The organism is Methylococcus mesophilus, assembly GCF_026247885.1.
Lineage (GTDB): Bacteria > Pseudomonadota > Gammaproteobacteria > Methylococcales > Methylococcaceae > Methylococcus > Methylococcus mesophilus.
Window position 1 is genome coordinate 3,222,843 of record NZ_CP110921.1, and the last position, 53,494, is coordinate 3,276,336.

The following is a 53,494-nucleotide window of genomic DNA, read 5'->3' on the forward strand; positions in this document are numbered from 1 at the left end:
CGTGCTGCGCGGCGAAGAAGCCAGCATTACCTTCGATGCCATCAAGGGCTGGTTCTCGGCCAACTACGCCATGCTCTCGAAGAAGGAGCGCGTCTACCTCGCACCCTCCTCGCAGCAGGCGGCGCTGCTGCACGTGCTGCGCTACTACGAGCGCGAGAACGGCAACTGGGATCGCATCAAGGAGGCCGAGGTCGAGATCTCCCTCATCAAGGATCAGTACATCCTCAAGGGCAGCGTTGACTTGATCCGGGGCGAGCACGACACGGTCGAGATCATCGACTTCAAGTCGGAGAAGAAGCCCGACATGGAGAAGGATCGGGATCGCCTGCGCCAGTACCAGCATCAGTTGGAGGTGTACGCCCATCTGGTCGAGGAGCGCACCGGCCAGAAGGTGAGCCGGATGCACCTGTACTACACCGGAGAGGACGGCGGCAATCCTTACGTCTCCTTCACCAAAGACGACCGCGCCATCGGCAAGACCATCGCACGCTTCGACGACATCGTCGCCCGCATCGAGCGACAGGACTACCAGATCGCCGCACGCCCGGCCAAGCTGTGCCAGAACTGCGATATGCGCGCTTATTGCGACAACAAGAATTGGGCTTTCAGGACTGCCTAGACATGAAGAACGAAATACCCGTGCAGGATGCCCTGCAGCTCACGACGCCGGCTATTAGCAGCACGGTGACAGTGGAGAAGTATGAATTCGAGCCCATCAAGGGCTATCCGATGCTGAACTGGCGCGGCAAGCGACCTTTTACGTCAACCCAGTACTACCCGGCGCAGCTGAAGGAAATCCACGGCGACGAAGTGGACGGATGGCGCAACAAGATCTTTTGGGGCGACAACCTTCAGGTGATGAGCCATCTACTCAAGCAGTTCAGAGGAAGGATTGACCTGATCTACATCGACCCTCCATTCGACTCAAAGGCCGACTACAGAAAGTCAGTCACTCTCCGGGGAAACAAGGCGAAAGGAGATCAAGCGGCGTTCGAGGAGAAGCAGTATGGGGACATTTGGACGAACGACGAATACCTTCAATTCCTGTACGAGCGCTTACTTCTGCTGAAAGAACTCCTCTGACCTGCTCCCCGATTTAGTCCGAAACGGACATAGAGTCTGCGGTTAAAAATGTGTCTGCAAACTGATCTGGCGTCAGGTAAGCCAACGAACTGTGGGGGCGTTGCTCATTGTATTCCCGACGCCACTCCTCAATGACTTGGCGAGCATGGCGCATCGAGACGAACCAATGCTCGTTCAGGCATTCATCCCGGAATTTGCCGTTGAAGCTTTCGATGTAGGCGTTCTGCTGTGGCTTACCTGGCTGGATGAAGCTCAAGCACAGTCCTTGGCTATCGGCCCATTCATCCAAAGCCTTGCCGGCAAACTCGGGGCCGTTGTCGACGGTGACTGATTTGGGCAATCCGCGGATCTCTGCCAGCCGTTGCAGCACACCGACTACACGTCTGCCAGGCAGCGAAGTATCGACTTCGATGGCCAAGCACTGCTTCGTGAAGTCATCGACGATATTCAGGCACCGCAGCCGCCGACCATCGGCCAAACCGTCCGAAACATAGTCCATAGACCAACTCTCGTTAGGCGCCGATGGCGCGACCTTGATTTGGCGCTCCACGCCGGCAATGCGCTTCCGCTTTCGTTTGCGGACCATCAGGCCGGCCTCGTGATACACGCGATAGGTGCGCTTTCGGTTGATTTCCCAACCCTCTCGGCAAAGTAGCACGTGCAGCCGGCGATACCCATAGCGCCGCTTCTGCGCTGCCAATTCGCACAGTCGTTCCTTGAGCTCCTGGTCTACTGGCCGCTTAGCTTCGTAGCGATACAGCGACCGAGAAATACCGATCAGCCCACAAGCCCGCGTGACGCCCATCTGGTGCTTTGTCATCAGATGGGAGACCGCCACCCTCTTGGCTTGTGGGCTTACCACTTTCGGCCTACAACCTCTTTCAACGCAGCATTGTCCAGCATCGCCTCCGCCAGCAGGCGCTTGAGCCGGGCATTCTCGGTCTCCAGTGCCTTGAGCCGCTGCGCATCCGACACTGTCAGGCCGCCGTATTTCGCTTTCCAGTTGTAGTACGTCGCCTCGCTGAGCCCGTGCTTGCGGCACAGCTCCGCTACTTTTAGGCCGGCTTCGGCTTCCTTCAGGATGCCAATGATCTGTTCTTCGGTGAAACGCTTCTTCATGCTGCCTCCTATCGAGGCAGACTCTACATCACGACCGGACTAATCTCGGGGAGCAGGTCACCTCAGCCCAAGCGGCGCGATCTTTCTTCACTGCGACTGGCACAAGAGCCACCACATTCGATGCATCCTGGATGAAGTCTTCGGGCAAGGCAACTTCTGCAACGAGATCGCACGGATTAAATGCAATCCGAAAAATTCGGACTTGAATGCCTTCGGGAATATTCACGACACAGTCTTCTTCTATCGGAAGGGCGGTGAGGGTTACGCCTGGACCAAGCTCCGTGAGGAGAAGGATTCGGAGGACCTGGCACGGATTTACGAGAAGGTCGACAGTGCTGGCCGCAGGTACACGACTGTAGCGCTACACGCTCCTGGCGAGCGTGCCGGCGAGACAGGACAGCCGTGGCGCGGAATGCCGCCACCGAGAGGACGTCATTGGGCATACGTCCACGCACAGCTCGACGAGTTCGATACCTTAGGAAAGATCGAATGGTCATCGTCGGGCAATCCAAGGCTAATCCGGTACGCGGACGAAGATGATGGAAACCGCGTTCAGGACGTGTGGACAATGAAAGATCCACAGTACGTTGACTATCCGACCGAGAAGGCAGAGGAACTGCTGGAGAGAATCATCTTGGCTTGTTCGAGGCCAGGAGAGCTGGTACTTGACTGTTTCATGGGGTCAGGAACAACGCAGGCTGCCGCCATGAGGCTCGGTCGGCGCTTTATTGGGGCAGATATTAATCTTGGCGCAATTCAGACGACGACCAAACGGTTGATCGAACTTGGAAGTCAGCTACGGCAACAGTCGCTCGATTCGAAGGAAACGCATTTCACCGGATTCGAGGTTCACAACGTCAATCATTACGATATCTTCCGCAACCCCGTTCAGGCCAAAGACCTGTTGATCGAGGCGTTGGAGGTACAGAAGCTGGAGTTCAGCACTGTGTTCGACGGCGAGAGGGACGGGCGCATGGTCAAGATCATGCCCGTCAACCGGATCGCCACACGCGCCGACCTGAACGAATTGATCCACAACTTTGACCAGAAGGCGTGGCAGCACCGTCACAACGGGCATCCGACCCGCCCGGTCGAGAAGATCACCCTCGTCTGCATGGGCCACGAGCCAGACTTGGCAGCGCAACTGGAACTGGCCGCCAAGCCGTTCAAGATCGACGTGGAAGTAGTGGACATCCTGCGCGACAAGACCGATCTGGAGTTCAAGCGCGACTCGCAGGCCAAGGTGGTGGTAAAGGGTAGCGAGCTGGTCATTGAGAGGTTCTACCCGATGAATCTGCTGCAAAAGCTCTCGCTGCAGAAGGAATCGGTCGAGGACTGGAAGGAACTGGTCGAATCGGTCCTTATCGACTGGAACTACGACGGCGCGGTGCTGCAACCGGCGGTGGTGGACATCCCAGTCAAGAGCGAGCAGGTCAAGGGCGCGTACAAGGTGCCAGACGACGCAGGCACGATCCGCGTGAAGATCACCGACTTGCTCTCGGAGTCGTGGGAAGGGAGCATCAGCAATGGCGGCTAAGCGTGCAACCGCGAAGGCCGGCGGCAAGGCAGCCAGCGCGTCCGGCGCGTCGCTGGATTTCGCCTTCTTCCGCTTTCTGTGGCAGTTCTACAAGGACAACCGAGGGGCGATCCGGCAGAACTACAAGGAGCTTACCCGCAAGTTCCTCGACTTCAATAACCCGCAGAAGAACCCCAAGGCCTTCCTACGCCAGCCGCAGTTCGAGGCGCTGGAAACCTACGTCCTCCTCAAAGAGTTCCTTGGCAATGCCAAGGTCGAGGAGGTATTCAGGGCTTGGTACGAGCGCAGCGGCAAGTTCGAGGGCCGCAAGTTCGGCTCCTTCCTCGGCACCGCCGGCCAGGAGATGTTCTCGTTTGGGGAGTCCGACGAGCTGGAACTGGGCTCGTACAAGCTACTGTTCGAGAAGATGCGCAAGAACTCTCGCGCCTACCCGAACTACATCTTCGCCCTGACGATGGGCACGGGCAAGACCATCCTGATGGCCACCTGCATCTTCTACGAGTTCCTGCTGGGCAACAAGTTCGAGAAGGACGCGCGCTACTGCCACAACGCGCTGGTGTTCGCCCCGGACAAAACTGTGCTGCAATCGTTGAAGGAGATCGAGGCGTTCGACCTGACCCGCGTCGTGCCGCCGGAGTACGTCAACTTCCTGACCACGCACCTGCGCTTCCACTACCTCGAAGAAGCAGGCACCTCGCTGGACACGCTGGATCGCTCGCGCTTCAACATCATTGTCTCCAACACGCAGAAGATCATCCTGAAGCGCCAGCACAAGGAAAAAACCTCCGTCGACAAGCTGTTCGGCGCGACCGGCGAAATCCTGGCCGCCAACGGCGTCTATGCCGATGCCGCCGATCTCTACAACTTCGACCAGCCCGAGGAAGAAGGCGAGCTCACCACCAACCAGCGCTTCGAGAAACTTCGCCGCCTGGAGCAGCTCGGCATCTACGTGGACGAGGCCCACCACGCCTTCGGCAAGGCGCTGGCCAAGGACATGGGCGTCGGGGCCAAAGAAACCGACACCAGCCTGCGCACCACCATCGACATCCTTGCCGCCAGCCTCAATGCGGCAGGCACGCGTGTGGTCGCCTGCTACAACTACACCGGCACGCCCTATGTGGGCCGCGAGGTGCTGCCTGAGGTGGTTTATGCCTATGGCCTGAAGGAGGCCATCGACAAGGGGTTCCTCAAGAAGGTGACGCTGCACGGCTATGCCAACACCCGCACCGACGAGTTTGTCGATATCGCCATCGAGAACTTCTTGAAGGAATCCGGCGAAGTGCGCCCAGAAGGGCTGCTGCCCAAGCTGGCGTTCTTCGCCGCCACCATCGACGAGCTGACCGGAGAACTGCGACCTGCGGTGGAACGCGCGCTGCTTAAGCACGGCATCCCGACCTCGCGCATCCTGGTCAACGTGGGCGACGACAAGCTCACCACCAACGACGACATCCGCGAGTTCAACCGACTGGATACCGAAGGCTCGGACAAGCAGTTCATCCTGTTGGTCAACAAGGGCCGCGAAGGCTGGAACTGCCGCTCGCTGTTCGGCGTAGGGCTATTCCGCGAGCCCAAATCCAAGGTGTTCGTCCTACAGGCCACGATGCGCTGCCTGCGCGCCATCGGGGAGGCCCAGCACACCGGCCACGTCTTCCTTTCGGACGACAACCTCAACACGCTGAACGACGAGCTGCAGCAGAACTTCCGCATCAGCGCCGACGAGCTGCAAAAGACCGGGAAAGACAAGGAGCCGGTGCAAATCCGCGTGGTGGAGCCGCCGGTCAAGATCAAGCTGGTGCGTGTGCGCAAGCAGTACCAGATACGCGAGAAAGCGCTTGTGCCCGGCCAGACGCTGGGCCTCGACCGCGCCGACAAGGAAAGCTGGAACACGTTGGTCGAGAAGTACCGGCTGATTGAAACTCAGCAGGACGGCTTGACCGCCGCCGATGCGGCGCGCGCCTCTGGCAGTCGCACCTTTGACCTGACCTCGCGCCGGGAAAAGCGAGCCTTCTCACGGCTATCGCTGGTGGCCGAGGTGTCCCGCTATTTGAACCGAAGCCCGCTGGAGATCGAGGAGCTGCTCGACGCGACGAAGGAAGGTGCCGACGAACTGGTGGCCATCACCAACGAGTTCAATGAGCTTCTCTACGACGAGATCATCCCGCGCTTGTTCCGCCAGCTCTACGACCTTGACGAGTCGCAGCAAACCGAAGAGCACGAGGTCGATCTGATCAAGATGCCCCCGAACGGCTACTACGAGGTATCGGCGGCGAAGGACAAGATCGTCCGGATGAACGACGCGCAGATCAAGGACGAAGAGCGCGCCAAGAGCTTCCACCTCGACACCTACTGCTTTGACTCCGGCTCGGAGAACTGGCTGTTCTGGGATCTGCTGCGCGAGCAACGGGTGAAGAAGATCTACTTCACCGGGATGCTGACCCACGGCCAGTCCGATTTCTTCATCCAGTACATCGACCCGGATTCTCGCACCGTGCGCAGCTACTACCCGGACTTCATCTTCCAGCGGGAAGAACCGGACGGCAGCCTGAAGTACGTGATCGTCGAGGTCAAGAACGATTCGCAGATTGAGGATGCGGTAGTGCAGGCCAAGAAGGACTTCGCCCAGCAGATCGCGGTGGCCAGTGGCATGGAGTACCGGATCATTAGGTCGAGTGATGCCGACAAGCGAGCCTATCGCGTGCTCTTGTAAGTCGGACAACGGCAGATCGGCCAAATCTATGGGATGGGCGACCAATATGGCAAGAAAGAGAATCTCCAAAAGCACACTCTCGATGTTCCTTCGCACGAAGTGCGACCGCGAGCTTTATCTGTCGCTACACGAGGACTCGGAGCTGGACGCTAATGGCATGCCGGTTCCTCTACAGGCACGGCCTGGCATTGGAGTTCTGCAAACCGCAGGCCGCGATTTTGAGGATGAGCGGAATGACCAATTGATCCAGTCTTTCGGCAACCTGGTCATGTATCAGCCCGACAAAGGAGGGGCGAACAAGCCGGTCAAGGCACCGCTTGCCTCATTGCTCGGCAAGGTCACGGCTTTGCCTTCGATCATCTTGCAAGGCAAGTTTGAGCCATCGGCGTTCCAAAATGCCGTCATGGCGAACATTGGTCTCCAACCAGCCCAAGTTGCCCAGGTTCCAAGGATCGCAGGACTTATCCCTGACATCATTGTGGTGCGCCAGGCGACAGTCGACGACGAAGAGGTCGGCGCAGATGGATGCCGGAGACCAATCGATCCAACGACCGAAACTCGTCGTGCGCTGAGCATTATTGATGTCAAGCACACCAGCGAAGCCAATCCCAGCTACTCTGCTGAGGTTGCGCTTTACGCGATTTTTCTCGCCAATTGGATCGTCGACCAAGGCCTACAGAACAGCTACTTTGTGACCATCCGCAGCTACTTGTGGACCCGATTCAAGCAAGGCCAATCTGCGCTAGGCGCTTTGATGTCGGGCTCCTCTCCGGCAACGCCCGACCAATATCTCGACGTGCTGATCGCCGACAGCGAGGATGCCAACCTTCGTTTCTACCTACCTACCGTGCTGCATTTCTTCAGGGAAGACTTGCTCCGGGTCATCACCATTGGTGACGCTTCAGCCAATGGCTGGGAGAATCTCGAATGGCACGTCGATGGTCGCTGTAGCGCTTGTGACTGGCTCGGGCACGAGAAGTGGGCAAATTCGAAGGACAAGGCGCGAATCGCGGCACAGCCAGCCCATTACTGCTATCCGGCGGCGAAGCTGACTGGGCACTTGAGTCAGATTGCTGGCATGACTCGGGGGGCAAGGAAAACGCTCCAGATCAATGCCATTCAGAACACAGCAGGCGCAGCGAGTGCTCCTTCGGCGCATCCTGCGTTTCAGCAGCACAGCCATCTCAAGAAGGAACGAAGCCGTATCCCCGTTCGTGCCCAAGCTCTGATCTCATCGACGACCAGTGTGGACAGTTCAGCGGTGCTGGCAAGCCTGGCTCCCTGGCCGCAATTGCATGTCGCCATAACAGTTAACTTCGATCCCAGCGCTGGACTGCTAACAGGCTTATCGATATTTGGCAGGGCAACAGCTTACGTAAGCGGACAGACTCCGCGACAGTTCGCCACCAAGTGTTTTGTCGTCGACCAGAAAAGCCTCAGCGATGAGTGGGTCGCCCTTGAAGGACTGCTATCGACCCTGTCCGACATGGTTGACCAGTCTGAAGCGTTTGTCCGCGCAGCGGGCAAGACACCTCTCACCGCGCAAATCGCGTTCTGGGAAAAGCGCCAGTTCGAGGAGCTGTGTGCGGCAATGGGGCGGCACCTACCCAAGGTGTTGAGTCTTACCAACCGCAAGACCAAGGCTCTGGCATGGCTATTCCCTGCCGATGAACTCATTGAGAAGCCTGACGGTGCGGTAAGCCCGTGTGTCGTCTTCGTAGACGAGATTGTCCAGCGCGTCGTCTTCGCACCGACACCTCACGTCATCACGCTATTTGACACCGCCGAAGCCTACTATTCCGGATCTGGGCCGATTCGGCAGGGAGACGCGTTCTATCGAGAGTTTCTGACCAACGGTATTCCACGAGAGCGCATCTACGAGATCTGGAGCAATGTGACCACGATTAAGCGTGGCTCGGTTACAGTCCCTCGAAACACTGTTATTCAGGAATTTGGTAATGCGCTGGAAAAGCAGTGTCGCGCGTTGAGCAGTGTCGTTGAGAAGTTGCGCACGGACTTCAGAGGGCAACTCAAGGCAAACGCTCCCAAGCTAACCCTCTCGATTCCGCAGGGTGCCCGGGATGTTGCTTTCGACAGCAAGCTTTGGATCTGGTGGGAGGAGCTGCAGTACCACACCAGAAAGCTAGAGTCGCACCAGCGCTTGGCGCTCGATGCCGAAGCATTGGAAGCCAGCTATGAGGCAGTTCGACTCACCAACGGCCAACCGACCGGAATTCCGACCGAATACAATTTCGACGTGTTGGCGGGGTCAACAGAAGCGAAGCTTGATGATAACGAAGGGTACCTTGCTCTGGGAAAAGAAGCTCATCCCGGACTTCCTCTCCTGCGCGCAAAGGACATTGTCGCCGCCGGTTCGCCTCCATATTCGGGATCGGATCAGACGATCACTACGCCATTGTGGTCGTCGCTGTCGGTGACCCTCGTGTCGTTCGATCGCAGCACGCGTAAGGCCGTATTGAATCTGTCTAACTGGCGTGAAGCCGCATTTTTCCCGTACCTGCGGGACAATTCGACCATCGACCTCCTGAACGATATCTTCATCACTAAAGGTCAAGGATCATTCAAATGGTACGAGACGGCCAAGAATATTCTGACTACTGTCGGCAACCCTTCGCTCGCGGTCGCTGATAGCAATGCGGCCACTGCGATGGGGGCGAGGCCGCCGCGACCCGGCACAGACCCAGTTACCCCTCTTGCCCGAGTGCTCTGGGAGGCCGACATTCTTCACGCAACGTCCGTCGTGGCTGCAACGCCAGCTGCATCGGTTGCTGCCTACGCCAAGGCCAAGCACAACCTGAACAGTAGTCAGACCGATGCTGTCGCCCACGCGACGGAAAAGCAGCTGACGATCATCTGGGGTCCTCCAGGCACTGGAAAGACCCAGACCCTTGCCGGATGCATTCATGGTCTTGTCCATGATGCCGCGCCGAACCGGCAGCCATTGAAGCTACTGGTCGCCGGGCCAACGTACAAAGCTGTTGAAGAGATTATTGGTCGCGTTGTTGATGCGCTGGATAACGACGCAACATGCCCTGCCGAGGTATATGTTGGATATTCCTCGTCGCAAGCTCCAAAGGCATTTCCAGCGGGTAGCTCGCATCTACGCGTCGAGTCATTCAAGCTCGACCGGACCAATCAGGAAACACAGGACTGTCTTGCCAGTCTGGCAAAGGCCGATGCTGTCACGATTGTCGGCACTGCGATGATGCAGGCCTACAAGCTCGCGGAGTGGACGTGTGGTAGCAGTGTCGGGCCGATTTTCGACGTTGTCATCATCGACGAAAGCTCTCAGGTTCAGGTAACCGCAGCAATCTCAGCATTGGCCACTCTGAAAGAGGACGCACGATTGATCATTGCCGGCGACCACCTTCAGATGCCGCCAATCATGGCGCTTGAGCCACCCAACGGTGCCGAATACTTGGTGGGCAGCATCCAGAAATACCTGCTCGACCGTCCGTTTGGCAGCCAAATCGTTTCATGTCCGCTCGAAGAGAATTACCGTTCGGCGGAGGACATAGTGGCCTATGCTCGTACGATCGGCTACCGAGCGACGTTGAAGGCGTCAAACGCCGCGACGGCACTTCATCTCTTGGCGGCAGTACCTACTTCCGCATCCGGCTTTCCAGGCGGCATGCCTTGGTCGACTTTGTGGCCGCAAATTCTGGACCCCAAGAAGAAGGTGCTGACGTTGCTCCATGACGATGACCTGTCGTCGCAAAGCAATTCCTTTGAAGCAAAGATCGTCGCCGCCTTGACCTGGTGCCTTAGGCAGACAGTGAGCGCGGAACTTGATGGGCGAGGTGCCGTGACGCATGCGGCGCCAACGCCCGATCAGTTCTGGGGGCAGTGTATTGGAATCGTGACGCCACATCGCGCCCAACGCGCGTTGGTGGTTCGCGAACTGAGGTCGATATTTCCGTCTGATCCGCCGGATTTGATCGACTCGGCGGTTGATACCGTGGAAAAGTTCCAGGGTGGTCAGCGGCACACAATCATCGTGACTTTTGGTGTCGGGGATGCGGACGTGATCATGGGGGAGGAAGCGTTCCTCATGCAGTTAGAGAGGACAAACGTGGCCATCTCTCGCGCGATGGCTAAGTGCCTGGTGATTATGCCGATGACGCTTGCCGGGCACGTCCCTCACGACAAGAAGGCTCTTGAGACAGCTCATGCGATCAAAGATTATGTCGACGAGTTCTGTAATCAAGAAATGACGGACCAGATCACGTCCGGACCGACGCCGAAGCAAGCGAAGTTGCGCTACCACCAGTAATGGCTGCTGAAATTAAACTCGTTCGACGTGAAAATCGAATTCAACGGCGGCGGCGGATTCAGCTTTCATCTGATCGGCTTGCCGCTTGCCAGCATCTGCGGACTTTGCAGGGCGGGTCGACACCAAGCGCCACGGGACACCGGATTCCTCCAATGAGTTCTTGAAAATACTTTTCGCGTCGACTGCGGCAGAAGGAATGATGCCGAAGCGGACGTACATGTGCAGTGTTTCAGAAGAATCTGCGCTATCAGCAATATTTCGCCATACCCTTCCGAGTGAAGTCGCGAAGACGCTCTGTCCGCCGTGGTCAAGCTGGGGGCCGGCCGAATAGTCAATGAAATCAGGGCCGCCGAGGAACCAGTTTCTCAACCACTGATCCTGAACGTACGTCCGCATTCCGTAGTAGGGAGGGGATGTGATTACAACTGACGGTGCAGTACTAACCGATCGAAACACTTCGACCGACTGAGCGTCGCCATGCAAGACTTGAGATATCGGACATGGAGATTCTTGCTCTAGTCCTACTAAACGCTCGATCTTGCGACGGAGCACCCGAATAACGTCAATCCTAGGGGCTTTTAGCTTTCTTTCTTTCCAGAAACGCACCGCGTAATCAGGCTTCGACGCGTAGGTTCTGGGCATTTGGTTCGAGAAATAGCCCGCGTTCTCCATGTGCTTGGGGACAGGGCCGTGCAGGCAGCCCAGGGCCGCAGCGCGCAGGATGGCGGATGCATCGGTCTCCGCCCCGAGGTTTAGCAGCCCTTCTCGCAACGCACAGACATTTCTAAGCGTGTCGCGGTGATATGCAGATCGAAAGAATGCTGTGTCGGGGATCTCCGATGGATCGACTTCTGAGATTAGCCTTTCGGCAAGCCGGAGAGGTTCTTCAGTATCGCAGCTTGCGAGCTTGGCCCTGGCAATGGCAACAGCGACCGGAGATGTGTCAATACCCCATGCGGCAAGCCCGAGCGTGCGAGCGGCAAACAAAGTAGTGCCTCGACCACAAAAAGGGTCGAGAACAACGGGCCTTTCTTTGCGATGCTTATTGAGTACCTTGGCGGGGTACTCCAACGGGAACATCGTGAAGTAAGGACAAATCGCGTTCAGTGCATTTTCTTTGCTATATGCAAGGGCCACGTTTTTGGTTCTTGTGTTGTGCGTCATTTCGGGATATAAGGGTCAGTTTACACGGCCGACCGCCGACGGGGAACGGAGTAGGGTCACGTTTCTGCTCCTCTTGACATCAGTTTTGCCCGAGTAGCTGCAAACATTCTGCGGTTCGCCGCGCGACCAATCCGGGGAGCACCCTGTCCCGCCATACACCCACCGCCCCTGCTCGCTCGCGGCGGCGATCCAGTCCCGCTGATTCACTTTTCGCCGCAGGGCCGACGTCTGTAGCCTTCCCCCTCCGAGATTGAATGTGAAATCTTCGATGGCCGTGAGACGCGTCCGTATCACAGGGATAGCCGTACTCCAAATAGAGGCGTGATCCTAGGCCCCCTTTTCAAATCGTCCCCAGATCCAGAATGAACTGCTCCACCCTCGATTCTTCACGACCGATTCGAGCGGTTTCCTGAGGTCCTCTTCCGACCGGTACAGTACCTCCCCGGCTCTTAGGCGCATCCGGATGCCCCAGGTACGGATTTCGTAGCGATTGCGGTCAAAATTCGGCCAGCCGCTTCCCCTTAATACAAATTCAACGGCGCGTAAAAATCGGCGTAGCTGCCCGGGGCGCCCGCGCTCAATCCGGTCACTTCGCGCAGCTGCTGCCCGGTGGAGATCGCGCTGAACGTCCGGTACCGCAACCGCTGCGGCGGGTCCGCACTTTCGTGCCAGACGGGAAGCTTGAACGAGGCCACGGTGATCCCCGAGTCCGGCAGCGTGACACAGCCGCCATAGTCGATCGACTTGAACGACTTGCACTTCACCAGCGCACCCTCCGTCTCCGGCCACCCGGTGTGCAATACCTCGGTCATGAATTTGCCGCCCAGGAACTTCTCCAGCGTATCGATATTGACGATCTCGCCCGAGGCCAAGCCCGGAGCCACGCCATACAGAATGCTCGAGAGTCGCGCGTCGAAAAACGGGTCCGTGCTGTTCTGGACGGTTGTCCCATACCACGCGCCCTGGTGCGTCGACTTGGCGAAGAGGTAATTGTTTTGCCGGGGGTCCATCCAAATGATGCGCGCCAACAGGTCGGATTCGACGTAAATCAGCCCTTCCGAAATGAAAAAGAACTCGCCCGGCACGCCGTTCATGCCGTACGCGGTGTCGTAGGGCGGACCGGGGGGCGGCTCTCCCGTGCCGTCCCTGATCGTTACCCGCTCCATGACCGGGTAGCCCGCATAAGGATGCGAGGCATACACCTTGAGCGAACGCGCCTTGCGGCAGGTATTGTCGGTGTAGTCCTCGCCATACACCGTATCCACGCTGCCGAAGTAGTACACCTTCTGATTGGCGCCGTCGTGCGACTGTATTCCGACGATACTGCTTCCCGAGATTTCCTCCCCGTAGCCGGTCGATCCCATCCCGGACTCGCCGACCGGTACCACACCAGAGGCGTGAAATCTTATTTTCTCGGTGTATTGATAAGTATCTTCCCGAAGAATCGGATAAAGGACTTCATGTCCTCGTCGTCGTAATAAACGTAGACGGGCAGGTCGAAATGGCTTTCGTAGCCCCGCTCGATGGTGTAATCCACGAAGGATTCTCCGGCGTGGCGCTGATTATTATTGCGGCCCGGATCGTAATCGCCGGGCGACCCGGTCGCGATCAACTGCGCCGGATCGGGGTTGGTGTTGTATATCTTGTAGGTCGACCAGGACACGGTCGCCGTGTGCGGGTTGAGCGTTTCGACCCGGGCGCTGTTGGGCGTCCAGAACGACTCACCCCTTGATGCGCATCCACCCGTGTCGCCCGGCCCTGCACGGCGGATAGCACCTTCTTTTTATTTGTCTTGTTCTTGTCATCCTGGCTCCAGATCAATTCCACGTCATGGAGATAGCGCTGGAAAAACGGCACCCGTTTGAAATTGGGATTCAACCGCGCCGCGCCCAATTTGTTGATGACCGACTCCATGGGGGATTCGTTCAGGAACGTGATGACCGCTTCCACGTCGTCGGCCAGGTCGCTATTCGCCCAGTTGTAGGGCACGCCGTCGCTGAACTCGGAATCGACGTCGCCTTCCTCCTCGGATTTATAGCCGTTCGCAATGCGCCAGTGCCGCCGCGCCACATACATGCTGGTGTCAGGGAAGCGATAGCTTTTGGCAATGCAGGAGGCCTGCGTGCAATCCGAATTGAATTCAAACGGCGTATCGATCTGCGGATAAATGGGGCCGTGAAAAACGAAGCCCGGCGGCGTGGGCTTGACCGTGAAACCGGGGTAGAAGGTATAACCCGGCAGATCCTGGACCTGAGGCGTCAGCTTGTAATACGTCACCGACACGGTTTGACCGTCGGCATAAGGTTTCGAGATATCGAGGGGGGCGAAGGCGATTTCGTTGCGATGGATGGCCGCCAGCACCAGGGTGTTCTCGTCGCGGATGCCGACCCCGACGATCTTGCCGAAGAAATCCGAGTCGTAAACGTTTTTCTTGGCGTCGATATACAGCCGTTTTCCGCGCAGGTAGATGTAATTGCTCCAGGGTTCCTCGGAGTAGCGGTCCGTGCCCACATCCCAGCCGTAGGGCTGCAGGTCGTTATCGACGAACACCCGGTTGAACGGCCCGTCGAACGACACCCGAATCCAGCGCTTACCGATCTTGCGCTGAACCAGGCAATTGCCCACCTTGCGGCCGGAAGCGCGCCGCTGGACCCGCAGGGCCTTGGGCTTTTTGGGATCGGTCTCGGCCGACAGCTCGACGCCGATGGCTCCCGCCGCCGGGGCGTAAGTGCCCAGCGGCGGGTGGATCGGCGCTCCTTCAGCATCCTTGAACGGCTCGCCCCAGCCGTCCGGATAGTTGCCGGCGGTCGGCGTGCACAGCAGCCCTTGGGACCGGATATCGACGATCCGCACCAGGTCGAACGGATCGCCGGGCCGCTCGATCGTTTTCATGCCGTCGTCCCCAGTGCTTTATCCGGGTCCGGCTCGGCGAAATGGAACTCGACCGCCTCGCCGTTGGCATCCTGGAACTTCAACGTCTTGATGGCGGCGTACTTTATGACGAACTCGCCGTCGGTGGTTTGCATATCCCGAGCCGGGTAATACTCCCGATCCGCCCAGAACTCGCCAGTTGCGTTCGGCGCCGTCGTCTCGCTGAGGGGGGAGGCGATGCCGCCGCCGCGCTTGGGCGCTCCCACCCCGGTGCGGGCGCCGATACCCGGCTTGGCGGCCGGTTCGGGCAAATCATCTCCCCCGCTCCGCACTGCATCGACGATGGCGTTGATATCGTTGACGAAGAACTTCTGAACCGTCATGAATACTCCACCGATCGATCCGGATTACACGACAGCCGTTTCCCGCACGTCGGCGATCACCACCGACAGCTCCGTCGCCGTGCCGACCACGTGGGTGGCATCGTTCACCTCGATCCAGATCGGCTTGGCGTTGGCCGCGTCCGACAAAACGGACGTACCCAGGTCCAGCGCGGCGCCGCCGACCGCCGACGCCAGGCCGGCTTGAGTCGCTGCCAATTTCACTTCGCTTACGTCGTGCCCGCTACCCGCGCCAGCGTCCACCACGGTGGCCTGAATCTGATCCACACCGGGATTGGCGTTGGCTTGGATCATCCGGCTGGCGGTGGTCGAGCCCAGGTATAGGGTGAACTGAATGGCCGGGGTGGAGCCGTCGGCATTCTGGGTGGCCACCAGGCTGCCCGTCAGCGGGGTGGTCAAGGCGGCATCGGTGTACAGCTTGAACGAGGACATGGTTTTAGGCCTCCAAAAGTAGTTCGTCGTCGGGGATGAAAATGCTCACATGGTCGGCCGGGGCCGAGTGGGTGGCGTCGATGTGCTCCTGCGCTACGCCCGGCACCGTGACCATGAATTCTCCGGTGCTGCTGTCGTAGCTCGCCGAGGGGCGCTCCATCGGATATTTCAATGGCGGCTGCACCACCGCCGGCTTGGCCGGGGCCTGCAGATCGTAGGGCGTGTCGACCATGCCGACCCCGTAGGCTTTCGACACGGCGATGGCGACTTCGGTCAGCGCCGAGCCGGCATCGAAATCGAGGTTGTGCGTCACCCGCCGCACCTTGCCCTTGGCGGTCAGCCGCGCGGACAGCATCCGTACCGTATGCGTCCGGTCCAGCAGCGGCGCGATCAGACCGGTAAAACTCAGCGTGGTTTGGCGGTGCGAAGACAGGATGTCGCGCTGGGCGCGGGCGATGCCGGTCATGTAGCCGTTGGAGAGTCCGGCCCGGTTGTCGGCCACGCCGTCGTCCAAGTCGTAGTACAGGTCGCCGCGGGGATTGGCTAAAACGTCCTGGGACGGCAGCCGTTTCGCGCCGTCCGGCGTGGCGACGGTGTACTGTTTGATGTTCAGCGGGTGGTAGGGGATGAACGAGGTGTCGCCGGCAATGGGCGATATCGTGCCCTGGCCGGCCAGGGTGAACTTCGTTTCCCGCTCGGTGATCCGGTCCCAATGGGTGTAGCGCGGATCCTTGTCGGCATTGGAGTCGAAGTTGGCCGTGGTGCTGCCTTTGCGCTTGCCGATGACCTGGATCGAGTCCGGCGCGTCCACCGTCACGCTCCAGTCTTCCGTGACCGTCTGGGTCCAGCGCTGCGCCAGCGCGCAATGTAGCCCCACCGTCAGGCTGTAGCGCGGCACGTCGCCCAGCAGGCCGACGCCCTCGAATGCCCCCGTGGGCACCGGCAGCATTTCCAGGCCGTAGCAGGCCCAGCCGGTGCCATCGACGGCCTGGAACACCGTTTCCACCGAGGGCGCGGCACCGCCGGCCACCAGCTCGTGCATGTCCATTTCCCAGAAAATGCCGACGTCGCGCTGCATCAGGCGTTCATAGCGGTACTGCATCTTCACGTCGATGGTGTTCACCAACTGCCGGGCCGAAGCCATGTCGATGCGGATGCTGTTCTCCAGCACGGCATCGGGGCGGAAGGTGAAATCGGGGGCCGTCTTGGCACGCCAGGGGGTGACGACGCCTTGCAGATTCAGGTCGAGGTCGTAGCTGGCCGGCAGCGTCGACAGCCGGTCCTGCAGGTATTGCCACTCGTCGGCCTTCTTGTCGAACACGTACTCGGACCAGAATCCGCCGATGATCTTGGCGATGTCCTTGCGCTTGATGCCGTCGAAGCGGTTTTGCAGGTTGTCGGTGCAGGACAGCTGCAGCACACCCTGCACCGGGTCCCAACCGGGAATGTCCAGGATGCCTTGGAAGATCGGCAGGTGCGTCGTCCCCGCCACCAGGTAGATCGTGATCGGCAAGCCGGTCAGCGCGTTGATGTTGATCGGGCCCGGCTCCGGCAGCACGCTGAATTCGGCGATCCGCGCCGCGCCTTCTTCCGCATCCACCGTCATCTGCCCGGTCAGCCGGCCCAGCAGCGCGCCCATCACCGCCCCTGTCCCCGCATTCAGCGGTTCGCCGTCGCCGGCGGCATTGCCGATGTTCACCAAGACCGCCCAGGCGGTGATATCCGCGCTGGCGCTCATCGCCTGGGCGACGAAGGCCCCGCCGCCGACGGCTTGGGCGTCGAACACCGTGTGGCGGATCGGCACATCCATGGCTGTGAGAACTTCGTACACGGTCAACTCGACCTGCGCCGCCAGATCGAACGGGAGGTCATCCACCACCAAGGTGATCGGCGCGGCAATGCCGTAGACGTCGGCGATCTGCTGTGTAAGCCAAGCTGCGCGGCGGTAGGGTTTGAAGAAGATGCTTTGCTGTAGGGGAGCCGCAAGCAATGAGATCGAGAACTGGACTTGCTGGATCGGCGCCGAGTTGCCGGCGACCGCCAAGACCTCGAACCGGAGCGGCGCCGTCATGCCATAGACGTCGAGCAACGTCTGCTCGACGGCGACGCTCAGGCCGAAGCGTTCGAAGACCGGCTGATCGATGACACAAAAGACGTCGTAGGCGTCGATGTCGACGACAGCCTGGGTGATACCGGTCCCGAGGCCGTAAACGGAGAAGACCGCTTGTTCCAGTACCGCGGTAAGCGCATACCGCTCGCCGACATCCGGCCCCGCCGCAACACCGCCGATGCCGGTAACGCCGCCGACGGGGAGCGTCATTACAACTCCTCGGCCAGCACGCTGACGTTGGCGAGTTGAAAGCCGCCGGATACCGCAGCGCCTGTGTTGGATCGGCTGAGCATGAAGCAGACCAGGCTGTCAGGCCCCACGGTCACCGTGTTGACGTTATTCGACTTGAAGCCATAGTCGCCGGGCGATACCACCACTTGCAAAGCGGACGGGGACGTCGGCGCCGTCGAGCCCGCTTCCACCGAGACCACGATGCTGTCACCGCTGAAACTCGAACCGGTCGAGAGCGCGGCGACGAGATTGGAGAGCCGGAGGGTCTTGCCGGTACGATTGATCCAGTACGCCGTGCCCATGGACCCTGTGGTGCTGCCCGAAAACGGCGCCACGAACCGGGTGCTGGTCATCGTGTTGGTCCCGGTCATCGACGCCGACAGGATCATCCGCCAGCGCGACTCCATCTCCTCCACCCCCGGCGACCATTGGACGAAGGCCCCTTGGGTGAAGGTCTGAGCCACCCCGGTGGAACTGGCGACGTTGCGGGTGATCGCCAGCAGGCAATTGGCCCCCATCCCCTGGCAGGCGGTGACTTTCACCCGCTCCCACTTCGTCGGGTAATCCTGATCGATGATCGTCAGGTAGTAGTATTCGCCGCTGGCCAGCACCGGCGGCAAAACCCAGGGCGCACCCAGTGCGCTGACGTTCATCGTGAAATCCGACGGCGCTACCAAGGCGTCCGTCACCATGGCCTTGACGCCATTGAGCCCGGCGAGATTCAGCATGTCATGCTCCTAGGGGATCGACCATTTCGGCGTTCAGGCGCCACGAATAATTCCCGCTCACCCCGTCCAACTGCTGCTCGGGGGGCTCGCAGTAGACAGTGATCTTCGGGTAGTAGTAGGTGATGGCCACGCCGTCGACGTCGATCGTCACCGTGGCGAAATCGGGCTCCGTCCGCACCGGAACCGGGGGCGATCCGCCGCCGACGACGGACAGGGGCGCGGCGCAGGCCAGCACTAAAGGCTGCGAGTAGTCCAGCGCCGACAGCCCCGGCGGCACCCAGCCGCCTCCGCTGATTTCGGTCGCCAGCTTGCGCCAGGTCTGCTGCTTCACCGAGCGGCCGGACCACATCCGGTGGGTGGTGGCCCCCTGCAGCCAGCGGTAGGTCTGCGACCATTCCAGCCGGGCATACAGCGGCACCACCACGCCGCCGAGCTTGAATGCCGTGTCGCGGAGATCGCTCACCGTTCATCGGGCTCCGGCTCGTCGCAGCGCAAGGCCAGGCCGACTTCATCGACGCCGGCGACGAGGTCGGTAGCCCGAACCGGCCACGCGCACGCCCGTGGCGCCAGCGTGACCCACAGCTCCAGCGAGCAGCAGCCCGTCAGTGTCAGCACGACGCCCACCCCAGCAGTAAGCCGGCAAGCCCGCCGAATACCAGCACGGCGACCGTGGACAACGTGATTTCCCGTAGCGTCAGTACGATCATGCCTAGCCGACCCGGGCAGTGCCGACGCACAGCGCATATTCCGCCTCCCGGCGCCGCACCAGGCCGTTTTGAACGCGGCCGCCGGCCTTGTTCCAGCGCAGGATTTCGCGGCAGGCCTCGGCATAGCCGGGCGGTGTGGAGCGCAGCTTTTTGACCAGGGTCGATCCGCAGAACGCATTCACGCCGATGTTGTAGGTCAGCGAAACATAGGCGTCGAACTCGTGCTGATACAGCGGTACCTCGCCCACGCAGCGCGCTACCGCCTGCGACACCCGAGTTGCGTCGGCGGCCAGCCGCTGCACCGCCCGCACCGGATCGGTCCGGTCTCCGCGCTTCACTCCCGCCGTCGAGCCGAAGCCAATCGTCTGGACCCCGACTCCGTCGTCGTAGGCCTCGCCCCGGTAGCCTTCATGCAGGGCAATCATGCCGACGATCAGCGCGGAGGCTGACATGGCCGCCGCCGTCGTGCGCCTCATCGCCTCCCCGCCTCCTTGTTGCTCGCCCGGTGGAGCACATCGACCACGATGACGCCCAGCACACCGAGGCCCTGGGCCACTGCGGCGATATCCGTACCCGTGGCGTCGACGTCGTAGCCCAACGCCCGCGCAAGGCCGACTCCAGCGGTCAGCAACGCAGTCAGCGCTGCAATCAGACTCGCGCGCTGGCTCCACAGGCGAGGGTTCTGCAGGCTCTTGCCGGCCTGCATGCACTCGTACAGATATTTCACTTTTTCGAACATATCGCCGCCCTCCTGTCGAAATTCACCGTGTTTTTATGCACGTCAGGGCGCTTTCACGCCGAACGAGCGCACGAACCACAGCGCGGCCTCGATGAGGAAATGGACGACGTTGGTCCGGACACCGCTGACGAAGGTGCCGATGTAGGCCGCCGCCTCCTTCTTCTTGATGTCGTTCAGCGTGGTCTTGTCGACGATCCCTTTGATCGTCCGGGTTTCCAGAGCCGCCACCTTGTCCTGGATCAGGCCCCATTGCTCCTTGGTGATGCCGGAGACGGCCTGCACTACAAGCCAGAGCGCCCAGCGTAAGATCGGATTCATCGGGTATTGCTCCTGTCGGTTGGGAAACTCATCGCACGATCCGCCCGTGCTTCAGCGCCGCCCGCGCCACCTCGCGCTTAAGCGCCGCCACCACTTGCGGGTCGCCGTTGAGGGGGAACGATCCCGGTATGCCGGGCAAATGGATGTGCACCGCCTGGCCGCCGTTGGACGAACGCGCCAGCGAGGCGTCGAATGCCGGCACCGCTTGCGCGACGTAGCCGCCGATGCTGAAACGGGGGAGGGCTAAGTTGTTGAGGGCGTACAGCTTGTCGAGGCCGAGTTTGCGCACCGCCTCCTTGCGCAGCACGAACTCGCCTTCCTCCAACAGCGCCGGGATGCGGTCGCCGCCGCCATAGCCCTTGATCCAGCCGCCGCGGCGGAAGCCGGGCAAAGCGGCGTCGCCGCCGGTGGCTCCCCCTTGGCTGTTCATCACCACCGTGATGGTCTTGGTTTCGGGTTTCAGCAGCTCCGCCAGTTGGCTTTGCAGGGTCTGGAGCGAAGCCGGGTCGACGTCGACTCGCAAGGCGAACCCTTTCGTCAGCTGCTGGTCGATGTCGCTGATTTCGGCCTGGACGCTCTGCAGGTTTTGAAGGGTTTCCTGGATCTTCTGGCTGACCGCGGCGGCCGCCTGGGTGTCGGCCTGTTCCTGCCGGGCGGCGGCTTCCGCCAGGACCTGCCCGGCCTGCCGGCGCGCCTCGATCAGCCGCTGCAGGTCCTCGGTGCTGAACTGCGGCTGGCCGGGATCGGCCGGGGTCTGTTCGCCTTTGAGCGCGTTCAGGCGCTGTTCCCGTAAAGAGGCCGCGGCCTGCTGCCCGAGGGCTTCGGCGAGGCCGGCAGCTTGCTCTCCGGCCTGTCGCGAGAGTTCCAGGTTGCCGTTCGCGAGTTCCTGCCGCTGCTGAGCGAGCAACTGCTGGAGCTGCGCGAACTGGGCCCGTGCGGCCTGCAACGGCGTCAGGGCCGCCTGCTCGATGCCGGCCACCGCCCGTGCGGTGCTCTGCTCGATGCTGCGGCGTTCCTGGGCTGAGGCGCGCGCCGATTCCAGCAGCCGCTGTTCCTGCCCGATCAGCTTGTCGATGGTGGCGGTGTAGGCCGATTCCAGGTCCGCGTAGATGGCCCGCCGGGCTTGCAGCGATTCGCGCTCCAGGGCGGCCTTGCGGGCTTCGCCGTCCTTGAACTTGGCGATTTCCTGGGCATAGACCTGATCGACCAGCCCGAGGCGCTGGGCGGCATAGTCCCGCACGGCCTTCAGGCGGGCGCCCTCGGCTTGCAGGGTCAAGGCATGGAGCTGACGGGCCTGCTCCAGCTCCGAACGGGCTTGGGTGGCTTGCACGCCGTTCCGGGCGTAGACGATGGGCGGTGCGGCATCGGCTTCGATCGGTTGCGCCTGGATGCGCGTCTCGGCCAGCTTCTCGAGGGCGTCGATTGCCGCCGTCCGGCGCTGGTAGGCATCCTCGAGGCCTGCCGTCGCATCTTTCAGCGCGTTCTGGGTGTCCTTGAAGCTCTGCTGGACCTCTCTTTCCTTGGCCTTGACCGTGTCGCCGCTCTCGGCCGCGGCCTGCTTGCGCTTGGCCAGCTCGGCCCGCATCTCCTGGAGCAGCGTGGTTTCGCCGGCCAGCTCCCGCCCGATCCTGCCGCCCATGAAGGCCTGGTCCGCCGCCTGACCGACTTCCTTGTAACGCGCCGCCAGCCGGGCGACGACGGCTTCCTGTTTCTTCACTGCGGCTTCGTCCTGGAGCAGGCTGAGATCGGCTTCCGATTTGCCCCGGGTGTCCTTGCCGGTTTCCTTGGCCAACTCGCGGCGTTTTTGGATGATGCGCTCGATTTCTGAGGTACCGGCCTGGCCGAACAGATGCCAGGCGGACACTGCCGTCAGCAGCGTCACCGCGATCCCGGCGGGGCCGCCGAGGAAAGAAGCCAAGCCACCCAGTGCAATCTTGAGCGGTCCGGCACTGGCCGCCACTTCCGCCTGGGCGACGGCCAGGCGCTGCGATGCGGGAACAAGCTGGGTTTCCACCAGCGCCAACCGCGCCATGCCGGAGGCATTCGTCACGGCAGCTTCGGCGGCGGCGAGCGTGGCCCGAGCGTTGTATTCTTCGTTGAGGGCGTGGTTCCGCGCCGCGGTCGCCGCCGCCAGATTCGCTTGCACCAGCCGCGCCTGGCTCCCGGCGAAGGCCGCCACGGCGGCCGTGCCTTTGCCCGCCAGCACCGCCACCAGGAGGGAGCCCGCGATCTCGACCCCGTTGGCGATCGTGTCGATGTTGCCCGCCGCGGTATTGATCGCGCCGGCGATGGCCTCGGCCGCGCGGGTGATCTCGGTCGAGGTGCCGACGAACTTCAGGGCGGCGTTATCCCAGCGCACTACCGCCTGCTCGATGGTATCGGGCAGCCCGGCGGCATCGGCGTCGATGCTGGCCTTGGCCTTTTGCAGCGCGCCTACGACCTTCTGCGTGGTCAGCTCGCCGGCTTCGGCCATGGCGCGCAGCTTGCCGATCGGCACATCGAGTCCGTCGGCGATGGCCTGGGCCAGCCGCGGCGATTGCTCCATGATCGAGTTGAATTCGTCGCCGCGCAGCACGCCGGAGGCCAGCGCCTGGGAGAACTGCAGGGTGGCGCCCGAGGCCTCTTCCGCCGAGGCGCCGGAAATCCGGAAGGATTTGGCGACCGAGTCGATGATGCTCAGCACTTGTTGCTGAGATACACCCATGTCCCCGGCACCCTTGGCGATGCGGGAATACAATTGAGAGACGCCGGTCAGGGCTTGCGCGTTGTTCTGGGCGATGGCGAACAGCGCCCGCTGCGCCTCTGTGAACTGGTTCTGGGAGCCCGCCGCCAGCTTGACCCGGCCCTCGAGGTTGCGGTACTGGTCCGAGAGTTTGCCCAGATCGCGGGCAGCCTGCAGGGCTTCGGCGGCGCCGAACGCGCCGACGGTATACTGCCCGATGCGCCGGAGCGATCCGGTCAGCCGGTCGACCTGCGCCGCGACGTTGCCGAGCCCCTTCTCGGCCGCGGCCGTGTTCGCCGCGATCTCGATGACCGTCTTGAAAGTCGTCATGGGCCTAGCGCCGCCGCATCAAACGCGCCTGCAGGAACAGCCGCCAGGGGTAATGCCAGACGCCGGCGTGGCCGCGCTCGATCAGCGCCAGCGCCGTCATCTCCAGATTCTCTAGGTTGCCGGCGGCGCCGTAGCGGCCGCCTGGGCCGCGTTGGCCAGGCGTTCGCGGAGCCCGAAAAAATGCGGGTTCAGGCTCTTGGCCGCCTCCCGCACTTTGTCGAGCTCCGACGGCAGCATGGCGTCGAGCTCGGCCCGGGAGAGGTCCGAGAACCGGGTCAAATCGTCCAGGGTGATGTCCGCGAACAGCGCCAGCGCCACCAGGTCGTTCCGATCCAATTCGGCGTTGGCGTCCTTCAGCCAAGCCCGGACCTCGCCCACAGTCAGCTCGCGCACCACGACCTTGCGGCCGCCGGCCTCGATGGTGCGTTCGGCGCGGAGGCCCTTGGGGTGCGTGGTGTCGAGCTCTGCCATAGGGAATTACACCGCCGGCGTGATGGTGGCCTTGAAGTACTGGCTGACGCCCGCCCCGGTCTTGCTGGTGTCCTTCAGCACCTTGCCGGTCAGCTCCAGCACTGCGAAATCCTCCGTACCGGGGCCGGGCAGGCTGCTGGCCGGCGAGAACTTCACCTTGTAGAAGTCGTAGGCCACGGCATCGCCGTTGACCTCGTTGACGCCGTCGAAGGTGATGTGCCAGTCCTCCGCGGTCTGGGTCAGCGCCTCGATGCTGTTGCCGCTCACCGTGCCGCGGGTGGCCAGCGCCAGGTTCTCCTTGCTGATCGACCACAACTTCAGTTTCAGCGTGACCGACTTGATGCGGCTCAAGGAGGCGATCGAGCCGCCGCCCGGGTTCTGGTAATCGGCCAGTTCCTTGGTGTCCTCTTCGATGCTGAGGTCCAGGGCGGCATTGCCCAGGTCCACCGGGGTGCCGGCGCCGACGGCGCCCTTGATGGTGCCGGTCAAAAGCATGGCAGTCGTAGTCATGTGTCAACTCCTTAGAAAAAGGGATGGATGAAAAAAGAAGGGAATATCGACGCCGACCGGGCGTCACGGGGTCCCGGTGTCCAGCGGCAGCGGACGCACCTCGAACACCAGGGAAAACTCGACATGGCCGAGATCGAACCAGGGGTCGTCCAGGCCGACGTGCTTCATGCGGCCCCAGCCCGGTTGCGGGGACCAGTGCTCCAGCGCGCGCAGGATCCGCAGCACGTATTCGCCGCCCGTCACCACGGTGCTGGCCGGCGGAGCGTGGGCGACGCACACCGTGACCTGCCAGCGCTGGCGCTCGGCCAGGAAAACGTTGGGCGGCGGCGTCCCGACCGGCCCGGCGAAGCCCAAGGGCAGCACTAAGGCGGCGGGGCAGAGCGGTTCCAGGTTCTGCACCCCGGCCAGGATGCCGACGCTGTCCACCGTGACGAACTCCGGCAGGGTCTCGCGCAGGCGCCGGATCAGCGCCGGCTCGATCTCGAACAGGCTGGCGATCATCGCGGCAGCGCGTCCTGCGTCATTTCACGGATCATCGCGGCCAGCCGCAGCGTGGCCCGGCCCGCCAGCGCTTCGGCCAGGGCCGGCACCTGCGGCAAGGCCACCACGTCCTCGAGGATGGGCAAGGATCCTCGCCCGACCCGGTGAAAGATCCCGCGATGGCCGCTGGGCATCCGGGCGACGAAGCTGCCGGGAAAGAGATAGGCCCCGGCGCTGCTGCCCCATTCCTCCTGGCGCAGGCGGCCGACATAGGCGGCCTTGATCGGGGCGTGGCCGGTCCAGACCCGGGCGCTGAACCCGGCCAGCCGCAGATACGCCTGTACCCGGCGCGAGCGCAGCGCCCTCAGCGGAATGCCGTAGGTTGCTCCGATCGCCCGGACCATCGCCTCGCGGGTCTCCCGCGCGGTCTGGCCCACCGCCCGGCGGGACGCTTTGCGCAGCACCGCCGGCAAGCGGCGCAAATCCTGAGCGGTATCGCCGTGCAGCTGCACGCGCAAGCCGAGACTCATGCCTGTTGCCTAGCCCCGACTCGAATGGATCAGCAAACCGAACCAGCGCGCCCCGAGATGCCCGGCGACGATCGCCGCCCACAGGCTCTCGTAGTAGCCCAGGCCCTCCCGCTCGGCCAGCAGCCACACCGAGAAGCCGACCAGGCTGCAGGACACGACGTCGACCAGCAGGCACCACAGGCACGGCCGCCACGGCCGGGGATGGCGCCGCCATCGATTGAGCTGGGCCACCAGCCCCGACCAGATCGTCACCAGGATGATCTGCAGGGCCAGCCGGACCTCATCGCCATTGCCGTGGGGCGACACCAGCAGGAGCTTCTTCGGCGGGGCGTTCATCGGGGCCGCAGGATCAAGGTGGTCAGGCCGTCCAGGCGATCGAGGCGGGAGGCGATGCCGTAGGGGAGGCCACGCAGCTTCAGGGGATCGCCCATGCGAACCGCAGGCAGGTCCGCACTCCGCACGGTCAGTCGCGGGTCCGCCTCGGGACGGGGCGCGCCCATCGGCCCCGGGCGTTCCAGTCCGGCCGGGACCGAGACGATCCCCGTCAGGTGTACCGGCGGCGGATCGGTCCGGTCCGGCCACAGGATCACCGTCTCGCCGAAGGTCGACAGGCACACCGCATTGACCGCATCGAGGTCCATCCCTAGACCGTCAGCTTGACCAGCAGCCCCGGCCGGTGGCACATCGGCAGCGGGTTGGACTGGGTGTGGAGATCGGTGCCGCGGTCGAACTGGCGCGGGGCCTGCTTGGCATAGAGCGGCTGGCCCAAGGTGTTCACCGTTTCGTTGAAATCGGCCGGGGCGACATAGGTGGCGAAGGTATCGACGGTGCCCAGCGGGAAGGCATGGGCCTCGCCAGCGGCGATGAAGCGCCGGGTCACCCCGTGCACGTCGGTGGCGCGGCCGCGGTACTCCTCGAAGGTGATGCCGCCGAAGGTGAAGCCGCGGCGCACGTCGTTGATGAGGATCGCGCCTTGTTGCCAGTGGGTGAAGGCCGTCTTGACGTCCTTGTGCCCGGTCAGCGCGGCGAGGAACTCCGGCGAGCACAGGCAATGCACCTCGGTCATGAACTCGCCCAGCAGGCTGTCCTCGATGTGGGCCAGCACCTCCATGCATCGCGCCTTGACGTCGGTGGTGGCCGCGCCCAGCTGAAAGCCGACCGTCTTCGGCGGGATGTCGAACTCGTCGTAGAGGTCGTACAGCACCGAGCCGTCGGCATCCAGGATCACCCCCTTGAGCGCGCCCATGCGCAAATGCTCCAGGGTGATCGCATGCTTGTTGCGCATGGTCTCCAGATGGCGCGCCATCACGCCGGCTACCGCCTCCAGCTCGGTCTCCGAGCCGAAGGCCCGGATGCCCTGGACCTCCTCCGGCAGCACTACGTCGTCGTGGGGGATGTGCGGAATCACGAACGAGCGCAGGGTGCGCTTGCCGCGGACGCCCACCGTGCCCGGCGCCCCCGGCGGCAGGGTCGGCAACAGGTTCAGCACGCCGTTGCGCTCCTCGACGAGGATCTGGCGCTGCCGCACCGGTTTCACCGGCATGAGATTCAGATCCTCCAGCCGGCCGTAGCGGTTGGGGATGATGTTGATGGCGGCGGTCAGCGCCGCCATGGAAAAGGCGGGATTGTGAAACGGGTTCTGCATGATCAGGCTCCGGTGCGGACGAGGATGCCCAGCGCTTGCAGCTGGGCGATCGCGGTGGCCTTCTGGGCCGGGTTGATGCCGGCCGGCCACACCAGGGCCGAATCGGACACGACGGCATGGCGGGCGAGCAGCAGGGCCTGCGGGACTTCGGCCGCGGTGGCATCGACCGCTTCGATCAGCACCCCCACCGCCTGAGCCGAGGCATCCGTCGCGGCGGGATCGAGCGCCTGCAGCCGAATGCCGTCCGGCTCACGCGCTACCACTGCCCCCAGCGCCAGCTTCTGGCCCAGGGCCACTGGGGCGAGGTCGCGGGAATAGCGGTTGGGCGCCTCGTACTTCAAGAGATCGCCGAGGTTCTTCGGTTCTCGCAGCTTGGGCATGGCTCAGCTCCGGGCGATGAGTTTCTGGACGGCGGCGACCACGGGACCCGTCTCCGGTCGAATGGACGTGCCGGCATCGACGGCGATGCGGGAAGCGATCTCGGGCGTCTCGGCCCGCGCCGCCAGCAAGGCCCGCCGCACCTGGGCCTCGGACAGTCCGGCCGCCAGGAACTCCGCGGTGCGCAAGGCCGCGCCGGCGATCAGGCAGAGCTCGGCGATAGCCTGGGCTTCGCTCCGCCCTGCGTGGTGGGCTTCGGTCGCGAGGGATTGGGCAGTCGGATCGCCGAGGACAGGGGTAGCCGCAGCCAAGTCGTTCGGGGGGGACGGTGCGGCAGGCGACGTAGGGTTGCCGGCCGCATCGGTGTCCTTGTGGATTTCGGCGGCCGCTTCGTCATTGAGTGGACCAGGCGCGTGATCGTGCATAACTGACTCCGAATGAAGGAGAGAAACGGGTAGGGGTGACATCACCGCCGCCTTGGGGCTTGGCGGCGAGATCAGTCGTTGTCGAGCGTTGATTGCATCGGCGAACTCGCTCAGCACGGCATCGAAGCCGAGCACGCCGTCGGCGAGTCCCGCGGACACGGCGTCCTCGCCGAAGAACAGTCCGGCCTCGGTGGCGCGTACCGCGGCCTCCGGCAGTCGCCGCAACGCCGCCACGTCCCGGATGAAGATCCCGTAGAGCCGGTCCACCTCGGACTGGAGCGCTTCGGCCGCCTGCGGCGACAGCGGCGCGTGCGGATTGAGGTCGTTCTTGTGATGACCGGCATAGAGCGCGGTGTAGGTCAGTCCCTCGCGGGTATCCTTGACCGACTGGTCGACGTGCAGGGCGATCACTCCGATCGAGCCGACCCCGCCGGTCTGCGCCAGGGTCACGCGCGAGGCGCCGGCGGCGATCGCATAGGCGGCCGAGAACGCCGTGTCGTTGGCATGGGCCCAGATCGGTTTGTGAGAAGTCCCCGCACGGATCTTGGCCGCCAGCTCGAACACCCCGCCGGATTCGCCCCCGGGCGAGTCGATGTCGAGCAGGAGACCTGCGACCTCGGGATCCCGGAGCGCGGCATCGAGCCGGACGCCGATCTCGGCATAGGAAGTCAGGCCGGAATGCGCGTCCAGTCCCTGGGTGCGTCGGACCAGGGTGCCGTGGATCGGGATCACGGCGATGCCCGGAAGCGCTTGGGCGGCTGTCCGGGGCATCGGTGCCGGCGGCACCAGAGCATCCGCTGCCGGCAACCCGATCCGGGATCCCAACACCGCCAGGATCACCTCGAGCTTCGGTCGGGCGACGAGGAGCGGTGTCCCATACAGCCGGCCGGCCAAGTGGGGAAGCATCAGCCTTGCCCACCTCGGTCGCTCTGACTACAATTGTGGCGAACCACTTGAGAACTGATCATGAGCGTCTCCGTCCGTATCGATGAAACCTTGATCGAGGAAGCCCGCGCGGCGGCCAAGGCCGAGTTCCGCACCGTGCAGGGGCAGATCGAGTTCTGGGCCAAAGTCGGGCGCGCCGCGCTGGACAACCCGGATTTGCCGGCTTCCTTCATCGCCGAAAGCCTGATGGCGCTGAATGAGTCGCGTGAGCAAGCCACGCCGTTCGTGCCGCGCACCCGTCGGTGAACTGGCAGGTGCTGCAGACGCGCCGTTTCGCGCGTGCCTACAAGAAACTGCACGATCCAGTGGCGGCCGACGTCGATGCGGCGGTCGAGGTGATCGCCAGCGATCCGGGCGTCGGTGAGAAAAAGAAAGGCGATCTGGCCCGGCTGTGGGTCTATAAAATCCGCAGCCAGGTGCAGCTCTACCTGCTCGGCTACACCCGCGATGACGGCTTGAGCCTGGTCTATCTCGAGGCCGTGGGGCCGCACGAGAATTTCTATCGCGACCTCAAACGCTGACCCGGTTTCCACCGGCTGCCGGCGCCGATCCCCTGGCCGGCGCGGCAGCGCGGTCATGCCGGGGGTCCGAATCGAACACCAGCCCCAATGCATCCGCCCGGGCGTTGTCGGCGGCGATCTCCCGGTCGACGTCTTCGGCGTCGTAACCAAAGGCCGAGATCGCCTCCGAACGCGACAGGAGGCCGGCCCGGATCGCCGTCTGCAAGGCATCGAACTCCTTCTTGGGATCGACCCACTGCCAGCCCTGCGGGATCCATTTCACCGCCAGGTAGTCGCGTGGCCTGCGGCTGAAGCCGGGAAGTTCCAGGGCACCCTCCAGCACCGCCTGGGTCATCCAGGCCCGCCATACCGGCCGGCACAGCTGGAACACGATGACGCCGTGCTGGATCGCCTCGCAGCGGCGGCGGAACTCCAGCAGCCCCGCGCGGATCGAGGAGTAGTTGACCTGGGTCAGGTCGCCGGTCAGCATCTCGTAGGTGATGCCCATGGCCGCCGCCACCGCCCGGAACTGCATACGCAGGAACTCGGCATAGCTCGCCCCCACATCGGCCGGCTGGCTGAACCGCACGTCCTCGCCCGGCTCCAGCAGCTGCAGGGTCCCCGGTTCCAGCCCCGCCAGGGCCACCCCCTGGGCGTCGGCCGGTCCTTCGCCCATGAGCGGATCCTCCGGCGCCAGCCGGGTGATGAAGCCGGCGAACATCGCCGCGGTCTTCTTCCGCACCAGCTCGGCGTCGTCGTACTGGTCCAGCTCATGCAGCTTCACCAACGCCCGCGCCAGCCAGGGCTCGCCCCGGATCTGGCCGGGGCGCAGGGGACGGAACAGATGGATTACCTCGCTGGCGTCGACCCGCACCGTGTCCAAGCCGCCCGCCCCGGACATCGGCGCCAAGGCGCCGTCCTCCGGATGCGAGCGGTACAGGTGATAGGCCACCCGCCGTCCCAACCGATCGAATTCGATGCCGGCTCGGATCACGTTCCCTGAAGGCAGCTCCCGGTTCAGGGCGACGGGCAGATGTTCCGGCTCCAGCACCTGCAGCTGGAGTCCTACGCTCAAGCCATCCTCCGGCCGCCGGTAGCGCAGCCGCACCAGCGCCTCGCCGCCTTCCACCAGGGCGCGGCAGGCCAGGGCCTGCAGCCCGTAGACATCGGTCAGTCCGGCCGCATCGGCGTCATCGCCCCAGTGGGCCCAGAGCGCCTGGATGGCGGAGCGGACCGTGACGTCGGCCGCCATCGACTGCGGCTTGATGCCGGTGCCGATGGCATTGGCCACATAAGCCTCCACCCCGGCGGCGGCCCAGACGTTGCGCCGCACTTGGTCGCGGCTCTTGGCCCGCAGCTCGTCCTGGCTGTAGGCCAGCGCCGCCACCGCGCCCGGATTGCCGACCTGCCAGGCCAGCGCCCGGCGGCCGCCGCCGGTGCCGTCGTAGGTCGGCGCCGGTCCGCCGAACAGCCCCAAGCGCAACCGCTGCCACCAGCCCATCAGGTGGCCTTGCGCGTGGTGATGCGGAGCTGCCGGGCCACCGGTCCGACCTGGGCCGCCAAGCCGCGTTTCACCTCGCGGATCGCTGCCTTCAGCTCCTCCACCGAGCGGTACTCGACACTGCGGTCCTGGAACGTCACCCGACGCTCGCCCCGGGCCAGGGCGGTTTCCAGGGCTTGCAGGTGTTCTGCGGAATAGGCCATCGATAAGCTTTCTTCGGTCTCAAGCCAGCCAGCGGCTGCGGATCACCCGGCGCGAAGATCGACCGGGGCTGGAAACGGAACGCCCACCGGAGTCGGTGGGCGCTGGGGGATCGATCGGTTGTAACGGCGGTTCGGAATCCGGCGGCGGACCGACACCGAGCTGTTCCTCCAGGGCGCGCCAATGTCGTTCCTCGTAGCGGTCCAGCCCGGCGGCCGCGGCAGCGGCCCGGGCGTAGACGTAGCAGTCCAGCGCCTCGTTGCGCTCCCTGAGCTTCTGCCACTCGCGCCGGGCGAAGCCGTGGCGGTCGCGGCGGGTCACCAGCTGCTCGGCGCAGAGCTGCTGCAGGTACTCGGCGTCCATCCTCGGCAGATGGATGTAGCCCGGCGGATAGACCAGGGTGGTGCCGTCCTCGCCCACCTCGGCGGTCTTACGCAACGCGTTGTAGAACTCCAGCTTGGCGATGCCGACCGCCACTGCGAACACCTTGATGCCGCGGCGCAGTTTCCGGCCGCCCTGGGTGAGGTCCACCGCGGTGGGGGTGCCGATCAGGGCCGCGCCGCGGGGGACGCCCTTGACCGCCATCACCCGAGGATCCTTGAGTCGGCGGACGAAGGCATAGGCCTCCTGGGTGGCGTAGCCGGTGTCCAGGGCAAGACGCGCCAAGGGCAGCAACGCCCCGACGGCATGGCTCCAGCGTTCCTCGAGCATCGACGCGAGCTCCGCCCATACCGGTTCCCGGCCCGTATCGCCCATCAAAACCCGGTGTTCCACCAGCCAGGCGGACTTGCCGCGGCCGAAGGCCCAGATCGAGACCTCGATGCGATCCTTTTGCACGTCGGCGCCGCCCGCCAACAACAAACCGCCGAGCGGTACCGTGCCGATCGTATAGTCTTCGCGGCGTTCCAGCAGGCGTTGCCAGTCCGGCGTCTCGCCGTCCTCGACCCAGGTCTCGCCCAGCTCGGTGTTCTTGAAGGTCTTGATCGCGGACGGGCCACCCGAGACCGGGTGCACCGCACTGTCCCAGGCCGCGGCGATGTCACGCCAGCTGCGCCAGCCTAGCGGGCTGTACAGCGAGGACAGATGAAAACCGGCAGTCTTGGCGCCGTGCTCGGGCGCCAAGGCCCGCCATTCACCCTGTGCCAGCATGTCGCCCTTGTGATGTTCCGGAATCGGCCGTTCGCAGCCTTCGCAGACGTAGCCGACCGTCTCCGGCCGCCCGCGCTCCCAGCGCAGCTGCTCGAAGCGCAGCCATTGGAACTGGCCACAGTGTGGACACGGCACGAAATAGCGGCGCTGGTCCGAGGCCTCGTACTCGCGCTCGATGGCGCTGGCCCCCGAGATCGTCGGGGTCGAGACGATGAAGATCTTGCGGCGGGCGAAGGTGCGGGTGCGGGCCTCGGCCAGCGCGATGGCATCGCCTTCGCCCTCGACGTCCGGCGGATAGCCGTCGACCTCGTCCAGGAACAGGTAGCGTACCGGCATCGAGCGCAGGCCTACCGCGCTGTTGGCCCCGGTCATCACCAAAACTCCGCCGCGGAACTCCTTGGCCAGGATCGTGTTGCCGGAGTCGCGGCTGCGGGCCGGCGCGATCAGCTCGACCAAGGACGGCGACTCCTCGATCAGCGGATCGATGCGCTGGCGGGAGTTGCGCTTGGCCATCTCCACCGTCGGCCACACCGCCATCATCGGGCCAGGCGCGTGATGGACACAAAAACCGATCCAGTTCGAGCCCATCTCGGTGGCGCCGAGTTGAGCCCCTTTCATGAACACCACCCGCTCCACCGGCGAGGCCGGCGACAGGCAATCCATGATCTCGCGCAGGTACGGCGTCCGGGCGGTGCGCCAGCGGCCCGGCTCGGCCGAGGCTTTGCTGGACAGCACCCGGTGGCGGTCGGCCCACTTGGACACGGTCAACAGCGGGTCCGGCGTCAGCCCGTCGCGCCAGGCGCGGGCAATGGCGGTAAGGCCCTCCTCGTCACCGAGCATTCAGTCGACCCGCGGGCGCAGTTCGCCCAGTTCCTGCAGGTGTTCTCGCACGGCCGTCTCCAGGGCGACGTGCAGGGTGTGCGGATCGATACCCAGTTCCGCCGCAAGCGGCGCCGAGATCCGCGCAGGCCAGTTCAGCCAGGCGTCGCGCTCGGCCCGGGCCAGGGTGAACACCTGGGCGATGGCCGCAGCGCGGTCGACCAGATCGCCCTTGAGTTTGGCCAGCCGGACCTTGTTGGTCTGGGCCTTGACCACCTCGTTGACCGTGCGGGCCTGCAGCAGGGAGGTACCGCCGCCGGGCAAGGACGGCCCGCCGTCGTGGGAGGCGTCGGGCACCGCAACCCGTACCGCGGGTTGACGCGTCCCGGCCTTCGGCGCATCCGAATTCCTGGCCCATTCCCGATCGGCCTTGTCCGGATCGATGCTCCCATCGGCTTCGGGCGTGATGCGGCCGGTCCGGATGGCCTTGTGCACGGCGGTGTCGGTGACGCCGCGGTGGCGGGCGTAGGCGCGGATCGAGAGTCCCATCGGCCGCTTCGAATGGCTGTGGATTTTGCTTGGCTTGTGTTCGGAACAGCGCGTTCATGGCGTCGTCATCCACGCCACCACGAGAACTACGCCATGACGCCACGCGACGCCTTACTGACCCGGAACGCCCAGCAGCATCTCGGGATCGATACCCTAGAAACCCAAAACTCGGATCACCTCGATTTCCACGACATGGCGGTCTGGTGCCTCAAAGCCGCGCTGGAGGCGGCGTACCAGGCAGGGATCGAGGCTGGACGGCGCACCAAGTCCGCCGCCGCCAACACTTGAACACATCAATTGCACGCCTGGCGGATCCCGTCGGGCGTCCACTGACAGAGGGACGGCGGCGACGCTGCCCCAAACCCAAGCACTGAGGAGCATCGACATGAACACACTCTCCCTGACCGACACCCAGCGCCGGATCCTCGACCATGCGATCGAGCACACGGCGGGGCGCATCGACTGGTTTCCGGACAACATCAAGGGCGGCGCCCGCCGGAAAGTCCTCGACGGACTGCTCAAGCGAGGATTGATCGCATTGAACGGCGGGGATCATTGCGTCACCGCCGAAGGTTTTGCCGCCGTGGGCCGAACGCCTCCGGTGCCGATATCTCCCAGCGCAGAAACCGAAATGCCCGCCAGCAACGCCGAGGCCGCCGAGGCCAACGCCACCGGGAAGCGAATCCAAAAGAGCCGCGAGGACAGCAAGCAAGCCGAAGTCATCCGGATGCTGCACCGACCCGAAGGCGCCACGATTCCGCAGATCTGCGCCGAGACCGGATGGCAGGCCCACACCGTGCGGGGCGTGTTTGCCGGCGCCTTCAAGAAAAAACTCGGGCTCACTCTGGTGTCGGAGAAGCCGGAAGGGGGCGATCGCATCTACAAGATCGCCTGAACGAGCGGGGGCGCGGGACCGCCTGCGCCCCGCAGCCCCACCGGCGTGATGCGGAAAGTTCCTTCAAGGCACCTTTGGGGCTACACTGCGATTTTGCGCTGGAGGCCGCCATGTCCGTCACCGTCAAACTGTCCGAGCACTTGGTGGAGCAGGCCCGTCGCTATGCTCACATTGAGCACCGTTCGGTGCCCAAGCAGATCGAGCACTGGTCGATGATCGGCAAGATCGCCGAGGAGAACCCGGATCTGCCGTTTACCCTGATCCGCGACATCCTGATCGCCGATGAGGAAGAGGCTGTCGGCGAATATCACTTCGGCTGATGCGCCTGGAAGTTACGCCGACCTTCGATCGGACGGCGAAAAAACTCAATCGGCATCAGAAGATGGACCTCGACGAGGCGGTGCGCGCCATTGCGGACGATCCGGAAATCGGCGTCGCCAAGGTCGGCGATCTGGCCGGTGTTCGGGTCTACAAATTCCGCTTGTCGAATGCGCAGTGTCTGTTGGCTTATCGGATCCTCGCACCGGACACCCTCAAGCTGCTCACCTTCGGTCCGCACGAGAATTTCTACCGCGATCTCAAACGGCTAGACGTCTGAGTCCGATTAAACCGCGGTCGCCTCGGAGGCGAGGGCATCGAACGCGAGCCCATCCGCTTCGCGGGTGGCTTGTTTCCCCGTCCAATCCTCCCATCTACGCACGATGACATCGACGTATTTCGGGTCCAGCTCGATCAGCCGCGCCACCCGTCCCGACTTCTCCGCGGCGATCAGCGTGGTGCCCGAACCGCCGAAGGGGTCGAGCACAAGGTCGCCGGGCCGACTGGAGTTGCGGAGGGCTCGCTCCACCAGTTCCACCGGCTTCATGGTCGGGTGCAGATCGTTCCGGGCCGGCTTGTTGATCTGCCACACATCGCCTTGGTCACGATCGCCGCACCAATGGCGCTGGGCGCCTGCGGCCCAACCGTACAGGATCGGTTCGTACTGGTGCTGGTAATCTGCACGGCCCAGGGTAAACGTGTTCTTGGCCCAGATGATGAACGTCGACCAGTGGCCGCCGGCGGTACGGAAGGCAGACTGCAGCGTATCGAGTTCGCTGGAGGACATAGCGATGTAGACGGCGCCCTTGCAGTGGGCGAGCATCGGAGTCAGCGCCGCCAGCAGAAAGTCCGAGAAGCCCTCGCCCAGGTTGTCGTTCAGGATCGCGCGATGCTTGCCGCGCAGCTTGTCCTTGGCCGAGTTGGCGTAGTTCACATTGTACGGCGGGTCGGTGAACACCATGTCCACAGATTCGCCGGCAAGGAGGCGGTCGTAGTGCTCCGCCAGGGTGGCGTCTCCGCACAGCAGCCGATGGGAGCCCAGGATCCAGACATCGCCCGGCCGAGAGACCGGTTGCACCGGCACGTCGGGCGCCACGTCGTCCTCGGTCTGGCCCTCGGTGACTGATGCCTCGTCGGCCAAAAGGTCCAGCAAGGCGTCGGCATCGAAGCCGGTCAAGCCCAGATCGAAGTCTTCGTCCTGCAGGGCCGTCAGCTCGAGCTTGAGCAAGGACTCATCCCAGCCTGCGTTCTCGGCGATGCGGTTGTCGGCGATCACCAGGGCGCGGCGCTGGGTGGGGCTCAGGTGATCCAGCACGATCACCGGCACCTGGGACAGGCCCAGCTGGCGGGCCGCCGCCCAGCGCCCGTGCCCGGCCACGATCACCCCGTCCGCGCCCGCCAGGATCGGCGCGGTGAAGCCGAACTCGGCGATGGAGGCGGCGATCTGAGCGATCTGCGCGTCCGAGTGGGTGCGGGCATTGCATGCGTAAGGCAGCAACTTGTCGACCGGCCAGGACTCGACCCGGTCGGCTACCCAGGAATGACGCATGCGTTGTACATTGAATGCATTTTGCCGGAAGTGCTTAACGCCATGACGCTCGAAATCACCTACAGCCGGGCCCGCGAGCAACTCGAATCGCTGATGGATCGCACCGTCGATGATTGTGAGGTGATCATCATCCGCCGCCGTTCCGGTGGGGCCGTCGCCATGATTGCGGCCGATGAGCTGGAAAGCCTGATGGAAACCGCGCATCTGCTGCGTTCGCCCCGGAACGCCGAGCGGCTGCTGGCGGCGCTGGCGCGCGCCCGGGCCGGTGAAGTCGAACCGACCCCGCTCCCGGCGTTGAAGCAGGCGCTCGGATTTGAAAAATGAGCGGCTGGCGAATATAACAATAGCTTTCGGATATTGGTTATAATTTGTTATGCGCCATGAAAACGATCGTTTGGCAGCCGAGAGCTCTGAAGCAACTTAAGAAGTTGGGCGACAAGGCGGCTCAACAGCGGATATTGACTGCAACGACAGCGCTGGAGCGGTTCCCGGCAGTGGGTGGCGTCAAGGCGCTGGTCAATCATGCCTGTGGTTACCGGCTGCGCGTGGGCGATTACCGGATTCTGTTCAATGTCCTGGACGCCATCGAGGTGGTCAGCATCGAGGAGGTCAAGAAACGCGATGAAAGCACCTACTGAATACCAGACCATCTACCATGACGGACAGCCTGCTTTCGTGTTGGTGCCGGTCGCCGATTTCGAACGGGTCCGCCCCCTACTCGAACGCCGCAGTGTCCGTGACGCCATTCCCCAAGCGGTGGTGGAAGCCCATGTCCTGCACGATATGCCGCTGATCCGTGCTTGGCGTGAGTACTTGGGGCTGACGCAGGAAGACGTCGCGCAACGGGCCTGCATGCAGCAACCGGCGTTGGCCCGTCTGGAGCGCGGCGACAGTACGCCCCGTAAGGCCACGCTGACCAAGCTCGCCAAGGCCATGGGTCTGAGCGTGGAGCAGTTGGCCGAGTAGCGGCTTCCAAAAGACGATCGGCAGGCGATGATCATCCAGCCGTCGTCTGTATCGCTTGCCGCTGGGAGGCAACCGCTTCCCAAGTTTCGCCGGTGTCTAGCAGTGTCACCGGGATGGCCGGAAAACTCTGACGGAAACGCAGGATCGCGACATCCACATACCCCGGCGCGATCTCCACCGCATACCCCCGGCGCCCGGTGCGCTCCGCCGCCAGCAGGCTGGTCCCCGAACCGCCAAAAGGTTCATATACCGGATCGTCCGGATCCGAGTAGGCGGTCAGGACAAACTCCGGCAGCGCCACGGGAAACACCGCCGGGTGGTCGATGTCCCGTCCGATCTTGCCCTTGTGGCGCATGATGCGGATGACGGAATCGGGGATCCGGCGGTCCTGGGTCGGTTGACCCGCATGGGTCCAACCGCCGACCTCACCGTCCTTGCCACGCAGGGCGGTGGAACTGCCGTCCTGGCGGAGGTGCGTCTCCTGACCTGCGAACTTGCAGGCCACGGTCTTGTTGGGCTTGCGGCTCTGACGGTTGAAGTGGAACACGAACTCGAAGCTCGGCGCCAAGCGTCCCGCCCAGTCGCCCGGCATCCCCGGCCCCTGGTCCCAGACGTACCAGCCGAAACGGCGCCAGCCCTGGGTCCGCATCCACCCCAGCCAGGGATCCCAGTAGGGGATCACCTCGTTGTCGCGATGGATCAGCCCCAGATTCACCAACACCTGGGCATCGTCGGTCAGCGGTAACTGGGCGAACACGCCGCGCATCAGGCCGTCCCAGTCGCCGATGCCGCCGGAGGTGTAGTCGCGCTGATTGTCATACGGAGGCGAGGTAAAGCAGAGACGGGCCAACTCGCCGCCCATCAACGCCGCGACGACGTCCGGGTCCGAGGCATCGCCGCAGATCAACCGATGTCGGCCCAACTGCCAGACATCGCCGGGACGCGACACAGGAGTCGCCGGCGGCTCGGGGACATCATCGGCCGTCTCGGGTTCGCCGTCTTCGGCGTCATCCGAATCTTCGGTATCGATCGACAGCAGAGCTTCCAGCTCATCATCGTTAAACCCCGTCAGCGCCAAGTCGAACCCGGCACCGGACAACTCGGCCAGTTCCAGCGCCAGCAACTCCTCGTCCCAGCCGGCATCGAGAGCCAGGCGGTTGTCGGCCAGCACATAGGCCCGCTTCTGGGCCGGCGAGAGGTGACCCAGTTCGATCACCGGCACCTCCGCCAGCCCCAGGCTGCGGGCGGCCGCCAGGCGGCCGTGCCCGGCGATGATCCCCTGTGCCCCGTCCACCAGGATCGGGTTGGTCCAGCCGAATTCCACGATGCTGGCCGCGATCTTCGCCACCTGATCCACGCTGTGGGTGCGCGGATTGCGGGCATAAGGGATCAACTTTTCCAGCGGACGGTATTCGACCTGCAACATGAAGGGTTCGTAGCAATCCCAAAAAAGTACGGCCCGGCGCAGGGTCCGATCGGAACCTGCAACGAGCCGTAGACACGAGGTAACGCAGCAACAAAAAACCCGCCGACGGCGAACCGGGGCGGGTCTTGGGAAATGAGGTAAGCACCAAGGGTGCAAACCTCGATGGCAGCACCCGGTTTGCAGTGTGGGGTTTGCACCCAGGTTTGCACTGGGGGCGTTGGGCGCTCCCGTGTGAGCGCCAGCACCGGCGCGGCCTCCAGGGTGGTGCGCTCCGGCTGGGGGTGCAAACCGCAAACCCTGCAAACCTTGGTTTGCAGTCTGACGCTAGCGAAATCCCGCGTGCGTTCCCCCCGTAGCCCTCAGGGGCCGGGAAGGACCCGCGACCGTTCGCGGCGGCGGGGCGTCTCGCCCCTTGGGTCACACCTGCTGTACTTTGAGCGCTACTCTACGCCTGCCGACCCCCAGATGCGACAGGCCAAAATCCTGCTGTTTTCGCAGCCGCCCGCAGCGTTCCCCGATGACCTTCAAACGCTATCGACTTCGGTTAAGTTCCCGCATGCAGTGGAGGCGATCACCGGCTCTGATGGCCGCTCAGGCAGCCTGGTTCACAGAAGAAGTTCCAAGCCCTTGCGATCGATCAGGTTGAGTAACTTCAAGGACGGACCGCTCGGCTTCTTGTCGCCGATCTCCCATTTTTGCACGGTCGACAGGCTGGTGTTGAGAAGGTTTGCCAGAACGGCTTGGCTGATCTGGCATCGCTCCCGTAGCGCACGAATGCTGCTGCTGTCATACACCGGGACGGGGCGGAGGCACAGGACATCGAATTCCCGCATCTTGCATTTGTCGATGAATCCCAAACGGTGGAGATCATCGGCCGTTTCATGGACGGCCTCGAGGATTCGGCTATTGGCTTTAGCGGTCTGGGTCATGACATATTTCCTGTAACGTGCCGTCCAATTCGGCTCTGGAACCTTTCCGCCTGGATCAATTCTTAGTCAACGCCTTCAAGGAAATCCGCAACAGTACTTCTACCGTTTTCGAATTAGGCTGCAACGATCCTGAACTCCGTTCCCTTGGCGATGGGGCGGACATGATTTTTTTCACGCTTCATCTCTACGAGGCCGTAATGAGACATCGTCTTCAGCGTTCGAGAAAGGTTGCCGGGCTTCCTGCCCGTCGCTGCCGCAAGAGACGTGATCGATTCAGGTTTTGTTTCTCTGATCACCTTGAGCAGTGCCCTGTTTTCATCGCTCAGGACCTCGGCAAGCGATCTCATCGAAGTGAACCATATCTTGGGATCCCCCGCTTTGGGCTTGAGTTCGCCCCGCGCGATGGCCAGCAGACGCTTGCGAATGTCCTCTTGCGGCATGATGCCTATCACAATGGTTTTCATCGCTTTTTTACCTCCAGCAGAACTTGGTCCACTTCAGAAAAGAAGTCAGCCAACAATTGATGTGCATCCTTGAATTCATACGGAACGCCCGGGTCTCTGGCATGCCGGTGCATGTGGTCGAAGGTTAAACGTCGACCCGCATACTTGAACTTCTTCGGCGGCTTTACGGCGTGGGCATTGTCATAACCGAGTATTCTTTTGCCGTAGGGCTCATGCAGTGTCAGGGAGTAGCGGATGCCATGAGGTACATCGGGCGTTGGCGCAACCTGATAAGCCTCGATCTTGACCCAATATCCGCTGCCCTGATCAATGATCTGGTCCTGTAAATCCAGGAGGGTTTCAATGCCAGGGTCCACTTCCATGCACATATTATATCAGCGGCTAATAAAGTATCCACGCTTGGGAAGCGCTAGCCATTGAGCCGGTCCGCGACCTGTCGCAAGGCCTGCTGCCAACGCCGCTGGGCGGTTCGGGTGCAGCATGCGAACCGCCGGGCGATGTCCTTCCATCCCCGTCGCTCGGCCCGCATCCAGATCAGATGGCGCTGATCTTCCTCCAGCCACAGCACCCAGCGCATCGTTTCCAGCATGCGATCCACCGCATCGGGGCTCGGCTGGACCCGGCACTCGCGGGTCTCGTCGGCATACCCCTCCCAGGCCTGGCGGGCGATGGCCGGCCAGCAGTTGAAATACCCTTGCACCTTGACCGGCGGCAAGTCCTGGGCGGTCCAGGCCGCCTCCTCGAAGCGGGCGGCCACGCGCTCAATCGTCCACTCAGCCACGGCGGGACTCCCGTCGGCCGTACAGCCGCTCGCCGATCTGCCGGATCAACTCCCGCTCGACGAAATCCAGCCGCTCGTCGATCAGATGGACCACCAGGATGCGCTGCTCGCGCCAGCCCTCGCGCTTGACCGCTTCGAGGTCGGTGACCTGCGGCTGCAGCTTTCCCAGCGGGCAACGGGGATTAGGGTTCGGTCCTCTCATACGCCCACCCCTTGGGTCATCCGTGCCCAGTGCAGCAAAGCCAGGGCGTCGGCTTCGTTGTCGTCCACCGGATCGAAGCCCAGTGACCGCATCGCAGCGATCATGGCGGCCTTGTTGGCATTGCCCTGGCCGGTCGCGTGTTTCTTGATCGTTCCCACCGGTACGCCTTGATAGGGAACCCCGTGGTGCTCGCACCAAGCGGTGAGGTGGGCCAGGAACCCGCCATAGGCGTGGGCGGCATCGACGCCGGCATGGCGGCGGACCTCCTCGAAATAGACCGCATCCAGATCGCCGGCGGCTTGCTTGATTTCGGTCAGCCAGCGCTTGAAACGCAGGAAGCGCATCCCGCCGCCTTCGAAGCGTTGGGGCTTGAAGGTTTCGGAGCCGCTGATGACCGTACCGTCCCGCTGATGCAGAGCCCAGCCGGTGTGAGTACCCAGATCGAGGGCCAGCAGCGTGGTCCGGTCACCTTCGTCGTTATCTCCGAGCCCAGAGAGGCCCCTACGGGACGGGGAGAGGGCGCGTAGCGCGCCTCTCCCCCGTAGGGGGAGGGAGTCTCCGCCATCTGGAATTCCATAAATTGTTTCGTATAAACAATCGGTTGCGCCAGATGGCGAGTTGGCGGCGCTGCCATCTGGAAATTCCGCCATCTGGACCGTAAGCGATTGAAGGATATCGATTCTCAGATGGCGGACGTTTGCCATCTGGATCCAGATGGCAGATTTCAAGGGGCAGATGGCGGAGCGTCTGCCATCTGGAATTAGGGTCGTCGTCATGGATGGTCCTCGTCGTGGTAGAGCCAGATCGTGGCGTCTTCGACCGGCAGCAAGGCGCCGGTCTGGGGGCATTTGTAGTGGGAGGGGTAGACCGAAACCGGCCACATCGGGATTTCTCCGGTGTCAGGATCCGGGGGACCTTCCCGCCGTAGCACCATGCCCTCGACGCATTGGTAGCCGAACTTGCTGCGGTGTAACGGGGGAAGTCCGTAGTCCTCGGCGTTACGGAAGAACTTGATGTAACCTTGAGTGGCGAGTACCGAGAGCCGCTCGCGGATCGTGCGTTCCGCGCCCAATCCGGCGCGACCCTCGAAGGCTTCGGCGAACTGGGTGGCGCTGTAGCAGCGCCCATCCGCCGCCTCGTCGAACAGTATCTGCAGGATCACGTCATGCTTGCGCCGGCGCTCGGCATCGAGGCGTTCGGCGTAGTCCTGCAGGACCCGTCGCCCGGTGTTCGCCACCTCGCGCCAAGTACCGTTGAACTTGTCGACGGACTTCACCGGGAGCGCCGCGCCATTGCGCAGCTCGAAGATGAGTTGGCGGGTGGTTTGGGTCTCGTCCGGCCGGAACAGCAGCATCCCGGTGCTGTAGTAGCCCCTGAGGCTGCCGGCTCCGGCCAGGGCCTGGAACGGATCCTCCTCGAAGGGTTTCTTGCCGAGCTTCTTGGTGTGGTGCACCAGCACGAGGCCGGCGTCCGGGTTGACTGCCGTGCGCAGCTGTTCCACCCGCTGCGACAGGAAGAACAGCATCGCGCCGTTATCGTTCTCGCCCCCGGCCTCGCCGCCGTCGAACACATTGCGGATCGGATCGATGGCGATCAGATCGGGCGGAGTGTTGCCGAACGCCTGAACAATGGCCGGGATCACCTGGGCCAGGCCGGCCTCGTCCAGGACCAGACGCAGTTGCGGGGTGGCGACGAAGTTCACCCGCGCCTCGGATATCCGGTGCGACGGTAAGGGGATTCCCTTCACCCGTTCCCGCAGGTAGTGGTACTGCACCTCCGCCTGCAGATAGAACACCCGCAAGGGACGCGGCGGTGTCATGCCGAGGAAGCTGGCCCCCGCCGCCATGTGCATCAGCCAGGCCAGCAGGAAGTCGCTCTTGCCGACCTTGGGCGCCCCGCCGAACACCAAGAGGCCGCCGGGCGTGAGTACGCGCGGCGCAATCAGGTCCGGCGGGACGGGAGAGTCATCATCGAGCAAGGCGCCCAAGGTATGCGTCGGCAATGCCGGGGAGGCGGCCTTGATGACCCGGCGCTCGCCGTGGGTGATGAACGCGACGCAATCGAAGTCCTCGGACACGGCATCGGCTGCGTCCCACTTGTCGGGCTTGTCCGTCGGCGGCACGAGGATGGCCACCGACGCCGCGCCTGCCGCCATGCAGGCACGGGCGGCGTTCTCCGCGTAGTCCCAGCCCGGCGCATCCCGATCCGGCCAGATCAGCACGGCTTTGCCCCGGAGCGGCGACCAGTCGGTCTTGTCGATCGGCGCCTTGGCCCCGTTCATCGCCGTGGTGGCGGCCACACCCTGATGGACCAGCGCGTCGGCGCACCGTTCGCCCTCGACCAGCACCACCTCCTTCGCCTGGGCGATCGCCGGCAAGTTGTAGAGCGGACGCGGGTCGGGGGCGCGCCACAGGCGGGCGCGCACGTCCCACGGCCGGAATTCCTTGCCGGTGGGCGGGTCGTAGCGGTAGACGCAGGCGATCAGCGTGCCGTCCGCCGCGACGTAGTCCCACTTCGCCGTGGCGGGGCCGAGCCGATCCACCGGGGCTTTCTCCCGCAGCGGTGTCGGTTCGACCCGCGCCGTACCCAACAGCTGACCGGCCAGAGCCATCACCTCGGCGAATTGGCCGTGCGTCTCCAGGCCGTGGACAGCGGCGATCAAGGCGAAGAGATCCCCGCCCTCGCCGGTCGCATGGTCGTACCACAACCCGGCCTTTTCGCCCGAAAGCGCCACTTCCAGGCTGTCGCCCGGATCGCCCTGGACGTTGCCGATCGCGAAGGCACCCCCGCGCACCTTGCCGGCCGGGAACAAGGTCTTCAGCACCGACGGCAACCGGGCCAGCAAATCGGCGCGCAGGGCTTCGCGCTGGAGCGTCAGATCGGCGGGGTTGGCAGGCCTGGGCAGCGCGTCGTTGAAGTCAAGCAAGTCCTAGCTCCTTCGGCGTGTGCTTCACTCCGACTCCCTGCGCCGTCTCGCTCGGCAGATACCCGCCCTTGTGCGCAATCGCACGCACGAACGCCGGTTCCAGGCCGACCGCATCGCACCAGAACTCCAGGGCCGGGCCGGCGAGGAAGTACCGCGCCTCGGCGCGGAGGGCGTCGTCCGGATCGATGCAGTCGCCGATGGCCAGGGTGATCACCGCCACTGCCAGGTGGGCTTCGGGGCAGGCGAACACGATATGCCGGCGCAGCAGTTTGTCGATGACCGTCAGACGCACCAGAGGCCTGGGCGGCTGCCGCTGCACCCGTTTGTCATCGGAAGGCTGCCGGGTCTTCATGCCCCGCCTCCCCGGCAGCGCAGGCTCCAAGCACATTGCCGGCACTCGACGTGGGCCGGATCGGCAAAACCCCGCGGCAACAGCTCGCCGGCTTCGGTCGCAGTAATGACACGCACGGCCCGATCCGACATCCGCTGCGCCAGCCCGCCGTCGAAGGGGACGCGCTCGGCGTAGATCTCCATCGAATCCGCGTTGACGGCGGTGAACAGCGCCGGCTGTTCGTGCAGTGCGAGGTAGGCCTGGTATACCGCGATCTGGGCTGCGTAGACCGGCTTGGCTTTGGCCAAGCGGTGCTTCACCAGCTCGCGCCAGGATTTCGCGCCCAGGCATTTGTTCTCCCACAAGGCCGGAGTATCGAAGCGTTCGGGCCCGCCGACGATGACGCCGTCGACATGGCCCTGCAGGTGGCCGTTCAGCGCCGAGAACCCGAACTGCTTGCCGTCGGCCTGATGGGGGCAGAGGCCGAAGCCAGCCGCGCGCAGCCAGCCCACTACCGCCTCCTCGATGCGATGACCGCGTTCGAAGATGCGCAACAGCCGTCCTGAAAACTCACGGCCGGGATCGACCGGCGCCTGGGCGTATTCGTACTGAAGCGCGCGCTCGCAGGCCACGCCGAGGCGAGACGCGCCGAGATAAGTGCGGCGTGGCTCACCGGCCTGGCGACGCTGCAGACCGGCATCGATCAGCGCCGTGAGCCGTTCGTTGAACAAGGCGCCATGGTTGTAATCCAGCATGGTCGCCCCCTCAGAACGGCACGTCATCGGGATCGTGTTCCCGCAGGTGGTCGAAATAGGCGGTCAGCACCACGTCGACCAGTTGCAGGATTTCCGCCCGGCTGTAGGCCGACAGCGGCCGGTCCATGCCGATCGCCGCGACGTAGTCGCCGAGGCGGGGCAGCACGGCCTCCATCGCCGCCTTCTCGTTATGGGTGGGGTCGATCACGACGCCGTCCCTCCGTTTCAGTCGTTGCAGATGGATGTCCTGGCAGCGTCGCGAGCAGAAGCGCTTGAACAGTCGCTTGCCGCCTGAGTCGCGGGGAGCGTCGTGGGACGATGCCCAGCAAAAGCCCCGGCCTTCTCTTCCGCAGATAGCGCAAATCATGGCGTGCATCCCTGTACGCCACCCTTCGGGCAGCCGCTGCGCGGCTGTGCACAAATCCGCCGGGAGCGGATTTGAACAACCGAAGGGGTGCCCGGAGGGTGGGCCACAGGGATGTGGCCCATAGATGTTCTGTCCTGATCATTTGTCAAGCCGCCCTCCGTTGGGTATCGTGGGCCGCGGCATCTGCGCCCAGCACCAAGGATTGAATGGCCCGCTTGTTGAACTGGAACGAAAGCAGCGCGGAGGCTTGGTAGCGCGACAATCCGAAATCGCTTTGCCACTGGGGTGGCAGGTAGCGGAGTTGTTTCTCGGTGGGCGGTTCGTTCAGCCAGCGACGGGTCTTGTGGGCGGTGTCGACGGACTCGTGCTCGTTCAGCCAGTCGTCGGCCTTGGCCATGCAGACGGTGCGTTCGCCTACGCCGAGGAGATGGGTGGGCAGACCCTTGCCGCCGCCCACCGCGTACCAACGGCCGGTCAGGAAGAACACCCCGCCCCAGGCACTGAAGCCGGCGGCCATCAGGGCGTCGTCACTACCGAACAGATCGCACCAGCGGAAGTGCGAGCGTTTCAGCAGATCGATCTCGCTCATGACGAAATCGCTGAGCACACCGCGGTCTTTAGGCTGCCGCTCCCAAAGGTGGCCGCACAGCGGACACGCCAGACAGGCTGCAGGAACGATCGCGCCGCATTCGGGGCAGTCTTTGGTCGGCGCCTCGCCCTGGCCCAGATGGCCGTCGAGATCGACCGTCTGTTCAAGGGTGCCGTGCATCAGGCTGGCGGTGCCGAAATCCAGCACGATGCAGTCGGTCTTGATGGCACCGGGAAAGACTTCCGGGTCCACCGTGCGCAGGCCCCGGCCCACCATCTGGATGAAGGTGGACTGGTGGGAGCTTGGCCGCAACAACACCACACAGCCGGTCGGTGGGTAGTCGTAGCCTTCCGTCAGCACCGCCACGTTGACTACGACTTGGGCCGGCCCGGACTCATAGTCGGCCAAGCGCGCCTTGCGCTCGGCGTCGGACAAGTCGCCATGGATCAGCACCGCGTGGATCCCAGCGGCGATGAAGGCCTCGTAGACATGGCGGGCATGTGCCACCGTCGAGCAGAACACGATGGACTTCCGCCCGGAGGCCTTGTCCTGCCAGTGTTGGATGACCGCGTCGGTGACCAGCTGCTTGTCGAAGATCGATGCCACCTCGTCCATGTCGAAGTCGATCGCGGTGCGGCGGACCTGCTGCAAGGCTGCCTGTACACCGATGTCGATGACGAAGGTGCGGGGCGGCACCAAGTGGCCGGAGGCGATGAGCTCGCCCAGGGTGATCTGGTCGGCTACGTTGGAGAACACCTCGCGCAGGCCTTTGCCGTCGCCCCGGTTCGGCGTCGCGGTTAGGCCACAAAGCAGGGCCTTCGGATTGCGGGACCGTACCCGGTCGATCACCGCACGATAGCTGGGCGAGGCGGCGTGGTGCGCTTCATCGATCACCAGAAGATCGAGCGTCGGCATCTGCTCGAGATGTCGGCCTCGCGCCAAGGTTTGCACCATGGCGAAAGTGGCCGCACCGGCCCAGGATTTCTCCAGGGCGTCGAACACCGAGGTGGTCAGCCCCGGATTGACGCGGCCGAACTTCTCCCGGTTCTGGGCGGTGAGTTCGTCGCGGTGGGCGAGGATGCAGGCCTTGGCGTCCGGCTCCTCCAGCACGCCGCCGGCCACCGCCGACAGCATGATGGTCTTGCCCGAGCCGGTGGGACCGATGGCCAAGGTGTTGCCGTGCTGATGCAGCGCCGCGAGCGAGCGCTCCACCAGCAGGGTCTGACGGGGACGAAGCATCATGGCGATGTCCTCCCTTACTGGGCCCAGGCCGGCTTGCCGCCTGGGACGCCTGGGGATGTAGCCGGCGTCGAAGCCGCATAGGCCGGCGCTGCCGCTGCCGGTATCGCACCCGAAGGCGAAGTTGGGACCGGCGGGGCGAAGTGCTGGCCCATGAGCTGGGCATAGTCCTTGTGATCAGGCTCGATGACCGCCCGGACGGTGTTGCGGTCATTGCCGCGACCGTCTTTCTCGATGTCGATGCGGCCGGCAAACTCCAGCCCGTCCAGCTCGGCGAAGCCGGCGATGCGGCGGGCGTTCTGGGCCTGTGGGCCGGTGTCGGCGGGATGGATGCGGCGGGCGCTGTTCAGCAGCGACCGAATGAAACTGCGGCCCATCGCCTGCCAGGTCGGCCCCTTGGGTGAGTGCAGACCGATGTTCCACCACAGCTTGCGGCGGGCGTAAGGGCCATCCAGCACCACGCCTTCGCATGCGAGATAGACGGCGCCGGTCTCAGGACTGCGGGTGGCCCAACCACCGGTCCAGCCCTGGCTGGCATCGTCGAACCCGCCCGGCTTGAGGGTCAGGCGGAGCCGCACCAGGGTATCCTTCGGGATCAGCTCGAAGCTCGCCTGCTCGGCGGAATTGAAATCGAAATAGCTCATGGTCAGGTCTCCTGGGTGGGGATCGTTGCGGGGACAGGACGGCTGAAATCCAGCCGTTCCAGCGGCGGACGGGCGGGGCCGGCGATCTTCTGCATCAGCTGGCCGAGGTGCGGCGGTTCGATCGGATCGAGCCGGCCGGAGCGGTCTTTGGCGGGATAGCCCCAAGGGTTCAGTGTCTGGCAGACGAACGCCCGGTAGCGGCTGCCATCGTCCGCAGGCAGTTCGGCCAGGGTGACCACTTCATCGACGATCCCCGGCAGTTCGAGCCCGGTCTTGGCGCCGTCGATCTGCAGCGCGAACACTCGGCGATTGAAGTCGTCGAGCTTCTCGTCCAGGATCCCGACGAACCAGACGTTCTTGTTGCGGGTATGCTGCAAATGCGTCAGCCAGCCGATCATCTCCTGGCCCATCAGGCCGTAGGCGCCGCGGCTGTCCGGCTTGCCGGTCTTCTCGGAGTAGGCCTGCGGCTGCCCCTTGCACCACTGCAGGCACAAGCGCCCGGCGACGGTGATCGAGTCGACGAACACGGTCTGGTATCGTTCCAGCGCACCGGGGTCGCCGAAGCGCGCGCACACCGCGTCGAAGTGGGCTGGGCTGAAGGGCTGGTCATCCCGCAAGGCCGGATTGGGGCCGCCGATGAAGACCGCGAAGTCGCGGCATTCGGGCCAGGTGCGCGGCCGGATCGTATCGCCGGCCCAGCCTTCGACCGCGAGGTCGCCGGCTTCCAGGTCGAAGAACAGGGTCGAGGCGGCTTCCAGCGTCCACAGTTGCGAGGTCTTGCCGAGGCCCGCTTTGCCGACCAGGACGCCCTTGACGCCGCGCCGTTCCGCCAAGCGCTGGTCGGCGCTGATGATGGGGAGAGTCATACCGCGTCCTCCCCGAGCAGCGCCAAACGGAAGCCGGGCTTGCCGGTCCTGAGCGTACGGGCCGGTGCGAAGCTCTGCTGGAGGCCGGCCGGCCAAGCGTTGAACTTGGTCTCGGATACCCGGTAGCCGATCTCGACGTATTGGGCAGGGTCCTCGCCGCTGTCGGCGATCCGTCGCACCAGGGCGGCGAGCTGTCGGGCATCCCACTCGACCTTCTTGGGGAGGTCGGCGGTGACCCGCACCGGGCCGTCGTCGAAGTGGACGATGCCGGTGTCTTTGCCCGTAGCCAGCCGCAGTTGGCGGGCGCGCTCGGCGTATCTGATCTCGAGGGCGCGGTCCAAGTGTTCGTTGAGGGTCTTGGCGGCGGCCAGTTGCGCGGCGGCGTCGTGCTTGAACCGGCACAGCGATTCCGCCGGCAACTCGGCGAGCTGGCCGGCCGGAGTGGCGAGGAGGATGTCGGGGTTCATCGAGGTCATGCCGCACCTCCGGCCTGAACGCATTGGCCGGGACTTCTCCGGAGGTGGCGGGTCTCGTAGGCCTCGATGTCTTCCTGACGATAGAGCACCCGGCCGTGCAGCTTCAGATAGACCGGGCCGATGCCTTCGGACCGCCAGCGTTCCAGCGTGGCTTCGCTGACGCCCCAACGATCCGCCAGTTGGCGTTGATTCAGATGTCTTACGTTCACGAGTCGCTCCTGTGGGTTGTTGCGGAAACGTGAACAAATTCTGGGCTTCAGGGGGTGGGCAAAGCGGGGGGCAAAACGGGCGGCAGGGGTGGGCAAAACCTGCAATTCGAATTTCAGGCGACAGAAACGAAAAAGCCCGGAGGGATGCTCCGGGCCGGTTCGATCGATAATGCGATTACGGCGAAATCATCCGGGTGGGGGAAAAGGATCGTTGCCGTAGCTGTTGCGCTCGCGGATCTTCCCATCCTCGCCTTGGATGATGACTTCACTGCTCTGATTGCGCGCGATGTCTCGTGCGCGTTCGATGGCTTCGTGTTGGGTTTCGTGCTTCGAGGTCAATCGGCTATTGCCTTCGCCCCGGACGCCCCAGCCGTCGCCGTTCTTGACGACCCATTGGTTCTTGCTCATCGGTTTACCTCATGTCGAGTACGCTGTGGGAAATGTCGGATAAATATGGAATTAGGATGATTACGGTCATTCACCTCCTCGTCGGCTCAGGAACTCGGGTTTGAGCCAGTAGCGGCCCTCGGTGTCATGTTCGATGAAGGTTCGGTAGACCGCTTTGTGCCGCTTGAAGATCTCGGACCCTTTGCAGGCATCGACATCCATTTCCAGTGCATCGGCGAGCACTCTTTTGTGCACGGGCTTGCCGTCTGCGTCGATCAAAATGCTGAGAAATCGGTAGATCTGGGGTGAGACTTTGATCTGTTTGCCGTCGATCAAGGCGAGCCGGCCGGAACGCAGCAGCCGCAACGAAGTCTCGGCAACGTCCTCATCAGCAATCAGGGGCGCGTCAAGATAGGACTCCAAGTTTTCGACGACGAAGCCGGCTTTGCGCAGATGTGACACGGCGCGAAGGGGTACGAGCCGACCGTTCGCGAGCGGTGGCGCGATCGAATCCTGCGGGGTGGTCGTAATCAGGATCTCGGTCCCCGGCGCGGCGACGGCACGGATGCCGGCGTCGATCGTTTGCGCATCGCTCGACTCGTTCAGCCGCCTGCCGAAAAACACCGTGCGGCGTTTCCGCCGATGTTCGATGTCACCCAAACGCCAAAGCCGGGCCGGTACGCGTTCCTCGAGTCGAAAGCGTCCCTGCAGGCCGAGCGCGGAGGCGATCCAGCGGACGATGCGTTGATACTCGACCCGCAGGGGTTTCACCTGGTGGGTGGCAAGATTCAGCCAGCCACAATCGCTGCAATAGCCGCGATAGCCTTCTTCGGAGAAACTGAGCGAACACAGTTCGTCGTCTCCACACCAAGGGCAGAGAACGGAACCCGCAAGGCCCGTACCCACTTGCAGGGCTTGGAGTTCGTGCAGGTGCTCGTAGGCTTCGCGCCTACCGGAACATCGGACGGTATCGGGGTGGATATCCGCATGGGGCGCCTCGATCAGCTCGCAAAGCAGGCCGAAGGCGATGTCGTTGCAGGCCGGCATCGGTCACCTAGGCGGCCAGCTTGGCTTCGAATTCGCTCGGTTCGGTGACCTGCCACGCGCGTAGCAGGGCGTCGGCGAGTTGCGCGTCGTTCTCGCTCATGTCGCGCAGGTTGGACACGCCGGACTGTTTCAGCACGATGTTCAGGACATGGCCGATTTTTCCCGGTTCATTCGGGACGAAGTAGACGCTGATCACCACTTCGACCAAGTTGAAGGGGCCTCGGAAGAAGTCTCTCTCCTGCAAGTGCGTACTGGATGCCGTGAATGCGCAAGCTTCGTTCGGATCCGCTGGCGTCTCGACCCAGAAATCGCAGTGCGGGGGGATCGTGGCACGTACTCGGACTTGCCGCAGCCGGATTCGATCCACGCCATGGGCCGCCAGATCGATGGCATCGCCTTCGACAAACGCGAGTCCAAAACGCAGACGGTTGAGATGGAACATCGGCTGCTTGACAGCCTCTGGTTTGACGTCGCGGTTGAGGAGATGTTTTGCGAACAGGGTGACGAGGGCGACATGGATCCGTGCGCCGCCTCGACCGACACTGTCGACGATCCCGGAGATCGGGTAATACACCAGCGCCAGATTGCCCGCCGGTCGGGTGGTCCGGCGTTTCATGCCTTCCTCGACGAATTCCACCAGATCGTTCGGGTCGTCCTCGATGTAGATGTTGACCTGAACGCCGCCATCGAGGCACCGCTCGCAGACATCGATCCGGCACGCCCGTCGGGGGCCTTTCCGGCGCGACATCAACGTCGACAGCGCCGTTTCCAACGCCCGGATATTCTCTTCCTCTTTAGATACGGGTTCGCTGACTTTGATGGCCTGCCGTTTCCAGGCCCGGGTGCCGGCACTCAGATCGAATTGCAACAACCGCTCGCCGATCTGAAACACCGCCGGCCAATGCACCCAGGTCCAAAGGGCGCGCTCGGCGTGGTTGTGCAATTGTTCGAAACCTTCCTGAATCTCGGACTGTCCATGCCCTGCGTTGAGCAGCGCGTAGATGCCTTTGCGCTGGGCCAGTCGGTGAACCCTGCGCATTTCCGCGTGGACCGCCGCGCGTTGTTCACTGTCCTCGAGACTCTCGAAGCGGGCAATCAGGGCATTTGCCAGCGCGGTTTCTTCCGCCTCCCAATCGAAATCGTCACCGACCTCGATAGACCGCTTTGCCAAATAGTCGCGCCAGGTTTTTCCGGGGATCTCCCGGATGAGGTGACGAAGATTGAATGCAGCCAAGATGATTTCTCCTGTACTGAAGAAAAAACGAGGAATGAGCGGCTTGAGCCACGAACACTGACCAAATGGGACGGATAGGTTCGGTACACCGAACGATGCGAATTATTGCGGGCTGCTGAATGTTCTGTCAAGCCGATACGAATTCGTTCGGCACGGTGCTATATTCCTAAGGTCGCCTGCGGTGACATGAATAGACCTGACGAGAGGAGAAACACCGTGCCATCGCCCTTGGGTGAGAAAATCCGGGGGTTGCGCAAGCAGAAGAAACTGAGCCTGGATCAGCTTGCCGACCTAACCGAATCCAGCAAGAGCTATCTTTGGGAGCTCGAAAACAAGGAGGCTCCCAACCCGTCTGCAGAAAAGATCGCCAGAATCGCCGCCGTGTTGGAGGTCACGACGGAGTTCTTGATGAATGACCAGGAAATGACGCCCGACGCGGCAGTCGCGGATGAGGCCTTTTTCCGGAAGTACAAGAAGATGCCGGAGGAAACCAAGAAGAAGCTGCGGCAACTCATCGATGTCTGGGACGACGATCCATGACCGAGCGCAAGTGGCCAACGGCCGAGGCCAATCGGCTCAACGTGATGCTCGGGCAGGTACTGGGGCGCGAACGGTTTCCGGTCGATGTGGAGGCACTGGCGCTGGAGTATTCGAAACAGTGCTTCCCGCACGCACCGATCACCCAGATCAAGGGCGCCGATCTACCGGGGTTCGAAGGCATGCTAGCGGCCCATCCCAGCAAGACCCAATGGAAAATCGTCTACAACTCTGCAGTCCGGTCCAGGGGGCGGATCCGTTTTACGCTGGCTCATGAATTCGGCCATTACCTGCTGCACCGCGACCGGCAGGAGATCTTCAGCTGCAGCCAACAGGACATGGAGGAATGGGATGCCGAAGAGCGACAGCTCGAAACCGAAGCGGACACGTTCGCGTCCTACCTCCTGATGCCTTTGGACGACTTCCGGCAGCAGATCGGCAAGGAGCGTGTTTCCTTCGAGCTGCTGGGCCACTGCGCCGAGCGCTACGGCGTTTCGCTGACGGCAGCTGCCTTGAAATGGATCGAGATCGCCGAAAACCGGGCGGTGCTCGTCGCCGTCCGTGATGATCATTTGTTGTGGGCTCGATCCAATCAGGCCGCATTCAAGTCGGGTGCGGTATTCGCCACTCGCAAGCGTACCTATGCCGTTCCCCCCGAGTCCCTGGTCCATGGTCGCAATGGCGACATTCCGATACAGGCAGGGAGCCTCTCGGCCAATACCTGGTTTCCCAAGGAGCCCCGGGATATGCCATTGACGGAG

General features: G+C 63.4%; 64 protein-coding genes and 1 pseudogene (2 of these 65 only partly in view). 16 read left to right on the forward strand and 49 right to left on the reverse strand.

Translation table 11 applies throughout. The annotated features are described in order from the left end of the window. A protein-coding gene (locus OOT43_RS15290) for an ATP-dependent helicase (protein ID WP_266021422.1) crosses the window boundary here: on the forward strand, positions 1-619 show its 3' end. 2,294 nt of this gene lie to the left of the window's left edge; the window shows 619 of its 2,913 coding nt (coding positions 2,295-2,913); its start codon lies beyond the left edge, outside the window; the stop codon is at positions 617-619. Between the two features lie 2 nt (positions 620-621). Next, on the forward strand, positions 622-1,083 hold the full coding sequence (locus tag OOT43_RS15295) for a hypothetical protein (protein WP_266021423.1): 462 nt from the start codon (positions 622-624) through the stop codon (positions 1,081-1,083). Between the two features lie 13 nt (positions 1,084-1,096). Here OOT43_RS15295 and OOT43_RS15300 read toward each other — a convergent pair. Further along, positions 1,097-2,202 (reverse strand): IS3 family transposase gene (locus tag OOT43_RS15300; RefSeq protein WP_394358008.1). Its coding sequence is split into 2 segments (ribosomal slippage): positions 1,097-1,944 and positions 1,944-2,202, totalling 1,107 coding nucleotides; the frame shifts between segments, so codons are not numbered across the junction. A gap of 73 nt (positions 2,203-2,275) precedes the next feature. On the opposite strand from OOT43_RS15300, the pseudogene OOT43_RS15305 reads away from it, so the two are divergent. The 3 genes and pseudogenes from OOT43_RS15305 to OOT43_RS15315 form a co-directional block, all read left to right on the forward strand. After that, positions 2,276-3,739: pseudogene (locus OOT43_RS15305) on the forward strand (DNA methyltransferase); the annotation flags it as partial. Then, entirely contained in the window at positions 3,729-6,446 is a 2,718-nt protein-coding gene (locus OOT43_RS15310) for a TnsA endonuclease N-terminal domain-containing protein (RefSeq protein WP_266021424.1), read from the forward strand. The pseudogene OOT43_RS15305 and the gene OOT43_RS15310, both read left to right, overlap by 11 nt. Before the next feature lie 46 nt (positions 6,447-6,492). After that, positions 6,493-10,740 (forward strand): DEAD/DEAH box helicase, encoded by a 4,248-nt coding sequence (locus OOT43_RS15315; RefSeq protein ID WP_266021425.1) that lies wholly within the window; start codon positions 6,493-6,495, stop codon positions 10,738-10,740. 12 nt (positions 10,741-10,752) lie between these two features. Here OOT43_RS15315 and OOT43_RS15320 read toward each other — a convergent pair whose 3' ends face one another. The 24 genes from OOT43_RS15320 to OOT43_RS15430 form a co-directional block, all read right to left on the reverse strand. Next, positions 10,753-11,904, reverse strand: coding sequence for a DNA methyltransferase (locus tag OOT43_RS15320; protein ID WP_266021426.1), 1,152 nt, complete (start codon positions 11,902-11,904; stop codon positions 10,753-10,755). Positions 11,905-11,919: 15 nt separating this feature from the next. Next, positions 11,920-12,198 carry a glycoside hydrolase family protein gene (locus OOT43_RS20645; RefSeq protein ID WP_394358018.1) on the reverse strand — a complete coding sequence of 93 codons (279 nt, stop codon included), beginning with the start codon at positions 12,196-12,198 and terminating at the stop codon, positions 11,920-11,922. Between the two features lie 227 nt (positions 12,199-12,425). Then, entirely contained in the window at positions 12,426-13,268 is an 843-nt protein-coding gene (locus OOT43_RS15325) for a hypothetical protein (RefSeq protein ID WP_266021427.1), read from the reverse strand. A 41-nt stretch (positions 13,269-13,309) separates the two neighbouring features. Beyond that, positions 13,310-13,567: a hypothetical protein gene (locus OOT43_RS15330; RefSeq protein ID WP_266021428.1), complete on the reverse strand. Its 258-nt coding sequence runs from the start codon at positions 13,565-13,567 to the stop codon at positions 13,310-13,312. Next, entirely contained in the window at positions 13,513-14,796 is a 1,284-nt protein-coding gene (locus tag OOT43_RS15335; RefSeq protein WP_266021429.1) for a hypothetical protein, read from the reverse strand. The genes OOT43_RS15330 and OOT43_RS15335 overlap by 55 nt, the downstream gene beginning before the upstream one ends. After that, positions 14,793-15,158, reverse strand: a complete 366-nt coding sequence (locus OOT43_RS15340) for a hypothetical protein (protein ID WP_266021430.1) — start codon at positions 15,156-15,158, stop codon at positions 14,793-14,795. Before OOT43_RS15340 ends, OOT43_RS15335 begins: the two co-directional genes overlap by 4 nt. A gap of 24 nt (positions 15,159-15,182) precedes the next feature. Further along, positions 15,183-15,608 (reverse strand): hypothetical protein, encoded by a 426-nt coding sequence (locus OOT43_RS15345; protein WP_266021431.1) that lies wholly within the window; start codon positions 15,606-15,608, stop codon positions 15,183-15,185. Between the two features lie 4 nt (positions 15,609-15,612). Beyond that, positions 15,613-17,928, reverse strand: coding sequence for a hypothetical protein (locus OOT43_RS15350; protein ID WP_266021432.1), 2,316 nt, complete (start codon positions 17,926-17,928; stop codon positions 15,613-15,615). Further along, entirely contained in the window at positions 17,928-18,677 is a 750-nt protein-coding gene (locus OOT43_RS15355) for a hypothetical protein (protein ID WP_266021433.1), read from the reverse strand. The genes OOT43_RS15350 and OOT43_RS15355 overlap by 1 nt, the downstream gene beginning before the upstream one ends. Position 18,678: 1 nt before the next feature. Then, on the reverse strand, positions 18,679-19,140 hold the full coding sequence (locus OOT43_RS15360) for a hypothetical protein (protein WP_266021434.1): 462 nt from the start codon (positions 19,138-19,140) through the stop codon (positions 18,679-18,681). Continuing rightward, positions 19,137-19,292 carry a hypothetical protein gene (locus tag OOT43_RS15365; protein ID WP_266021435.1) on the reverse strand — a complete coding sequence of 52 codons (156 nt, stop codon included), beginning with the start codon at positions 19,290-19,292 and terminating at the stop codon, positions 19,137-19,139. Before OOT43_RS15365 ends, OOT43_RS15360 begins: the two co-directional genes overlap by 4 nt. A gap of 94 nt (positions 19,293-19,386) precedes the next feature. Beyond that, the gene (locus OOT43_RS15370) at positions 19,387-19,860 is read right to left on the reverse strand and encodes a lysozyme (protein WP_266021436.1); all 474 of its coding nucleotides are present in this window, start codon (positions 19,858-19,860) and stop codon (positions 19,387-19,389) included. After that, positions 19,857-20,123 carry a hypothetical protein gene (locus tag OOT43_RS15375; RefSeq protein ID WP_266021437.1) on the reverse strand — a complete coding sequence of 89 codons (267 nt, stop codon included), beginning with the start codon at positions 20,121-20,123 and terminating at the stop codon, positions 19,857-19,859. Before OOT43_RS15375 ends, OOT43_RS15370 begins: the two co-directional genes overlap by 4 nt. 42 nt (positions 20,124-20,165) lie before the next feature. Continuing rightward, positions 20,166-20,441: a hypothetical protein gene (locus OOT43_RS15380; RefSeq protein ID WP_266021438.1), complete on the reverse strand. Its 276-nt coding sequence runs from the start codon at positions 20,439-20,441 to the stop codon at positions 20,166-20,168. Positions 20,442-20,469: 28 nt separating this feature from the next. Further along, entirely contained in the window at positions 20,470-23,493 is a 3,024-nt protein-coding gene (locus OOT43_RS15385; RefSeq protein WP_266021439.1) for a tape measure protein, read from the reverse strand. 111 nt (positions 23,494-23,604) lie between these two features. Continuing rightward, on the reverse strand, positions 23,605-23,964 hold the full coding sequence (locus tag OOT43_RS15390; RefSeq protein ID WP_266021440.1) for a hypothetical protein: 360 nt from the start codon (positions 23,962-23,964) through the stop codon (positions 23,605-23,607). Positions 23,965-23,970: 6 nt separating this feature from the next. After that, positions 23,971-24,474, reverse strand: coding sequence for a hypothetical protein (locus OOT43_RS15395; RefSeq protein ID WP_266021441.1), 504 nt, complete (start codon positions 24,472-24,474; stop codon positions 23,971-23,973). Positions 24,475-24,537: 63 nt separating this feature from the next. After that, entirely contained in the window at positions 24,538-24,975 is a 438-nt protein-coding gene (locus tag OOT43_RS15400; protein WP_266021442.1) for a phage tail terminator protein, read from the reverse strand. Continuing rightward, positions 24,972-25,484 (reverse strand): hypothetical protein, encoded by a 513-nt coding sequence (locus tag OOT43_RS15405; protein ID WP_266021443.1) that lies wholly within the window; start codon positions 25,482-25,484, stop codon positions 24,972-24,974. The genes OOT43_RS15400 and OOT43_RS15405 overlap by 4 nt, the downstream gene beginning before the upstream one ends. Before the next feature lie 9 nt (positions 25,485-25,493). Continuing rightward, positions 25,494-25,820 carry a hypothetical protein gene (locus OOT43_RS15410; protein ID WP_266021444.1) on the reverse strand — a complete coding sequence of 109 codons (327 nt, stop codon included), beginning with the start codon at positions 25,818-25,820 and terminating at the stop codon, positions 25,494-25,496. Then, on the reverse strand, positions 25,817-26,125 hold the full coding sequence (locus OOT43_RS15415) for a head-tail joining protein (protein WP_266021445.1): 309 nt from the start codon (positions 26,123-26,125) through the stop codon (positions 25,817-25,819). The genes OOT43_RS15410 and OOT43_RS15415 overlap by 4 nt, the downstream gene beginning before the upstream one ends. A gap of 2 nt (positions 26,126-26,127) precedes the next feature. Then, positions 26,128-27,129: a major capsid protein gene (locus OOT43_RS15420; protein ID WP_266021446.1), complete on the reverse strand. Its 1,002-nt coding sequence runs from the start codon at positions 27,127-27,129 to the stop codon at positions 26,128-26,130. A gap of 2 nt (positions 27,130-27,131) precedes the next feature. Next, the gene (locus OOT43_RS15425) at positions 27,132-27,509 is read right to left on the reverse strand and encodes a head decoration protein (RefSeq protein WP_266021447.1); all 378 of its coding nucleotides are present in this window, start codon (positions 27,507-27,509) and stop codon (positions 27,132-27,134) included. A 3-nt stretch (positions 27,510-27,512) separates the two neighbouring features. Further along, the gene (locus tag OOT43_RS15430) at positions 27,513-28,838 is read right to left on the reverse strand and encodes a S49 family peptidase (RefSeq protein WP_266021448.1); all 1,326 of its coding nucleotides are present in this window, start codon (positions 28,836-28,838) and stop codon (positions 27,513-27,515) included. Positions 28,839-28,898: 60 nt separating this feature from the next. On the opposite strand from OOT43_RS15430, the gene OOT43_RS15435 reads away from it, so the two are divergent. Both OOT43_RS15435 and OOT43_RS15440 read left to right on the forward strand, forming a co-directional pair. Further along, positions 28,899-29,123, forward strand: coding sequence for a TA system antitoxin ParD family protein (locus OOT43_RS15435; RefSeq protein ID WP_266021449.1), 225 nt, complete (start codon positions 28,899-28,901; stop codon positions 29,121-29,123). Between the two features lie 8 nt (positions 29,124-29,131). Beyond that, positions 29,132-29,398, forward strand: a complete 267-nt coding sequence (locus OOT43_RS15440) for a type II toxin-antitoxin system RelE/ParE family toxin (protein ID WP_266021450.1) — start codon at positions 29,132-29,134, stop codon at positions 29,396-29,398. Here the strand turns inward: OOT43_RS15440 and OOT43_RS15445 are convergent. Genes OOT43_RS15445 through OOT43_RS15460 form a run of 4 tightly spaced genes read right to left on the reverse strand, consistent with a single transcriptional unit; the run spans position 29,388 to position 33,596 of the window. Continuing rightward, entirely contained in the window at positions 29,388-30,878 is a 1,491-nt protein-coding gene (locus OOT43_RS15445) for a phage portal protein (protein ID WP_266021451.1), read from the reverse strand. The genes OOT43_RS15440 and OOT43_RS15445 overlap by 11 nt on opposite strands. Continuing rightward, positions 30,878-31,081 carry a phage head-tail joining protein gene (locus OOT43_RS15450; protein WP_266021452.1) on the reverse strand — a complete coding sequence of 68 codons (204 nt, stop codon included), beginning with the start codon at positions 31,079-31,081 and terminating at the stop codon, positions 30,878-30,880. The genes OOT43_RS15445 and OOT43_RS15450 overlap by 1 nt, the downstream gene beginning before the upstream one ends. 19 nt (positions 31,082-31,100) lie before the next feature. Beyond that, positions 31,101-33,068, reverse strand: a complete 1,968-nt coding sequence (locus OOT43_RS15455; RefSeq protein ID WP_266021453.1) for a phage terminase large subunit family protein — start codon at positions 33,066-33,068, stop codon at positions 31,101-31,103. After that, on the reverse strand, positions 33,069-33,596 hold the full coding sequence (locus tag OOT43_RS15460; protein WP_266021454.1) for an elements of external origin: 528 nt from the start codon (positions 33,594-33,596) through the stop codon (positions 33,069-33,071). 93 nt (positions 33,597-33,689) lie between these two features. Between OOT43_RS15460 and OOT43_RS15465 the strand changes: the two genes are divergently transcribed. From OOT43_RS15465 to OOT43_RS15480, 4 genes are all read left to right on the forward strand, one after another. Beyond that, positions 33,690-33,884, forward strand: a complete 195-nt coding sequence (locus OOT43_RS15465) for a DUF6900 domain-containing protein (protein WP_266021455.1) — start codon at positions 33,690-33,692, stop codon at positions 33,882-33,884. A 97-nt stretch (positions 33,885-33,981) separates the two neighbouring features. Continuing rightward, positions 33,982-34,491, forward strand: coding sequence for a DUF3489 domain-containing protein (locus tag OOT43_RS15470; RefSeq protein ID WP_266021456.1), 510 nt, complete (start codon positions 33,982-33,984; stop codon positions 34,489-34,491). A 110-nt stretch (positions 34,492-34,601) separates the two neighbouring features. After that, positions 34,602-34,811: a TA system antitoxin ParD family protein gene (locus OOT43_RS15475; protein WP_266021457.1), complete on the forward strand. Its 210-nt coding sequence runs from the start codon at positions 34,602-34,604 to the stop codon at positions 34,809-34,811. Then, positions 34,811-35,089: a type II toxin-antitoxin system RelE/ParE family toxin gene (locus OOT43_RS15480; RefSeq protein WP_266021458.1), complete on the forward strand. Its 279-nt coding sequence runs from the start codon at positions 34,811-34,813 to the stop codon at positions 35,087-35,089. The genes OOT43_RS15475 and OOT43_RS15480 overlap by 1 nt, the downstream gene beginning before the upstream one ends. A 6-nt stretch (positions 35,090-35,095) precedes the next feature. Here OOT43_RS15480 and OOT43_RS15485 read toward each other — a convergent pair whose 3' ends face one another. Beyond that, positions 35,096-36,358, reverse strand: coding sequence for a site-specific DNA-methyltransferase (locus OOT43_RS15485; RefSeq protein WP_266021459.1), 1,263 nt, complete (start codon positions 36,356-36,358; stop codon positions 35,096-35,098). A 42-nt stretch (positions 36,359-36,400) separates the two neighbouring features. On the opposite strand from OOT43_RS15485, the gene OOT43_RS15490 reads away from it, so the two are divergent. From OOT43_RS15490 to OOT43_RS15500, 3 genes are read left to right on the forward strand one after another with little or no spacing between them, the layout of a single operon-like run. Then, positions 36,401-36,682 (forward strand): type II toxin-antitoxin system Phd/YefM family antitoxin, encoded by a 282-nt coding sequence (locus OOT43_RS15490; RefSeq protein WP_266021460.1) that lies wholly within the window; start codon positions 36,401-36,403, stop codon positions 36,680-36,682. A gap of 56 nt (positions 36,683-36,738) precedes the next feature. Next, positions 36,739-36,996, forward strand: coding sequence for a type II toxin-antitoxin system RelE family toxin (locus OOT43_RS15495; RefSeq protein WP_266021461.1), 258 nt, complete (start codon positions 36,739-36,741; stop codon positions 36,994-36,996). After that, complete coding sequence (locus OOT43_RS15500; protein ID WP_266021462.1) at positions 36,980-37,324, forward strand: helix-turn-helix domain-containing protein; 345 nt, start codon at positions 36,980-36,982, stop codon at positions 37,322-37,324. The genes OOT43_RS15495 and OOT43_RS15500 overlap by 17 nt, the downstream gene beginning before the upstream one ends. Positions 37,325-37,355: 31 nt before the next feature. Here OOT43_RS15500 and OOT43_RS15505 read toward each other — a convergent pair whose 3' ends face one another. The 19 genes from OOT43_RS15505 to OOT43_RS15595 all read right to left on the reverse strand — a co-directional run bounded on the left by OOT43_RS15505 (position 37,356) and on the right by OOT43_RS15595 (position 52,196). After that, positions 37,356-38,750 carry a site-specific DNA-methyltransferase gene (locus OOT43_RS15505; RefSeq protein WP_266021463.1) on the reverse strand — a complete coding sequence of 465 codons (1,395 nt, stop codon included), beginning with the start codon at positions 38,748-38,750 and terminating at the stop codon, positions 37,356-37,358. Between the two features lie 605 nt (positions 38,751-39,355). Continuing rightward, on the reverse strand, positions 39,356-39,679 hold the full coding sequence (locus OOT43_RS15510; RefSeq protein ID WP_266021464.1) for a helix-turn-helix domain-containing protein: 324 nt from the start codon (positions 39,677-39,679) through the stop codon (positions 39,356-39,358). 113 nt (positions 39,680-39,792) lie between these two features. After that, positions 39,793-40,143, reverse strand: a complete 351-nt coding sequence (locus OOT43_RS15515) for an HVO_A0114 family putative DNA-binding protein (protein WP_266021465.1) — start codon at positions 40,141-40,143, stop codon at positions 39,793-39,795. Continuing rightward, positions 40,140-40,505 carry a toxin-antitoxin system TumE family protein gene (locus tag OOT43_RS15520; protein ID WP_266021466.1) on the reverse strand — a complete coding sequence of 122 codons (366 nt, stop codon included), beginning with the start codon at positions 40,503-40,505 and terminating at the stop codon, positions 40,140-40,142. The genes OOT43_RS15515 and OOT43_RS15520 overlap by 4 nt, the downstream gene beginning before the upstream one ends. A 47-nt stretch (positions 40,506-40,552) precedes the next feature. Then, on the reverse strand, positions 40,553-40,924 hold the full coding sequence (locus OOT43_RS15525; protein ID WP_266021467.1) for a DUF6362 family protein: 372 nt from the start codon (positions 40,922-40,924) through the stop codon (positions 40,553-40,555). Beyond that, entirely contained in the window at positions 40,917-41,126 is a 210-nt protein-coding gene (locus OOT43_RS15530; protein ID WP_266021468.1) for a hypothetical protein, read from the reverse strand. The genes OOT43_RS15525 and OOT43_RS15530 overlap by 8 nt, the downstream gene beginning before the upstream one ends. Beyond that, positions 41,123-41,902 (reverse strand): crossover junction endodeoxyribonuclease RuvC, encoded by a 780-nt coding sequence (locus OOT43_RS20705; RefSeq protein WP_266021469.1) that lies wholly within the window; start codon positions 41,900-41,902, stop codon positions 41,123-41,125. Before OOT43_RS20705 ends, OOT43_RS15530 begins: the two co-directional genes overlap by 4 nt. Beyond that, positions 41,899-44,052: an AAA family ATPase gene (locus tag OOT43_RS15540; protein ID WP_266021470.1), complete on the reverse strand. Its 2,154-nt coding sequence runs from the start codon at positions 44,050-44,052 to the stop codon at positions 41,899-41,901. The genes OOT43_RS20705 and OOT43_RS15540 overlap by 4 nt, the downstream gene beginning before the upstream one ends. Further along, on the reverse strand, positions 44,045-44,404 hold the full coding sequence (locus tag OOT43_RS15545) for a hypothetical protein (protein WP_266021471.1): 360 nt from the start codon (positions 44,402-44,404) through the stop codon (positions 44,045-44,047). The genes OOT43_RS15540 and OOT43_RS15545 overlap by 8 nt, the downstream gene beginning before the upstream one ends. Continuing rightward, positions 44,401-45,165: a hypothetical protein gene (locus OOT43_RS15550; protein ID WP_266021472.1), complete on the reverse strand. Its 765-nt coding sequence runs from the start codon at positions 45,163-45,165 to the stop codon at positions 44,401-44,403. Before OOT43_RS15550 ends, OOT43_RS15545 begins: the two co-directional genes overlap by 4 nt. Then, a complete protein-coding gene (locus OOT43_RS15555) occupies positions 45,149-45,505 on the reverse strand; it encodes a DUF6511 domain-containing protein (protein WP_266021473.1) in 357 nt (118 codons plus the stop codon). The genes OOT43_RS15550 and OOT43_RS15555 overlap by 17 nt, the downstream gene beginning before the upstream one ends. Before the next feature lie 145 nt (positions 45,506-45,650). Beyond that, the gene (locus OOT43_RS15560) at positions 45,651-47,336 is read right to left on the reverse strand and encodes a DEAD/DEAH box helicase (protein ID WP_266021474.1); all 1,686 of its coding nucleotides are present in this window, start codon (positions 47,334-47,336) and stop codon (positions 45,651-45,653) included. Positions 47,337-47,350: 14 nt separating this feature from the next. Beyond that, positions 47,351-47,977 carry a hypothetical protein gene (locus tag OOT43_RS15565; RefSeq protein WP_266021475.1) on the reverse strand — a complete coding sequence of 209 codons (627 nt, stop codon included), beginning with the start codon at positions 47,975-47,977 and terminating at the stop codon, positions 47,351-47,353. Positions 47,978-47,979: 2 nt separating this feature from the next. After that, positions 47,980-48,843 carry an ATP-binding protein gene (locus OOT43_RS15570; RefSeq protein ID WP_266021476.1) on the reverse strand — a complete coding sequence of 288 codons (864 nt, stop codon included), beginning with the start codon at positions 48,841-48,843 and terminating at the stop codon, positions 47,980-47,982. Beyond that, the gene (locus tag OOT43_RS15575) at positions 48,840-49,319 is read right to left on the reverse strand and encodes a hypothetical protein (protein ID WP_266021477.1); all 480 of its coding nucleotides are present in this window, start codon (positions 49,317-49,319) and stop codon (positions 48,840-48,842) included. Before OOT43_RS15575 ends, OOT43_RS15570 begins: the two co-directional genes overlap by 4 nt. Next, positions 49,316-49,528, reverse strand: coding sequence for a helix-turn-helix transcriptional regulator (locus OOT43_RS15580; RefSeq protein ID WP_266021478.1), 213 nt, complete (start codon positions 49,526-49,528; stop codon positions 49,316-49,318). Before OOT43_RS15580 ends, OOT43_RS15575 begins: the two co-directional genes overlap by 4 nt. A gap of 186 nt (positions 49,529-49,714) precedes the next feature. After that, complete coding sequence (locus OOT43_RS15585; RefSeq protein ID WP_266021479.1) at positions 49,715-49,936, reverse strand: DUF2188 domain-containing protein; 222 nt, start codon at positions 49,934-49,936, stop codon at positions 49,715-49,717. A 66-nt stretch (positions 49,937-50,002) separates the two neighbouring features. Continuing rightward, positions 50,003-50,962 carry a hypothetical protein gene (locus OOT43_RS15590; RefSeq protein ID WP_266021480.1) on the reverse strand — a complete coding sequence of 320 codons (960 nt, stop codon included), beginning with the start codon at positions 50,960-50,962 and terminating at the stop codon, positions 50,003-50,005. Positions 50,963-50,969: 7 nt separating this feature from the next. After that, complete coding sequence (locus tag OOT43_RS15595; protein WP_266021482.1) at positions 50,970-52,196, reverse strand: hypothetical protein; 1,227 nt, start codon at positions 52,194-52,196, stop codon at positions 50,970-50,972. 216 nt (positions 52,197-52,412) lie between these two features. Between OOT43_RS15595 and OOT43_RS15600 the strand changes: the two genes are divergently transcribed. Continuing rightward, complete coding sequence (locus OOT43_RS15600; protein ID WP_266021484.1) at positions 52,413-52,736, forward strand: helix-turn-helix domain-containing protein; 324 nt, start codon at positions 52,413-52,415, stop codon at positions 52,734-52,736. Further along, positions 52,733-53,494, forward strand: the 5' portion of a protein-coding gene (locus OOT43_RS15605) for an ImmA/IrrE family metallo-endopeptidase (protein WP_266021485.1). The gene runs 150 nt beyond the window's last position; 762 of the gene's 912 nt are visible here — the first part of the coding sequence; its start codon is at positions 52,733-52,735; its stop codon lies off the right edge, out of view. The genes OOT43_RS15600 and OOT43_RS15605 overlap by 4 nt, the downstream gene beginning before the upstream one ends.

Bases quoted from the DNA above. Each gene is read 5' to 3' on its own strand.
- OOT43_RS15295 (WP_266021423.1), top strand. From the start codon at position 622: ATGAAGAACGAAATACCCGTGCAGGATGCCCTGCAGCTCACGACGCCG.
- OOT43_RS15310 (WP_266021424.1), top strand. From the start codon at position 3,729: ATGGCGGCTAAGCGTGCAACCGCGAAGGCCGGCGGCAAGGCAGCCAGC.
- OOT43_RS15315 (WP_266021425.1), top strand. From the start codon at position 6,493: ATGGCAAGAAAGAGAATCTCCAAAAGCACACTCTCGATGTTCCTTCGC.
- OOT43_RS15320 (WP_266021426.1), bottom strand. From the start codon at position 11,904: ATGACGCACAACACAAGAACCAAAAACGTGGCCCTTGCATATAGCAAA.
- OOT43_RS15325 (WP_266021427.1), bottom strand. From the start codon at position 13,268: ATGGGATCGACCGGCTACGGGGAGGAAATCTCGGGAAGCAGTATCGTC.
- OOT43_RS15335 (WP_266021429.1), bottom strand. From the start codon at position 14,796: ATGAAAACGATCGAGCGGCCCGGCGATCCGTTCGACCTGGTGCGGATC.
- OOT43_RS15340 (WP_266021430.1), bottom strand. From the start codon at position 15,158: ATGACGGTTCAGAAGTTCTTCGTCAACGATATCAACGCCATCGTCGAT.
- OOT43_RS15345 (WP_266021431.1), bottom strand. From the start codon at position 15,608: ATGTCCTCGTTCAAGCTGTACACCGATGCCGCCTTGACCACCCCGCTG.
- OOT43_RS15350 (WP_266021432.1), bottom strand. From the start codon at position 17,928: ATGACGCTCCCCGTCGGCGGCGTTACCGGCATCGGCGGTGTTGCGGCG.
- OOT43_RS15355 (WP_266021433.1), bottom strand. From the start codon at position 18,677: ATGCTGAATCTCGCCGGGCTCAATGGCGTCAAGGCCATGGTGACGGAC.
- OOT43_RS15370 (WP_266021436.1), bottom strand. From the start codon at position 19,860: ATGAGGCGCACGACGGCGGCGGCCATGTCAGCCTCCGCGCTGATCGTC.
- OOT43_RS15375 (WP_266021437.1), bottom strand. From the start codon at position 20,123: ATGTTCGAAAAAGTGAAATATCTGTACGAGTGCATGCAGGCCGGCAAG.
- OOT43_RS15380 (WP_266021438.1), bottom strand. From the start codon at position 20,441: ATGAATCCGATCTTACGCTGGGCGCTCTGGCTTGTAGTGCAGGCCGTC.
- OOT43_RS15385 (WP_266021439.1), bottom strand. From the start codon at position 23,493: ATGACGACTTTCAAGACGGTCATCGAGATCGCGGCGAACACGGCCGCG.
- OOT43_RS15390 (WP_266021440.1), bottom strand. From the start codon at position 23,964: ATGGCAGAGCTCGACACCACGCACCCCAAGGGCCTCCGCGCCGAACGC.
- OOT43_RS15395 (WP_266021441.1), bottom strand. From the start codon at position 24,474: ATGACTACGACTGCCATGCTTTTGACCGGCACCATCAAGGGCGCCGTC.
- OOT43_RS15400 (WP_266021442.1), bottom strand. From the start codon at position 24,975: ATGATCGCCAGCCTGTTCGAGATCGAGCCGGCGCTGATCCGGCGCCTG.
- OOT43_RS15405 (WP_266021443.1), bottom strand. From the start codon at position 25,484: ATGAGTCTCGGCTTGCGCGTGCAGCTGCACGGCGATACCGCTCAGGAT.
- OOT43_RS15410 (WP_266021444.1), bottom strand. From the start codon at position 25,820: ATGAACGCCCCGCCGAAGAAGCTCCTGCTGGTGTCGCCCCACGGCAAT.
- OOT43_RS15415 (WP_266021445.1), bottom strand. From the start codon at position 26,125: ATGGACCTCGATGCGGTCAATGCGGTGTGCCTGTCGACCTTCGGCGAG.
- OOT43_RS15420 (WP_266021446.1), bottom strand. From the start codon at position 27,129: ATGCAGAACCCGTTTCACAATCCCGCCTTTTCCATGGCGGCGCTGACC.
- OOT43_RS15425 (WP_266021447.1), bottom strand. From the start codon at position 27,509: ATGCCCAAGCTGCGAGAACCGAAGAACCTCGGCGATCTCTTGAAGTAC.
- OOT43_RS15430 (WP_266021448.1), bottom strand. From the start codon at position 28,838: ATGCTTCCCCACTTGGCCGGCCGGCTGTATGGGACACCGCTCCTCGTC.
- OOT43_RS15435 (WP_266021449.1), top strand. From the start codon at position 28,899: ATGAGCGTCTCCGTCCGTATCGATGAAACCTTGATCGAGGAAGCCCGC.
- OOT43_RS15445 (WP_266021451.1), bottom strand. From the start codon at position 30,878: ATGGGCTGGTGGCAGCGGTTGCGCTTGGGGCTGTTCGGCGGACCGGCG.
- OOT43_RS15450 (WP_266021452.1), bottom strand. From the start codon at position 31,081: ATGGCCTATTCCGCAGAACACCTGCAAGCCCTGGAAACCGCCCTGGCC.
- OOT43_RS15455 (WP_266021453.1), bottom strand. From the start codon at position 33,068: ATGCTCGGTGACGAGGAGGGCCTTACCGCCATTGCCCGCGCCTGGCGC.
- OOT43_RS15460 (WP_266021454.1), bottom strand. From the start codon at position 33,596: ATGGGACTCTCGATCCGCGCCTACGCCCGCCACCGCGGCGTCACCGAC.
- OOT43_RS15465 (WP_266021455.1), top strand. From the start codon at position 33,690: ATGACGCCACGCGACGCCTTACTGACCCGGAACGCCCAGCAGCATCTC.
- OOT43_RS15470 (WP_266021456.1), top strand. From the start codon at position 33,982: ATGAACACACTCTCCCTGACCGACACCCAGCGCCGGATCCTCGACCAT.
- OOT43_RS15475 (WP_266021457.1), top strand. From the start codon at position 34,602: ATGTCCGTCACCGTCAAACTGTCCGAGCACTTGGTGGAGCAGGCCCGT.
- OOT43_RS15480 (WP_266021458.1), top strand. From the start codon at position 34,811: ATGCGCCTGGAAGTTACGCCGACCTTCGATCGGACGGCGAAAAAACTC.
- OOT43_RS15485 (WP_266021459.1), bottom strand. From the start codon at position 36,358: ATGCGTCATTCCTGGGTAGCCGACCGGGTCGAGTCCTGGCCGGTCGAC.
- OOT43_RS15490 (WP_266021460.1), top strand. From the start codon at position 36,401: ATGACGCTCGAAATCACCTACAGCCGGGCCCGCGAGCAACTCGAATCG.
- OOT43_RS15495 (WP_266021461.1), top strand. From the start codon at position 36,739: ATGAAAACGATCGTTTGGCAGCCGAGAGCTCTGAAGCAACTTAAGAAG.
- OOT43_RS15500 (WP_266021462.1), top strand. From the start codon at position 36,980: ATGAAAGCACCTACTGAATACCAGACCATCTACCATGACGGACAGCCT.
- OOT43_RS15505 (WP_266021463.1), bottom strand. From the start codon at position 38,750: ATGTTGCAGGTCGAATACCGTCCGCTGGAAAAGTTGATCCCTTATGCC.
- OOT43_RS15510 (WP_266021464.1), bottom strand. From the start codon at position 39,679: ATGACCCAGACCGCTAAAGCCAATAGCCGAATCCTCGAGGCCGTCCAT.
- OOT43_RS15515 (WP_266021465.1), bottom strand. From the start codon at position 40,143: ATGAAAACCATTGTGATAGGCATCATGCCGCAAGAGGACATTCGCAAG.
- OOT43_RS15520 (WP_266021466.1), bottom strand. From the start codon at position 40,505: ATGGAAGTGGACCCTGGCATTGAAACCCTCCTGGATTTACAGGACCAG.
- OOT43_RS15530 (WP_266021468.1), bottom strand. From the start codon at position 41,126: ATGAGAGGACCGAACCCTAATCCCCGTTGCCCGCTGGGAAAGCTGCAG.
- OOT43_RS20705 (WP_266021469.1), bottom strand. From the start codon at position 41,902: ATGACGACGACCCTAATTCCAGATGGCAGACGCTCCGCCATCTGCCCC.
- OOT43_RS15545 (WP_266021471.1), bottom strand. From the start codon at position 44,404: ATGAAGACCCGGCAGCCTTCCGATGACAAACGGGTGCAGCGGCAGCCG.
- OOT43_RS15550 (WP_266021472.1), bottom strand. From the start codon at position 45,165: ATGACGTGCCGTTCTGAGGGGGCGACCATGCTGGATTACAACCATGGC.
- OOT43_RS15555 (WP_266021473.1), bottom strand. From the start codon at position 45,505: ATGATTTGCGCTATCTGCGGAAGAGAAGGCCGGGGCTTTTGCTGGGCA.
- OOT43_RS15560 (WP_266021474.1), bottom strand. From the start codon at position 47,336: ATGATGCTTCGTCCCCGTCAGACCCTGCTGGTGGAGCGCTCGCTCGCG.
- OOT43_RS15565 (WP_266021475.1), bottom strand. From the start codon at position 47,977: ATGAGCTATTTCGATTTCAATTCCGCCGAGCAGGCGAGCTTCGAGCTG.
- OOT43_RS15570 (WP_266021476.1), bottom strand. From the start codon at position 48,843: ATGACTCTCCCCATCATCAGCGCCGACCAGCGCTTGGCGGAACGGCGC.
- OOT43_RS15575 (WP_266021477.1), bottom strand. From the start codon at position 49,319: ATGACCTCGATGAACCCCGACATCCTCCTCGCCACTCCGGCCGGCCAG.
- OOT43_RS15585 (WP_266021479.1), bottom strand. From the start codon at position 49,936: ATGAGCAAGAACCAATGGGTCGTCAAGAACGGCGACGGCTGGGGCGTC.
- OOT43_RS15590 (WP_266021480.1), bottom strand. From the start codon at position 50,962: ATGCCGGCCTGCAACGACATCGCCTTCGGCCTGCTTTGCGAGCTGATC.